Source organism: Nocardia brasiliensis IFM 10847 (assembly GCF_000710915.1).
Lineage (GTDB): Bacteria > Actinomycetota > Actinomycetes > Mycobacteriales > Mycobacteriaceae > Nocardia > Nocardia brasiliensis_A.
This window is the reverse complement of record NZ_BAUA01000099.1, coordinates 1-55,067: the sequence shown is the minus strand read 5'-3', so window position 1 is coordinate 55,067 and position 55,067 is coordinate 1. Positions and strand designations below refer to the sequence as shown.

Here is a 55,067-nt window from a genome sequence, read left to right as displayed (position 1 = left end):
TCAGAACAGTCCCCCACCAGCGTGGACTGTCTCACCGGTGATCCAGCCGCCCGCCTCGGAGGCCAGATGCCGCGGGCGCCGAGTTCTTTCGCCAGGACCCGGACCAGTTCCTCGGCCGCCGCCTTGCTCGCGCTGTAGAGACCGGATTCGGGACGATGCGTCGCCGTCACACCGGAGGAGACGACGATGATCCGACCGTTGTCCCGCAAACGGTTCGCTGCTTCACGCAACGCGACGAACGTGGCCCTGGTGTTGATCGAGAACATCAGCTCGTAGTCTTCGTCGCTCGCCTCGGCGATCGCGGCGAATCTGGCCGTGCCGACGTTGTTCACCAGCACGTCCACTTCGCCGAGCCACTCCTCGGCACTGTCGAACAACCTGCGCAGCTGTGCCGGGTCGGCCACGTCCGCCGGTAGCGCGCAGCCGCGGCCGCCCGCTCTTTCGATCGTGTCGACCACCTGCTCTACGGCGGATCGGTTCGACTGGCCGTTGACGACGACCGAGGCGCCCTCAGCACCCAATCGCTCCGCGATGGCCCGCCCTATCCCGCGGGATCCCGCTCGAGGGTTCGGCCTGACGATGCAGCAGGCCGAACTGCTGTGCCAGCTCCACGGCGAGCCGCCCTCATTCGGCGAGCTGGCGAGTGCGCTGGGGTGCGACAAGACCAATGCGACCGGCATGGTGGACCGCCTGGAGCGGCGAGACTTCCTGTCTCGGCAAACCGATTCCGCGGATCGCCGGGTGACCCGGGTCGTCATCACCGAGCAGGGGCAAACGATACGGTCCGATATCCAGGACGCTTTCGAACAAGAACTGCGCACCCGCCTCCCCCGCACCGACCGAGCCCAGCTGGTCACCCTCCTCCGCGCTTCAGCAACCGCATTGGCCGACAGCCGCCCCCACCACTAGTTCAAGGACACCTCCGCGTCATCGCCGAGCGACTAATAAGCCTGCACGCCAGCAGGCCGCCTTCGGATCGCCGCCCAGGTAAACTCCTTGGCATGTCCCGACTGGACCGCATCACTTCGGACCCGGCCATCTGCCACGGCAAGCCGGTTGTCCGCGGTTTGCGGTACCCAGCCGAAATGTTGCTCGAGCTCCTCGCGTCCGGCATGAGCACAGACGACGTCCTTGCCGACTACCCCGAGCTGGAAATCGACGACATCCTTGCCGTGCTCGAATACGCTTCGATCGTGACGGCCCAGCGGACAACAATTCCGTTCAACGCGGCGTGAAGTTCCTCGTCGACGCCCAGCTGCCACGACGGCTGGCAAGCTTCCTGTCGACTGCGGGCCACGACGTCGTTCACACGTCCGAGCTGGCGCGCGGTGACCGCACGGCGGACACCGATATCGCCAGAGTCGCTGACCACCAAGGGCGAGTAGTCATTACGAAGGATCGCGATTTCTGGATCGGCCACCTGCTCGACCGCTGCCCGAAGCACTTACTGATCGTTGCCACGGGAAACATCACCAATGCTGCGCTCATCGAACTTTTCACCAATCACCTGGACCAGATCGTCTGCTTGCTACGCGAAAGTGCTGTCGTAGAACTAGGGCGTGACAGATTGATCGCGCACTCTGATCGCCCCGCCGACGACAACGGCTGAACCCACTCGCTACGGGACGCTGGTCGCCCTCACACTCGCCACCAAGCGCGGTCCGCGCCCGCGCAGAATGGATCTGATGATCGCGGCCATCGCGTCGTCGCGCGGATTGCCGCTGTTCACCCGCAACAGCGCCGATTTCCGGGGCCTGGAAAGCATGGTCGAGATCGTCCCGGTTTGAATCCGACGCCGCCAAAGCTGCCGTCTCCGACCTGCTGAAGGCCTACGGCTGGACCGACATCCTCGACCTCGGCGGCCTCGTCGCGGCCCGCGGTCAGGAGATGTATGCCCACCTGCACTCCGCCCTCGGCTTCGCACTCGGCGGCCACTTCGGCATCAAAATCGTGCGCTGATTTCTTAAGTGCTCATTCGGTGCGCACTTATCTGCGGAAGATGAGGCTATGACCAGCACCGAGATCATCACCTGCACCGACCGCGCACAGTGGGAACACTGGCTCAGCGCGAATCATGATGCGGCACAGGAGGTATGGCTGAAGATCGCCAAGAAGGGCGCGGCGGGCTCGACGATCACGATTACCGAAGCCCTGGACGGGGCACTGTGTTTCGGGTGGATCGATAGTCATCGGCGGGCGTTGGATGCCGAGTACTACCTGCAGCGGTATTCGCCGCGGCGCGCCAAGAGTCCGTGGTCGCGGATCAACGTCGGCAAGGCGGGTGTGCTCATCGCCGCCGGGCGGATGCGGGCGGCGGGGTTCGCGGCGATCGCGGCCGCACAGGCGGACGGACGCTGGGCAGCAGCGGCACGACCGCGGGCCGCGGCCGGTGACTGGCACCGACCACGGCCCGGAGGTGTCGATCAGACAGAGACCGCCGCCTGCTCCCGCTGCAACTCCAGCGCGATGTCGATCAGCTGATCTTCTTGTCCACCAACCAGTTTGCGCTTGCCGGCGCGCACGAGCATCTCCGCGGCGGAGACACCGTAGCGTTCGGCCTGCCGCTCGGCATGCTTGAGGAAGCTGGAGTAGACGCCCGCGTAGCCCATCATCAGCGAGGAGCGGTCGAGCAGGCATTCCTGCGGCATGGCGGGCCGGACCACGTCCTCGGCGGCGTCGGCGATCGCGAAGAAGTCGATGCCGGTGCTGATGGCGAGTTTGTCGCACACCCCGACCAGCGCTTCGACCGGGGTATTGCCCGCGCCCGCGCCGAAGCGCCGCGCACTGCCGTCGATCTGCGTGGCGCCCGCGCGGATCGCGTAGATCGAGTTGGCGACGGCGAGGTCGAGATTCTCGTGACCGTGGAAGCCCACCTGCGCGTCGTCGCCGAGTTCGGCGACCAGGGCGGCCACCCGGTCGGTGACCTGGTCCAAAACCAGCGCACCTGCCGAGTCTACGACGTAGACACACTGGCAACCCGCGTCCGCCATGATGCGCGCCTGCTTGGCCAGCACCTCTGGCGGCTGCGAATGCGACATCATCAGGAACCCGACGGTCTCCAGACCGAGCTCGCGCGCCAGCCCGAAATGCTGAATGGAGACGTCGGCCTCGGTGCAGTGGGTGGCGATCCGGCAGATCGACGCACCGTTGTCCTGGGAGATCTTGATGTCTTCCTTGACCCCGACCCCGGGCAGCATCAGCACCGCGATCTTGGCCTGCTTCGCCGTCTCGGCGGCGATCGTGATCAGTTCCTGCTCCGGCGTTTTGGAGAAGCCGTAGTTGAACGACGAGCCGCCGAGGCCGTCGCCGTGGGTCACCTCGATGACCGGCACGCCGGCGCCGTCCAGGGCGGCGACGATATCGCGCACCTCGGTGGCGGTGAACTGGTGCCGCTTGTGATGAGATCCATCGCGCAGCGAGGTGTCGGTGACGCGGATGTCGAGTTCTGCTGAGTAGCCCATGTTTTCGCTCCTTACACCCGGGCCGCGCGGACTTGACCGGCGAGTACCTCGCCGACCCTGGTCGCGGCGGCGGTCATGATGTCGAGGTTGCCCGCGTACGGGGGCAGGAAGTCGCCCGCGCCTTCGACCTCGACGAATACCGAAACCTTCGCCATCCCACCGGAAACCACCGACGGCGGATCGAACTGGGGGTCGTTGAGCAGCCGGTACCCGGGCACGTACTGCTGGATGTCGGCGACCATGCGCTGGATCGACTCGGTGATCGCGTCGGTGTCGGCGTCCTCGGGGATGGCGCAGAAGATGGTGTCGCGCATGATCATCGGCGGCTCGGCCGGGTTCAGGATGATGATGGCCTTGCCGCGCTGCGCACCGCCGATGGTCTCGACCCCGCGGCTGGTGGTCTTGGTGAACTCATCGATATTGGCCCGGGTGCCGGGGCCCGCGGACACCGAGGACACGGACGCGACGATCTCGGCGTAGGGCACCGGCACCACCCGGGAGACGGCCGCGACGATCGGAATGGTGGCCTGGCCGCCGCAGGTGATCATGTTGACGTTCGGCGCGTCCAGATTCGCGCCGAGGTTCACCGGCGGCACCACGGCAGGACCGACGGCGGCCGGGGTGAGATCGACCGCGCGGATACCGGCCTCGGCATAGCGCGGGGCGGCGGCGCGATGCACGTACGCGGAGGTGGCCTCGAAGATCAGCTCGGGCAGTTCGGACTGCCCGAGCAGCCAGTCCACGCCTTCGGCCGAGGTCTCCAAGCCGAGCCCCCTGGCCCGCTTCAATCCCTCACTGTCCGGGTCGATCCCGATCATCCACCGCGGCTCGATGGTGGTCGAGCGCAGCAGTTTGTAGAGCAGATCGGTACTGATGTTGCCGGACCCGACGATCGCGGCGGTGACGGTCCCAGTCTCGGACACCACAGGCCTCCTAAATGAATTGCAAACGGACAGAACCGAGCCCGGCGAACTCGGCATGGAATGCGTCGCCCGGCCGGGCGTCGATGGCGCGGGTGCAGGAGCCGGGCAGCACGATATCGCCCGCTTTCAGCCGCACCCCGAAGCTCGCCACCTTGCGGGCCAGCCAGGCCACGGCGATCACCGGATCGCCGAGCACGGCATCGCTGCGTCCCTCGGCCACCGTCTCGCCGTTGCGGGTGAGCACCGCGTCGATGGCCTTGATGTCGATGTCCTTCGGGGCCACGCGTTGCGGGCCGAGCACGTATCCGGCGGAGGACGCGTTGTCGGAGATGGTGTCCATCAACCCGATGTTCCAGTCCTTGATCCGCGAGTCGATCAGCTCGATGGCCGGGGCGAAAGCGACTGTCGCGGCGAGCACATCGGCCTCGGTGCAGTCCGCGCCGGGCAGATCGGCGCCGAGCACGAAACCGACCTCGACCTCGACCCGGGGGAACAGGTAGCGCCCCGCCTCGACCGGAACGTCTTCGTAGACTTCCATTTCCGCGAGCAGGTGACCGTAGTCGGGTTCGTCGACGCCCATCATCTGCTGCATCGCCTCGGACGAGAGGCCGACCTTGTGACCGACCACCCGGGCGCCCGTGTCGAGCCGGCGCCGGATATTGATCAGCTGGATCTCGTAGGCATCGACCACGTCGATGTCCGGGTACCGGCTGACCAGCGGGTCGATCGGCACCCGGTCGCGTTCGGCGCGCTCGAGTTCGTCGGCGAGTTCGGTTCGTACCGCGTCGGACAGCACGCTAGTTTCCTTCCGCTGTTGCTTGATCGGACACCGGGACGTGCACGCCTGCCGCGGACCGGCCGGCCCGTCGTCCGGAGAAAATGCAGTCGGCCAGCGACAATCCGCTGACATAGGACTCCGAGCAGATGCCGACCGCGGTCCGCCCGGCCGCGTAGAGGCCCGGAATATCCATTCCGGCAGTCGATTTGACCGCGCCGGTGTGCTCGTCCACGACGACGCCGCCGAGGGTGAGCATCGGGCACGGATTGGTCAGGCTGGGTTTGATGCCCACATCCAACAACCAGTACGGACCGGTTCGGACCGGTTCGGTGAATTCGGCGGGCTTGCCGACCGGATCGGGGGTACCGAGTTCGATCGCGGCGTTGTGCGCGGCCACCGTGGCGCGCAGGCCCGCCGGGTCGATGCCCGCTTTCGCGGCAACGGCTTCCAGCGTCGCACCGCGAATCGCGCTGCGCCGCATCGCCTCGAACTGCCCACGCTGGAACCAGGCGCCCTGCTTGCCGATCTGGGCGATCGCGGTCCGCATCAGCGCGTCGTCGGCGAGCAGCCAGCCCTTGCCGTCGTGGTGGGCGATCAGCGCCTGCCCCACCGCGGCGCCGTACCTCGTCTCGTCGATCACCCGGCGACCGGCCGCGTCGACCAGCAGGGCACCAGTGAAAGCGCTGGGCGGCAAGAGGAATCGCCACGCGGAGACGTTGCCCATCCGATCGGTGGCCGCGCCCGCCTGCTGTGCGAGCAGGATGCCGCTGCCGTCGTCACCGGTGGTGCCGAGCGCGAGTCCGCCGCGATACGCGGGCGCGTATTCGCGCACCATCGCCCGGTTCGCGATGAACCCGCCCGCGCTGAGCACCACACCGCGCCGGGCGAGCACGCGAATCGTGCTGCCGTACCGGCGATCCAGCCGACTCAGCTGCCGTTCCAGCGCGGCACGCAGCGGCGGATAGTAGATGCCCGGCTTGGCGGCGACCTTGGCCATCCGGGTGTACCGTTCGCGCACCCGGCCGGGCGCGTCGCGCAGCGTGCGGCATTCCACGCCGAGCACCGTGCCCGCGTCGTCGACGATCAGTCGCGTTGCCTGCGTCAGGGTTTCGACCCGGACGCCGAGCCGGGACGCGGCCGCCGAGAGCGGTCCCGTCAACTGCTTACCAGAGGTACCCTTGCCCTTGACTCGATGCCCGCGCTGCGCCGCCGGGATATCCCGGAACGCACCGGAGATCTCACTGCCCGAGTAGTACAGGTAGTAGCTGTCGTTCGGGTAGGACGTCTTGTACGGGCACAGCGACGCCTCGAACGGAACGCCATGCCCGCGCAACCACTCGATCATCGCCGGGCTCTCCGCCACGAACCGGCGCAGGGTCTGCGGGGTCACCGCGGCGCCGACCTCGCGCTCCAGATACGCGAGCATCGCCTCCGGCGTATCGGTGACACCGGCCTCCCGCTGCACCGACGTTCCGCCGCCGGCATAGATGATGCCGCCGGACAATGCCGAGGCGCCGCCGCCCGCGAAACGTTCCAGCGCGAGCACCTGCGCACCGTCGGCGGCCGCTTCCAGCGCGGCCGCGGCGCCTGCCGCGCCGAAGCCGACCACCACCACGTCGGCAACCAGGTCCCAATCGAACCCCATGTACTTCACTCCGGCCTTAAAACTGAAACGAGTTTCCTCGACATATCGGACGCCGAGTGGGTCTTCTGCCACATAAATATAGACCAACGGCAGCCACACTCTATAACGTGTTCTACATGATTGATCGGGAATACGACGTGGTCGTGGTCGGCAGTGGCGCCGCGGGGATGACCGCCGCCCTGACCGCCGCCCACCACGGGCTGAGCGTGGTGCTCATCGAGAAGGCCGCGCACTACGGTGGGTCGACCGCGCGCTCCGGCGGTGGCGTCTGGATCCCCGGCAACAAGGCGCTGCTCGCGTCCGGCCGGCCCGACGACCGCGAGGTGGCCCGCACCTACCTGCACAGCATCATCGGGAACGTGGTGCCGAAAGAGCGGATCGATACCTATATCGATCGCGGTGCGGAAGCCTTCGACTTCGTCCTCGACCACACCCCGCTGAAGATGAAGTGGGTGCCGGGCTACTCCGACTACTACCCGGAGGCGCCGGGCGGGCTCGGCGAGGGCCGCTCCTGCGAGCCCGCGCCGTTCAATGCCAAGGTGCTCGGCGCGGAACTGGCCAATCTGGAACCGCCGTATGCCAAGGCGCCGCTGAACGTGGTCGTCATGCAGGCCGACTTCGTCCGGCTGAACCTGATCCGCAGGCACCCGAAGGGCATGATGCGCGCCATGCGGGTCGGTGCGCGCACCTACTGGGCCAAGTTCACCGGTAAGCACATCCTCGGCATGGGCCAGGCGATCATCGCCGCCATGCGCAAAGGCCTGCTCGACGCGCAGGTGCCGGTGCTGCTGAACACCCCGCTGACGGGGCTCGTGGTCCGCGACGGCGTGGTCACCGGCGTCGAGGCCGAACACGAGGGCAAACCGGTGACCATCGGGGCGCGCTACGGCGTGGTGCTCGGCACCGGCGGTTTCGAGCACAACGCCGAGCTGCGCACCAAGTACCAGCGTCAGCCGATCACCACGGAATGGACCACCGGCGCGGCCGCCAATACCGGCGACGGCATCCTCGCGGGCATGGCCGCGGGCGGCGATGTCGGCTTCATGGAGGACGCCTGGTGGGGTCCGACCATCTTCAAGGGCGGACGGCCGTGGTTCGCGCTGGCCGAACGGAACCTGCCGGGCACCATCATGGTCAACAGTGCGGGCAAGCGTTTCGGCAACGAGTCCGCGCCGTATGTCGAGGCTGTGCACACCATGTACGGCGGGGAGTACGGCCAGGGCGACGGGCCGGGCGCGAACATTCCGGCCTGGCTGGTCTTCGACCAGCGCTACCGCAACCGCTACATCTTCGCCGGATTGCAGCCCGGCCAACGGTTTCCGTCCCGCTGGATGGAGAACGACAACATCGTCAAGGCGGACACGATCGAGGAACTGGCCACCGAGATCGGCGTGCCCGCAGCCGATCTCGCGGCGACCGTCGCCCGGTTCAACACCTTCGCCGAGACCGGCAAGGACGCCGATTTCGGCCGCGGCGACAGTCACTACGACCGCTACTACGGCGATCCGACCGTGAAGCCGAATCCGTGCCTGGCCGCCCTGGTGCAGGGCCCGTTCTACGCCGCCAAGATCGTGCCGGGTGACCTGGGCACCAAGGGCGGCCTGGTCGCCGATACCGCGGGCCGGGTGCTGCGCGAGGACGGGACCGCGATCGCCGGACTGTACGCCTCGGGCAACTCCTCGACGCCGGTGATGGGCCACACCTATGCCGGGCCCGGCGCGACCATCGGCCCCGCCATCACCTACGGCTACCTGGCCGTGCTCGATATCGTGCGGAAGAAGTCCGAGCAGCCCGCGCAGACCGGCGCCGAAGCGTAATCCGTGTCGCTGATCCACGAGGAGAATTGATGCCCATCGATCCGAAAATCGCTCTCGGAGCTGAACTTCCGAGCCGCGAGTTCGCCTGGACTCCGTCCGACGTGCAGCTGTACCAGCTCGGCCTCGGCGCGGGTACCCGATGGACCGATCCGGCCGAGCTGCGCTACCTCGACGACCGCGCGCCCCAGGTGCTGGCGACCTTCGCGACCGTCGCGCCGACCCTGCACGAGACCGAACCGCCGCGGGTCAGCTTCCCCGGCATCGACATCGATCTGGCGAAGGTGGTGCACGGCCACCAGGAGGTGGAACTGCACCGGCCCATCCCCGCGGCGGGCAAGGCCACCAGCAAGGGGCGGATCACCGAACTCTGGGACAAGGGTTCGGCCGCCGTGGTGGTGCAGGAGCAGTTGGTGATCGGCTCCGACGGCGAGCCGCTGTGGACCGCGCGCTCGTCGATCTTCGCCAAGGGCGAAGGGGGCTTCGGCGGCGAGCGCGGACCGAGCACGAAAGCCGAACTGCCCGAGACGGCACCGGATTTCGAGGTGGCCGCCCCGACCCTGCCGCAGCAGGCGCTGCTCTACCGGATGTGCGGTGACCGCAACCCGCTGCACTCCGATCCCGAATTCGCCCGCGCCGCCGGGTTTCCCGCGCCGATCCTGCACGGCCTGTGCACCTACGGCATCGTCTGCAAGACGGCCACCGACACCGTGCTCGGCGCGGCGGCCGAGCGCGTCACCGGATTCCGTGCCCGCTTCGCCGGCGTGCTCTACCCGGGTGAGACGATCCGCACGCGGATCTGGCGGCAGGACAACGAATTGATCATCGCCGCAACAGTGGTCGAACGCGACGACGCACCCGTGCTCAGCGATGTGCGGCTGCGCTTCCGCGGCTGAGCGGATCCGATTCCCGCACTCGGTCGCCGGGTGCGGGACTCAGGATGTGCGCGGCCGGGTGCGCGCCCGGCGGATCGCCGCGCCCTGCACGATCATGGCGTAGAGCAGGATCACCAGCACCGGTGCGGCGAGCGGGGCCCACGGCACTCGGACCGGCACCAGTGCCGCGCCGACGGCCACTGCGGCGAAGCCGACCGCACCCGCCACCGAGGGCACCGTGGTCGGCACCACGCCGTGCGGCGCGGTGACGGTCGCCGCGTTCAACAGGTAGGCGGTGGCCACCAGACCCATTGCCGCCGCGGCCAGTACGCCGGGATCGGCGACCACGAGCACGCCGACCGCCACCAGCACGGCCGCCACGGCGAACGGACGGAACCACCAGCCGAGCGCCACCAGCACGAGGGCGGGCCCGGCGGCCCACGGTTCCAATAGCGCCACCGAGGTGACCAACAGGACGCCGGACAGCACGGCGAGGAATCGGGTCATCGGCGCACTCGCACGGTACGGCGGTGCTCCGGGAGCACCCGCATGATCTGATCGAGCCGGGTGTCGGCCGGCCAGGCCACGATATCGACGCCGACGGTGCCCATGTCGCGATACATCGAGGCCCGCTCCAACTGCCACATCTTGGCCAGCGTGGGGTCGAGATCGTCGCGAAACGGCGTGCCGCGCAAGACATCCACGACCACCACCACGTGCCCGCGCTTACGCAGGTCGATCAGCGCGAGCGCGAACTGGGTGTCCAGCAGCGTGGAGAAGGCGACCACGATGGCGCCCAGCGGCACGGCCGCGTGCGGCGCCAGCGTGCCGGTGGTCGGGATATGTTCCTCGCCGACGCCGAGCACAGTGTCCACGACGCGATAGAACTGCCTGCGCCCGATATCGGGACGCAACCAGCGCGGCGCCTGCCCGAGGCACACCACGGCGGTACGGTCACCGGCCTGCAGGGTCGACTGCACCACCTGCGCCGCACCCCGCACCGACAGTTCGAGCGAATCGGTCGCCGGACCCGGCGCCTGCTGCGAGGTGTCCACCAGCACAACGACATCCGCGGAACGGTTGGTCAGCCGCTCGGTGACGTAGAGCCGGCCGCGCCGGGCGCTCACCGGCCAGTTCACGATGCGCAACTGATCACCGGGCGCGTACGCCCGGATGTCGGCGTACTCGACGCCGGGGCCGAACCGGCGGGTCAGATGGGTGCCGAGGCGCTCGGGAAGTTCGGTGCGCGGCAACCGCATCCGCTGCGGGTCGGTGATCGGGTAGACGAACAGCTGCCCGGCGGGCAGCACCGCGGTGGCCACCGCGAGACCGGCCGGGCTCAGCGCGGACACCCGCACCGACACCGGGTAGCGGCCCCAGCGGTCCGCGGACAGGGCCAGCCGCAGCCCGGCGGGTGCGGCGCCGGAATCGCTGGACTGTTCGACCTCGATGCCGAGCGCGTCGGTCTGCGCCGGGGTCAGGCGCAACAGCGCGTGTCCCTGCTCGACGAAGGCGGCGACGGTGAGCACCACCTCTTCGGATTCGAAGCAGCGCAGCGTGCCGCCGCCGTCGACCTGGATCCTGGTGCTCGACTGCTGCCACGGCGCGGTGGCGAGCACCCCGAGCAGTGGCGCCGCGAAAACGACCAGCTGCCAGCGGCCGAGCACCACCGCGAGCACCAGCGCCACGGCGGCGCACACCGCGAGCATGAAGACCAGCGGTGCCGGGCGCCACCGCAATTCGGCCTCGACCGCGGTGCTGGCGTCGCGATGTCTCATGTCACGGTCGCGCGGGGAACCGGGAGGCGGCGTAACAGCTCGGTGATCACGTCCTCGCCCCGGATGCGGCGCACCCACATCTCAGGCCGCAACGTGATCCGATGCGCCATCGCCGGAATCGCCAGTGCCTTCACGTCTTCCGGGATCACGTAGTCGCGGCCGAGCAGCAGCGCCCTGGCCCGCGACATCTGCACCAGATCGAGCTCCGCGCGCGGACTCGCCCCGACCTCGACTTGGGGATGGCCGCGGGTGGCCGCGGCCAGCGCCACCACGTAACTCACCACATCCGGGTGCACCGTCACGTACTCGACGGATTGCCGCATCTCCAGCAGCCCGTTCGCGTCCACCACCTGTCCGACCTGCGGCGTGGTCGCACCGCGCTCGAGCCTGCGCCGGATCATCTGCGTCTCGTCGTGTTCGGAGAGATAGCCGAGTCGCAACTGGATCGCGAACCGGTCGAGTTGCGCCTCCGGCAACGGGTAGGTGCCCTCGTACTCGATCGGGTTGTCGGTCGCCAGCACGATGAAAGGCTGTGGCAGCGGGAAGGTTTCGCCATCGATGCTGACCTGGCCCTCGGCCATCGACTCCAGCAGCGCGGCTTGGGTCTTCGGCGGCGTGCGGTTGATCTCGTCGGCGAGCAGCACATTGGTGAACACCGGACCGCGCCGGAAGGTGAAGCGGCCGGAGTTCATGTCGTAGATCGTCGAACCGAGCAGGTCCGCGGGGAGCAGGTCCGGGGTGAACTGCACCCGGGTGAACTGCAGGCCGAGCGCGGCGGCGAACGATCTGGCGATCAGCGTCTTACCCAGGCCGGGCAGATCCTCGATCAGCACGTGGCCGCCGGCCAGCACCGCGATCAGGATCAGCTGCATCTCGTCCCGTTTGCCCACCACCACCCGGGAGATCTCTCTGAGCACGGCGTCGCTGCGCTGGACCGTGACATCCATCGGCATTGTCATCTGTGTACCCGCACTTGCCTCAACCCATTTCACATTCTCTGCAGGCGGCTCAGGATCTCGTCCAGTGCCGCCCGGCCCGGTGCCCTTGTGGTCTGATCACGCAATGCCGAGTTGGCCGGGTCCACCCAGCGCCACAGCTCGGGTCCGAACAGATGGATCCCGGCGGCCTCGGTGGCGCGGCGGTTCTTCGCCACCCGCTGCCCGCTGGACAGCTCGAACTCCTTGGCCAGCAACGGCCGCAGGTGCCGGTCCCAGTCGGCGCGGGTGCCCTCGGCGCGGTCGGCGAGCATCTGCGCCCTGGCATGCCAGCGGCGCAGCATCTCGGCGGGACCGTTCTCGATCTCGTCGATCTCGTCGAAGGTGCGCTGCTCGCCGCGGTCGAGCAGCGACCAGACCAGCCAGGCCAACGCGAGCGCGACCGGGATCGCGACGGCGAACAACATGATGCCGCGCGCCTTCTCGAAGGTCACCAGCTCGATCACGGCGATCACCACCGCGGCGCCCAGGACAACGGCCATTCGATTCAAACTGCCTCCCGCTCTCTCATGCTGGTTCGCCTTGCAGATCCGCGAGGACGATCCGCAGCAGCTGTTCCGCCCGCATCCGCTGCCATTCGAGCATCGCGTGCGGGCTGAATCTGGCCTCCTCGAACAGGGCGACCAATTCCCGGGCCGAGGCGTCGTGCAGCGCGCCGCGCTCGAACGCGCGGGCGAGCACCTCCATCGGCGTATCCGAAACCAGCGGTGCGGCAGCGCGATCGAAGGCGAGGCCGCGTTCCATCGCGACGTAGCAGGCGATGATCGCGGTCCGCGGGTCCTGGCCCGGCACATTCATTGCGGCCAAACCCATTTCGGCGGCCCGGGCCAGCGAGTCCACCGCGGTGGGCGGCACGACGACCAGCGGCGGCGGCGCGGGCGCGGGCCGACGCCGCGACGCGATGGTGACCACGACGAGCCCGGCCAGGGCGACGACGACCAGTGCGATCGCCGCGACGGCGGTGAGCAGGAACGCGGTGCCGGTCAGTTCCGCGGGTGTGGCCCCGGGATCGGGTGCGCTGGTGGCGAATTCGTCCGGCGGCCGGCCGGGGTTCGGGGCCTCGGCAGGGCTGGGTGGCGCGCTGTCATCGCCGCCGACGCCCGCGAAGAAGATCGCCGAGGCGGCCGAGAGGAGCATGGCCAGGACGGCGAGACCGGCCAGCACCAACAGCCCGCCCCGGCCGAGACCGCCGCGCGGCCGGTCGGCGTCGCGGTCGGGTTCGGGCATGGCCAGCGGCAGCCGATGCTGGCTCGCTATCACGCCCGCGAGCAGGATGACCATGGAGACGGTGAGCAGCACCGGCATCAGGGCCACCGACAGCGCCGAGGGCGGCGCGGGCTGGTCGCGGGTTTCGGCCACCCCTGGGATGTATCCCCGTAACGCGAACGCGGCAAACGCCAGCAGCGTGATCAGAACGATCACGCGCAATATCGGCGATCGCGCCCCGGCCACTGATTACCACCAAACCTGAGTACTGCACAAAACAGCCACATAGTTACATGCCGAGCGGTCCGCTCGGGATGGAATCGAATACTTCGGAATTGATCCTCTTTATCAATGAATCCCGCTGCTCAGGGGCAGGTCTCCGGTTCATTGCACAACTATCCGACCGAAGAAGCTACCAATTGGGAAAGTTCACAAAGTCGGCTGGCGAGCCGGGAAATATCGGGGATGTCGTGTACACCGTCTACCAACTCCGGCAAAGGCACCCGCGCGGCGATTCCGAGCTCTCGATCCGCGTCGTAGAGCACATCGACCACATTGACGAAACGCATCGCCCAGTCCGGCGGCACCTCGGCCAAACGGGGCACATCCACGATGGTCCAGCGCCGAAAGCGTTGCGCCAGTGCGACATAGTCGGAGGCGGCGGTGGGAGTGCCGCAGAGCGCGGTGAATTCGATCTCGAGGCCGTCGCCATCGGCTTTCCTGGCCTGGATGGTGCGCGCGCCGATCGGCACCGCGACCGAAGCCACCGCCGCGGGTTCCTGGGCGGCACGCTCGACCAGGTACCGACCCGCCGCGAAACCGGAACGGCCGCCCGCAGGTCCACGGGTGCGGTAGTCCAGCGGACCGTCCAGGGATACCACGTCCAGGTGCGCGGTGATGCGGGCGATCGTCGGCAGGAACCGGTCGTGGAACAGCGGATTGGGCAGTAGCCGCGCGGGCGGATAGTTCGAGGTGACCACCAGCACGACGTGGCGGGCGAACAGCGCGTCGAGCATCCGCGCGATGAGCATCGCGTCGCCGATGTCGTGCACATGGAATTCGTCGAAACACACCAGCCGGGCGTCGCCGAGCAACGCGGCGACTGCCCTGTCGATCGATCCGGACGCGTGCGCCGCCGCGTGCAACTGGGCGAAGAACTGATGAAAGTGGAAGCGGCGCTTACGCTCCGAGGTCACCCCGGCGAAGAAACGATCCATCACCATCGTCTTGCCGCGCCCCGGCCTGCCGTGCAGATAGATTCCCCGGTGCCGCCGCACCGGCCGCCCGCGCCGGTCCACCAGCTCCGCCAGGCGTTGCGCCACCCGCGCCTGATCCGCGTCGAGCACGACGGCCCCAGCTTCGATAGCCGACATGAGAACCCCGATCTCCAGGATAAAGTCCGATCCTCTACATTTGTAGAGGATCGGACTCGACGAGACCAGAAAGGTGATCATGTCCACACCCGATCGGCGCGCACTGATCATCGATGCCGCCATCGATCTGATTGCCGCCCAAGGCATTCGAGCGCTCACCCACCGTGCCCTCGATACCGCGCTGGCCTTGCCCGCGGGGTCGAGCTCGTATTACTACCGGACAAAACGCGCACTCATCGAAGCGATCGTGGAGCGGATCACGACCCGATCCCGGGCGGACTTCACCACCGCACAGCTCGCACCACCCGGATCGCCGCTGCCCGGGTCCGTCGCGGCCGCCACCGCCGCCTGGCTCGACCGGCTACTCGCCGAACGACGCAATCACCTGATTGTCCGGCACGCCCTGATTATCGAGCTGCTGCCGGATGCCGACCTGCGCGCACGACTGGCGCGCAGCCTCTTTTCCGTCGAGCGCGCGCGAGACCTGTTCGACGCCATGGGCGTGTCCGCCCCCGAGACCGCGGCCGCCGACTTCATCGCCGTTCTCGAAGGCGCGCTCTTCGACCGATTCGCGGGCACGCGCGCCGATCTCACGCCCGGAACCGCCCACAGCGTCGGCCAACTGACCGCGCTGCTGACGGCCTTCTTCCGCGGAGTCGGTGCCGAGCAACGCTGAGCGCGACCGAAGCGATTGCCCCGCAGGGCTTCACATTTCGTCGAAAGCGGCGGATCCAGGGCGATCCGGCGCGGCGGCCGGGTCGAGCTCGATCGCAGCGCCGGTCTCCGAAAGGCTGAGCCGGGCCGAAAGGTTCTTCGCCTCGGCATTCCACCCGCGCTCACTGTAGGTGGCACCGGTGCTCAGGGCGCTGATGCCCGCGGTGGGATAGGCGATGATGTCGGCGGGGAGGTCGTCGAGGGGGAACCAGCGCAGTTCGTAGCATTTGTCCGGCTCGCGGTTGGCCGGCTCTCCGCGCCAGGTCCGGACCTCGAAGAAGAGGCCGAGTCGGGGCTCGTGACCGCTGCCGACGACGTGCGCGGTGTGGACGTGGCGCAGGTCGGCCGGGTCGATGTGGACACCGATCTCCTCGTTCGCCTCGCGGACCGCCGCGGCGGTCGCCGACTCGCCCACCTCGACCTTGCCCGCCGGGAGATGCCAGCGGCCGTCGAATTCGTCGGCGCCCCGCCGCTTGCTGAGCAGCAGTCGGCCGTCCCGGATGAGCAGGACGTGTGCGTCGACGAGATGCCGGGTGTTCACGCGACCCCGATCCGGCCGAGTTCGACAGTGATGGCGCCGCAGACCAATTCGCGGGCGCGCGCGAGCTCGAGCGAACCGCTCAGCCAGCGCATGCTGAGCCCCTCGATCAGCGCGGTGAGCCGTTCGGCCACATCGCCGGGAATCACCTCGGCAGCGACGAGACCGCGCTCCTGGGCCGTGCCGATCACCTCGCTCACATAGCCGTTCCAGCGTGCTGTGGCCGCGCGGAGCTGATCGCGCAGCTCGGGCTGGAAGATGGCGGTGGAGCAGTATTCGCCCCACGCGATGCTGTTCTCCACCACCACCGGCAGGTCCTGCAATTCCAGCAGCAACACCTGTTCGAGGTGACCGATCGGATCCGCGTCGGCATCGATCTCGGCATCGGTGTAGCGCTCGGCGCGGGTGCTGATGAAGTCCAGGGTCTGCGCGAGCAGGCCCGCTCTGTCCTTGAAGTGGTAGTAGATCAGCGAGGTGGAGACGCCGGCCGCCTCGGCCAGCTCCTCCACCCGCAGGCCACGGATACCGCGCTGCGCGACCACGCGGGCGGCCGACTCCAAGATCGAATCACGACGAGACATGGGGTCAATGGTACAGTCCATTCCTGACTAAAATTTTAGTCAGGATTCTCGTCCAGAGATCTACCGACTATCGGAGCCCGTTATGGAGAACCCCATGTCTCGCCGTTCTGTGTTCAGCGTCCTCGCGGGGGCGGGCCTGCTCGCCGCGGGCATGTCGGCGTGCGGCTCGTCGGAGCCGTCCGCGACCGCGACGCCGACTCCGACGGCCGCCGGGCCCGGTGGCCGTTTCGGCGCCGAATGGGAGAGCCACGCTCGCACCTACATGTCCTGGCCCGCGCAGGCCGCGATCTGGGGGAACTATCTCGGCGACGTGCGCAAGGACATCGCCGGGCTGGCCCGCGAGATCGCCGAGTACGAGTACGTGGTCATGCTGGCCAGGGCCGGCCAGGTGAAAGACGCGCAAAAGCAGTGCGGCAGCGGCGTCGAGGTGATCGCGCTCGAGGTCGACGACCTGTGGGCCCGCGACACCGTCCCGGTCTTCGTCGAACAGGCGGGCCAGGCCGTCGGCGTCGACCTGCACTTCAACGGCTGGGGCAACAAGCAGCCGCATCCCAACGACGGACCGCTCGGCCAGAACCTGCTGTCGCGCTACCACATTCCGAGCTACTCGGCGCCGTTCGTCGCCGAGGGCGGCGCGCTGGAGACCGACGGCCAGGGCACGCTGCTGGTCACCGAGAGTTCGATCGTCAACGACAACCGCAACCCGGGCAAGAGCCGCGACCAGCTCGAGGCGGAACTGAAGCAGACCCTCGGCATCGAGAAGGTGATCTGGTTCGAGGGGGTCCGCGGCGAGGACATCACCGACGCGCACGTCGACTGCCTGGTCCGCTACATCGCGCCGGGAGTCGTCTTGCTGGACAAGCCTTTCCCCGGCGCACCCGCCGATTCCTGGTCACGCTCCAGCGATCAGGCCCGGCGCGTGCTGGCGGAGGCGACCGACGCGCGCGGACGCAAGCTCGAGGTGATCGACCTGCCCCAGCCCGACCCCGACCGGATCACCGGCCAGGGCGAGGAATTCGTGTCCAGCTACGCGAACTTCTACATCGCCAACGGCGCGGTGTTCCTGCCCGAGTTCGGCGACCGCGCCGCCGACGACCGCGCCCAGGGCATCCTGCGCGATCACCTGCCGGGCCGCGACGTCGTCGCGGTGCCGATCGACGAGATCGCCGCGGGCGGCGGCGGCATCCACTGCTCCACCCACGATCAGCCCGGCAAGCCGGAGCACTGACGCGAGATCAGTTGGCGCTGAGCACCAATCCCGACGTCGGCACGCCGGTACCGGCGGTGACCAGGATGTTCGTCAGGTCGTCCACCGGGTTCACCGAGGTGCCGCGAATCTGGCGGACCGCCTCGGCGATACCGTTCATGCCGTGGATGTAGGCCTCGCCGAGCTGGCCACCGTGGGTGTTCAGCGGCAGCCTGCCACCGACCTCGATGGCGCCGTCGGCGATGAAATCCTTGGCCTCGCCGCGCCCGCAGAACCCGAGCTCCTCCAATTGCATGAGCACGAACGGGGTGAAGTGGTCGTAGAGGATCGCGGCCTGCATGTCCGCTGGCCGCAATCCACTCTGCGCCCAGAGCTGGTCGCCGACCAGACCCATTTCCGGCAGGCCGTCCATGGCGTCGCGGTAATAGCTCGTCATGACGTACTGGTCGGCACCGCAACCCTGTGCGGCGGCGGCGATCACCGCGGGTCGCTGCGGTAGGTCGCGGGCGCGTTCGACGCTGGTCACCACGATCGCCACCCCGCCGTCGGACTCCTGACAGCAGTCGAGCAGGTGCAGCGGCTCGGCGATCCACCGCGAATTCTGGTGGTCCTCCAGGGAAATCGGCTTGCCGTAGAAGAACGCGGCCGGATTCACCGCGGCATGCTTGCGATCGGCCACTGCGACCCGGCCGAAATCCGCACTGGTGGCGCCGTATACGTGCATGTAGCGCCGGGCCACCATGGCCACCTGCGCCGCGGGCGTGCCCAGGCCCTGCGGATAGGACCAGCCCGCGTCGATGCCCGAGGAGGTCGGTGCGGTCGCGAGCGCGGTGGAGAACTGACCGAACCGGGAGACCGACCGCTCGTTGAAGGCGCGATAGGCCACCACCACATCGGCGATGCCGGTGGCCACCGCCATCGCCGCCTGCTGGATGGTGGCACAGGCCGCGCCGCCGCCGTAACCGATGTGGCTGAAGAACTTCAGCTGCGGGATGCCGACTGCCCTGGCGACCGCGGCCTGGGTGTTGGTGTCCATGGTGAAGGTGGTCAGACCGTCGACGTCACCGGGCGTGAGACCGGCGTCGGCCAGCGCGGCGTCGACCGCCTCGGCGGCCAGGCGCAGTTCGCTGCGCCCGGAGTCCTTGGAGAAGTCGGTGGCGCCGATGCCGACGATGGCCGCGCGCCCGGCGATGCTCGTTTCGGTCATCAGGCCGTCCTCCGGTAGGCGATGACGACTTTCGCCGTCACGTGGTCGCCGAGGCTGTCCCGGCCCACCACGTCGATATGGATGTCATCGCCGTCCAGAGCGGAGACCGCGCCGGACAGGGTCAGCGTGTCCCCCGCGTACAGCGGCACCCCGAGGCGCAGCGAGATCGACTTCAGCACCGCGCGCGGTCCGGCCCAGTCGGTGACGAAGCGCTGCACGATGCCGGTGTCGGTGAGGATGTTGACGAAGATGTCCTTGGAACCGCGGGCGACGGCCTTGTCCCTGTCGTGGTGGACATCCTGAAAGTCCCTGGTAGCCAAGGCAGTACTGATCACGAACGTGGGATCGGCCTCGATCACCAGCTCGGGCAGCACGGTGCCGACCGCTACCGAGGTCGGTTCGGCGGTCGTCGTCATGCGATCACCTGCCAGACCGGCAACGTGGTGTCCTCGTCGAGCCGCTCGAACTCGACCCGGACGGGCAACCCGACCTCGACCGCATCGGGCTCGATGCCGCGCAGTTCGCCGAGCATCCGCACTCCTTCCGCCAATTCGACCAGCGCGACCACGAACGGCAGTTGCCGGCCCGGCACTTTCGGCGCGTGGTGCACGACATAACTGAAAACGGTGCCCTCGCCCGAGGCGATCACGTAGTCGGTCTGCTCCGACTTGTCCTTCCACAGGGCCGGGATCGGCGGATGCCGCAGCGAACCGTCGGGCAGCTGCTGAATCCGCAGCTCGCCTGCTTTCGTTCCCTCCCAGAAGAATTCGGTATCCCAGGAGACCAGCGGTTTGACCCGCTCGCCGGCCGGGGCCTGCGCCGCGGCACCGGTGCCCGGCGCGAATTTCAGCAGCCGGAAAAGCATTTCGGCGACCAGCTCGTCACCGACGTGCCAGCTGGTCAGGAAGGTGACGAACCAGCCCTCGCCCAGTGCGGTGCGTTTGGGACCGCGGATATCGGAGAGCCGGCTGGTCGCGCTCACCTGCTCGCCCACGTTGAGGTACCGGTGGTAGGTCTGCTGGCAGTCGGTGGCGACCACGGAGGTGAAACCGGCCGCGTCGAGCAGTTCGACGGCCTTGCCCATCGGATCGTCGGCGGGCCGGAATCCGTTGAGCCCGAACATCGTCCACACCTGCGACATGGCCGGCGGGGCGACGATGCCGGGATGGCCCGCCGCCTTGGCCGCGGCCTCGTCCACGTAGATCGGGTTGGTGTCGCCGAGCGCCTCGACCCAGTTGTTGATCATCGGCTGGTTCACCGGGTCGCGCGCGAGGCGGCGCGCGCAATCCCCCTCCGCCTTGATCCGTTCGGCTGCGGCGACTATCGCTTCCGGACTGGTGGTTTCCGGCACGCGCGGCTCCTTCTCGACTAGCTGTGGCTATGGCTATCTGGGTACTCGCGGCAGGTTCAGCCCGGCGGTGGCGACCAACTCGCGCATCACCTCGTTGACACCGCCGCCGAAGGTCACCACCAGGTTCTGCTTGGTCCGCCGGTCCAGCCAGGTGAGCAGCTCCGCGGTACCCGCGTCGGCCGGATCGCCGTAGCGCCCGACGATCTCCTCGGCGAGCCGACCGGCCTCCTGCAACGACTCGGTGGAGAAGACCTTGGTCGCCGAGGCGTCCGCGATCACGCCGTTGGGGTCGGGGTCGGCACTGGCCGAGGTCGCGGCCACCTGCCAGTTCAACAGCTCGTTCAACCGGACCATGGCGCGGATGCGGCCCAGCGACCGGCGCACCTCGGTCTCGCCGAGCACCCCGCGCGGCTGCGCCCAGGCGCGCACCCGGTCATAGAGCTGCTCGATCTTGCCGGAGGGGCCGAGGCCGACGCGTTCGTGGTTGAGCTGCGTCGTGATCAACCGCCAGCCCTTGTTCTCCGCGCCGACCAGCATGTCGGCCGGCACCCGGACGTCGTCGAAATAGGTGGCGTTGGTGTGGTGCGCGCCGTCGCAGGTGATGATGGGCGTCCACGAATAGCCGGGATCGGTGGTGTCCGCGATCAGGATGGTGATGCCGCGGTGCCGCGACTCGACCGAGCCGGTACGGCAGGCCAGCCAGATGTAGTCGGCCTCGTGCGCGCCGGTGGTGAAGATTTTCTGCCCGTTGACGATCCAGTCGCCCGAGTCGTCGCGCACCGCGGCGGTGCGCAGCGAGGCCAGGTCGGTGCCCGCCTCGGGCTCGGAATATCCGATCGCGAAATGGATGTCGCCGGAAAGGATTCCGGGCAGGAACTGGCTCTTCTGCGCCTCGGTGCCGAACTGCTGCAGGGTCGGGCCCACGGTCAGCAGCGTGACCAGCGGCAGCGGCACATCCGCGCGCACCGCCTCGTTGTAGAAGATCTGCTGTTCGAGCGGGCCGAAACCCTGCCCGCCGTACTGTTTGGGCCAGCCGACACCGAGCCAGCCGTCCCGGCCCATCCGGCGTACCACCGCGCGATAAGCGTCGCCGTGCCGGTTCACCGACATCGCCGCCTCTTCCTCGGGTGTGACGAGATCGGCGAAGTACGAACGCAATTCGTCGCGCAGCCGGCGTTGCTCGGTGGTCAGGTCGATGAACATCTGGCCCCCAATCGATCTAGTCGGAACGATGCGCCGCCGAGCCAGCGAGCGATGTCCTTGGCTTGTGAGTAGTAGCGGTGCATCGGGTGGGTGATGTCCACGCCGAGCCCGCCGTGCAGGTGATGACACTTCTGCATGGCGGCGGGCAGATCCGCGGCCACGCTGTAGGCGAGCACGTCGAGATCGTCGTCGATCCGCTCCTGATGCTCGGGGCTGGAATCATCCTGCGCCAGAGCCCAATTCGCCGATACCGCGGCCACATGCAGGGTGCGCGACACGACGTAGAGGTCGGCGATCTGCTGGGCGACGGCCTGGAATTCGGCCAGCGGCCTGCCGAATTGCCGCCGGGTGCGTAGATGTTCGGCGGTGAGCACGAGCGCGCCCTTCAGCAGCCCGTCCGCGACGGCGCCGATCGAGGCGACGGCCAGGCGGTGCAGCTGCGCGAGACCGCCGGGCAACAGCTGTTCCGCCGGGATCTCCACGCGATCGAGCCGCACGGTGCACTCGGGAATCCCGCCCGATACCGGCGACGGCACCCGGATCACCCCCTTGGCCGCCGAATCGACAAGGGCGATACCGGAATTGGTCGGAATCAGCAGCCAGCGCGCCTGCTCCGCGTAGGGCACGGCGATCTTGTGACCGGTGATCCGCACCGAACCGCCCTCGACGACCGCCGCCGTCTCCGGCTTGACCGCGAACGGCGCGGCGGGCTCACTGAGCGCCGCGGTGAGCACCGCACCCTGCGCCACCTCGGTGAACACTCGCTCGGCGAGCGCGTCGGGCAGCAGCGACAGCAGCGGCAGCACGCCGAAACCCAGCGTCGGCAGGGCGGGCACCGCGACCGCGTCGGTCGCGAGCTCGGTGAGCAGCACCGATACCTCGGGCAGGCCCATGCCGTCGCCGCCGAACCGCTCCGGCAGCGCCACCGAAAGCAGCCCGCTCTCGACCAGACTCGGCCACAACGCGATATCCCGGGCCGGTTCGCGCTCCAATAAACTCACGACGACCTCGGCCACCGCGTCCTGACCTTCGTCCCTGGTGAAGTCCACGCTTTACTCCAGTTGACTCGTCGACTAGCTGTCGGCGTCGCGAGGTAGCCCGAGGATCCGCTCACCGGCCACGGTCAGCAAGATCTGTTCGGTACCCCCTGCGATCGATAAACAGCGTGTGAGCAGGAATTCTTTTACCACCTCGGAGTCGTGCGCACCGGTGGGACCTGCCGTCTCGGCAGCGAATTCCGCGACCGCCTGCCGATGCCGGACGCCGACGAGTTTGCGCACGCTGCTCTGTGCGCCGGGATCGCCACCCGCGAGCATCGCGACGGCGGCCCGCTGCTCGAGCAGGAGCCCGGCGATCGCCTCGGCGACGAAGCCGCCGAGCCGATCGTTGGTCAGCTCCGCACCGGGGCCGGTGGCCGGGAGTTTCGCGATCAGTTCCTCGAGCGCGGGACCGATTCCGTTGCCGCCCATGGCGACCCGCTCGGTCGACAAAGTCGAGCGGGCGATCTTCCACCCGTTGTGCAGTGCGCCGACCAGTGCGTCGTCCGGCACGAAGACGTCGTCGAGGAACACCTCGGTGAACCTGGCCTCGCCGGTGATCTGCACCAGCGGGCGCACCTCGACCCCTGCGCTGTGCATGTCGACCAGGAAGTAGCTGATGCCGCGGTGTTTCGGCGCGTCGGGGTCGGTGCGGGCCAGGCAGATACCCCAGTTGGCCTTGTCGCCCAACGAAGTCCAGACCTTCTGGCCACGCAGCACCCAGCCGCCGTCCACCTGTTTCGCGGTGGTGCGCAACGCGGCCAGATCGGATCCGGCCTCGGGCTCGCTGAACAGCTGACACCAGACGACCTCGCCACGCAGGGTCGGCCAGGCGAATCGCTCGATCTGCTCCGGGCTGCCGTGCTGGAGCAGCGTCGGCACCGCCCAGCCGCCGATCGCCAGATCCGGCGCGGCGAGCCCGGCCCGGCGCAGTTCTTCCGAAATCAGCAGGCCGGTCATCGGATCCGCACCGCGACCGAAGGGTTTCGGCCAGTGCGGCATGACCAGTCCGGCCTCGACCATCGCTTCGCGTTGCCGGTCGGCGGGCAGGGCCGCGATCCGGGCCACCTCGGCGGCCAGCTCGCCGGCCCGATCGTCGTCCACGGCGGCCACGCCCTCGGCCGCGAAGATTCGGTCGGCCCCGGTGGTGCGGCGGTGCCCGGCGCGGGTCAGCTCGGTCACCCGGGCGCGCCAGTGCGCCGAACCACCGAGCAGTTGCCGCAGGGCCACCGCGCGGCGCAGGTAGAGATGCGCGTCGTGTTCCCAGGTGAAGCCGATGCCGCCGAGCACCTGGATGCAGTCCTTGGCGGTTTCGACGGCCGCGTCCAGGGCGATCGCCGCGGCGATCGCGGCCGCGATCGGCAGTTCCGCGCCACCCTCGTCCACCGCGGCGGCGGCGTCGGCGGCCACCGCGCGGATCAGTTCGGTCCGGCAGAGCATCCAGGCGCAGATGTGCTTGACCGCCTGGAACGAGCCGATCTTGCGACCGAATTGCGCCCGCACCTTGGCGTATTCGACCGCGGTCGTCAGGCACCAGCCGGCCAGCCCGGCCAGTTCGGCGGCGGCCAGCACCACGAGCAGATCCTCGACCGCGTGGGCCGGGGCGAATATCTGCTCGGCGGGCACCCGTACCTCGGCGCAGTGCACCCGTGCCAGCGGCGTGCTCAGGTCCAGCGGCGCGAGCGGTTCCACGCGCAGGCCGTCGGCATCCGGCGGCACCAGCACCCAGCGTCGCCCGCTCGGGGTCGAAACCGGAAGCAACACGGCGGTTTCCGGCGCCGCGCCGAGCACGGCGTCCCACGAACCGGTGAGCGACAACGCGTCCCCGGCGACGGGTACAGTGACCTGCGCGCCGACAAGGACGTCAAGCGCGACACCGCACGGTTGCTGCTCGTCGAGCCGCCCCGCGGTGACCAGATTGGCCAGCGCCGTACTCAGCACCGGCCCGCCGACCAGATCGTGCGCGGCCTGCTCGAGCAGCACGGCCAGGTCGGCCACCGAACCGCCGGCGCCGCCCGCGTCCTCGGCGACGGCGACCCGGAAGATGCCGAGCTCGGCGAGACCGGGCCAATACGCGCGCCAGAAGGCGCTCGGATCGGTCCGCATTGTTGCAATCGGACGGGCCGATCCGGCCCATCCGCGCATCGACTCCTGGACGGCTTTATGCTCGTCAGTGGTGGCGATGGTCACACTCCGTACCGCCTTCCCGGCGTGACTCCCACACCTAGAACATGTTCTAATATCCTAGCTGTGCGGAAGTCAAGAGACGACCGCGGAGCCCGAACCGCCGCCCAGGCCAGTACCGAAATGACGTTTCCGGAAAGGACTCTTATTCATGGCCAGCCCCTCCCGATCGCAGCCGACCGACTCGAGTCCGGCGCCGGTCGCCACGCTGAGCGAGGACGAGCTGAGTTCGGCCGCGCAGCGGGAACGCCGCAAGCGGATTCTGGACGCGACGCTGGCACTGGCCTCCAAGGGCGGATACGACGCGGTGCAGATGCGCGCGGTGGCCGAACGCGCCGATGTCGCAGTCGGGACGCTGTACCGGTATTTCCCCTCGAAAGTGCACCTGCTGGTGTCCGCGCTCTCGCGCGAATTCGAGCAGATCGAGAGCAAGCGCAAGCCGCTTGCGGGGCAGTCGCCGCAGGAGCGCATGCACCTGCTGCTCACCCAGATCACCCGGATGATGCAGCGCGACCCGCTGCTCACCGAGGCGATGACCCGCGCGTTCATGTTCGCCGACGCGTCCGCGGCCGCCGAGGTCGATCGGGTCGGCAAGGTGATGGACCGGCTGTTCGCCCGCGCCATGAACGACGGTGAACCCACCGACCGCCAACTCGCCATCGCCAGGGTGATCAGCGACGTGTGGTTGTCGAACCTGGTGGCCTGGCTGACCCGGCGCGCCTCGGCGACCGACGTGACCGAGCGCCTCGAACTCACCGTCGATCTGTTGCTCGGCGAGAACTCCTAGTTCTCCGCACGGGAAATTTCGGCGCGCTGCACGACGCCGCCCGGCACCGGACAGCCCGCACATATCCGGCAAAATTTCGGACCGTCGGCATGCTCGTGTGGAAGATCACACCCGAAAACGACTTCCCGCCGGAAACTCCGCAACGGTACCCGTTCGCCGTCGCCGCCTGCGGGTTAGCGCGAGTTTTGCGGGAGCCGTACCCGCACCGCGGCGCGTCCGTGTGATCGCAGCGCATGCGTCGCGGTCATCGATCGCCGCCGTTCTGACCCGAATCCCGGCGGCGGCGAGCGAGATCGGCCCAACGCGCGGAAAATCAGACACAACGCACGCATAGCGGCGGGCGTCGGTGCGGCGAATTCAACCCAGTATTGTTCTGCCCGCCCCTGAAAAAACTCCTCCGATCACTAGGTTGGATGCGTGAGCGCACAGGATTTGCCACTGGAACTTCGTCGTGCACTGTCGACGGTCGCGCGCGTGCCACGACTCTTGGTCGCCTCGGACTACGACGGGACGCTTGCGCCCATCGTGTCCGACCCGGCCAAGGCGTTTCCGCACCGGGAATCGGTGAGCGCGTTACGCGCGCTCGCCGGGCTCACCGGTACGACCGCGGCGGTCATCTCCGGCCGTGCACTGCGCGACCTCGCGGCGCTCTCGCGCCTGCCGGTCGAAGTGCAGCTGATCGGTAGCCACGGCTCGGAATTCGACGTGGGCTTCGTGCACGCGATCGACAACGACGCCAAACACTTACTGCAAGAGGTGCAGACGGCGCTGACCCAGGTCGCCGCCGAGAACCCGGGCGTGACGGTCGAGATCAAACCGGCCAGCGTCGCACTGCACGTGCGCAACGCGAGCCCGGAGATCGGGCACCGGGCGCTGACCCAGGTCAGACAGGGTCCTGCCTGCTGGTTCGGCGTGCAGGTGACCGAGGGCAAGGCCGTCATCGAGCTGGCCGTGGTGCAGACCGACAAGGGCACCGCCCTGGACACCATCCGCCATCAGCACGGTGCGTCCGCCGCGGTGTTCCTCGGCGACGACGTGACCGACGAGAAGGCCTTCCGCGTTCTGTCCGGCCCCGACCTCGGCATCAAGGTCGGCGAGGGCGAGAGCCTGGCCAAGTACCGCGTCGAGAGCACCGAGGACGTGTCGTGCGCGCTGGCCTTCCTGCTAGAGGAGCGGCGCACCTGGCTGGCCGGTGCGAGCGCGCCCCGGATCGAGCGGCTGACCATGCTGGCCAGTCCGCGCTCGGTCGCGCTGCTGACCCCCGACGCCACGGTCACCTGGTTCTGCCACCCCGAACCGGATTCGGCCGCGGTGTTCGCGCATCTGCTCGGCGGGCCGCAGGCCGGCCACTTCACCATCGAGCCGGAACGCGCGGGCCTGCCGCTCTCGCAGCGCTACATCGACAGCACCATGACCGTCGAAACCCGCTGGGCGAGTTTGCAAGTGGTCGACTACCTGCCGCACGACGTGGCGCCGACCCGGACCGACCTCACCCGGGTGATCACCGGCGACGCGCGCGCGGTGGTGACCTTCGCGCCGCGGCCCGAATTCGGCCAGGTGCCGGTGACCATCGAGGCGGACGCGAACGGGCTACGGGTGCTCGGCACCAACGATCCGATGGTGCTGCGCTCCCCCGGCTTGGAATGGCAGATCGTCAGCGACGGCACGCACGACTCCGCGCGCGCTGTGGTCGATCCCTCGCAGGGTCCGATCGTGCTCGAGATGCGCTGTGGCACCTCCGATCTCGGCCCCGCGCAGACCGCGGAGCTCGAACGCAGGCGCGTCGCGGAGGGTTACTGGTCGCAGTGGGCGGGCACGCTGGACCTGCCCTCGCTGAAGCCGGATCTGATGAAGCGCTCGGCACTGACGCTGCGCGGGCTCGTGCACGCGCCGTCGGGTTCCATCCTGGCCGCCGCGACCACCTCGCTGCCGGAGGACATCGGCGGCGTGCGCAACTGGGACTACCGCTACTGCTGGCTGCGCGACGCCTCGCTCACCGCACAGGCGCTGGTCTCGCTCGGCTCGCTCGGCGAGGCCGAGGAGTTCCTCGACTGGGTGCACCGCGTGCTGGAAACGCTGCCCGGTCCCGAGCGGCTGCACCCGCTGTACACGCTGTACGGCGAGACGCTGCCGCCGGAAGCCGTGATCGACCAACTGCCGGGGTACGCGGGCTCACGCCCGGTGCGCGTCGGCAACGCGGCCAACATGCAGGTGCAGTTGGACGTGTTCGGGCCGATCGTCGATCTCATCGCGAGCCTGGCGCACGCGCGTGAACTCAAGGGCATCACCGACCCGGCCCGGGCGCTGCCCGACGCGGACTGGGAACTGGTGCGCGCCATGGTTTCCGCGGTGCAGCGGCGCTGGCAGGAACCCGATCACGGCATCTGGGAGATCCGCGGCAACCCGCGCCATCACGTGTACTCGAAGGTGATGGGCTGGATGACCATCGATCGCGCGCTGACGCTGGCCCAGAAGTTCGGCCGCGAGGTCGATCCGGCCTGGGCGGTGCTGCGCGAGACCATCGCCGACGAGGTGAAGACCAAGGGCTGGAACGACGAGGTCCAGTCGTTCACCGCCGCCTACGACGGCACCGACCTGGACGCGGCCACCCTGCACATCGGGCTGAGCGGACTGATCGATCCGTCCGATCCGCGCTTCGCCGCGACTGTGGTCGCGACCGAGGCCGAATTGCGCAGCGGCTCGACGGTGTACCGGTACCACCACGACGACGGCCTGCCCGGTGGCGAGGGCGGCTTCCACCTCTGTGCGGCCTGGCTGGTCGAGGCGTACCTGCTGATCGGCAAGCGTTCGGACGCCGAGGCGTTGTTCGCCCAGCTGGTCGACGTGGCCGGACCGACCGGACTGCTCAGCGAGGAATACGATCCGGTTGCCGAGCGTTCGCTCGGTAATCACCCGCAGGCCTACAGCCACCTCGGTCTGCTGCGGTGTGCGCAGCTGCTCGGACAGCCGGTGGAGGCCCTCGTTTAACTGGTCCTTCGTGGTTTTGCGGGCCCGTCGGCCGCCGTCAGCGCACGGCAGTCGGCGGGCCCGGCTCGTGTCGGCGGCGCACAGTTGCTAAAGTGAAACAGAAACCATTTCCATTAAGCTGCGCTGTGTCACCCGCTCGAGTGCGTCACCAGCTGTTATGCGTTCCAGGAGTGCCGCGTGAAGACCCGACTCGCCCGCAGACTCGCAGGTATCACCGTCGGAGTGGCCACCGCGGTCACGCTCACCGCCTGCGGCAGCACCGAGGATTCCGGCACACCGTCGGTCATCGCCTCCACCAACGCCTGGGGCAATATCGCCGGCGCGATAGCCGGACCGGACGCGAAGGTCGAATCGCTGATCAGCGACCCGAGCGCGGACCCGCACTCGCACGAGACCTCCGCCGTCGAATCGGCGAAACTGAGCGACGCCGACCTGATCGTCTACAACGGCGGCGGCTACGACGAATTCGCGGAGAAGGCCGTCGCGGGCAAGAACAAGCGCACGGTGGACGCCTTCGCCCTGCGCGCCGACCAGAGCGACGAGAACGAGCACGTCTTCTACGACCTGAAGACCGTCGGGCTGGTGGCCGACAAGATCGCGACCGAACTGGGCGCGCTGGATCCGGCCCACGCGCCGGGGTACACCGAGCGGGCCACCGCCTTCAAGGACAAGCTCGGCGCGATCGTCGCGATCGCCGCCAAGGTTGCCGCCGAACACCCGAAAACGCCTGTGCTGCAGACCGAGCCGCTCGCGCACTACCTGCTGCTGACCGCCGGTGCCGAGGATCGGACGCCGCACGAGTTCCAGGAGGCGATCGAGCAGGAGACCGACCCCGCGCCCGCCGCGGTGGCCGCCACCCGGGAACTGTTGACCGGCAAGCAGGTTCGCGCGCTGGTCTACAACGTGCAGACCCAGGACAAAATCACCAAGGAGCTGCGCACGATCGCCCAGTCCGCGGGCATTCCCGTCGTCGAGGTGACCGAAACCCTGCCGGACGGGGTGGATTACATTCAGTGGCAGACCAAGAACGCCGAAGCGCTCGCCGCGGCGTTGCGTTGACCACCACCGTCATGCACCAGGGAGCCGCGCTGACCGAACACACCGAACCGGCGCGGGCGACCGCGAACGACGTCTCGGCGGTGCGGCTCGACGGCGCCCGCCTGTCGTACGGCGACCGGACGCTCTGGCAGGACCTGGATCTGGCGGTGGCAGCCGGTGAATTCGTCGCCGTCCTCGGCCCCAACGGATCCGGCAAGACCTCGCTGCTGAAGGTCCTGCTCGGCCAACAGGGACTCAGCGCGGGCACCGCCGCGATCGCGGGCGCGCCCGCGCGCACCGGCAATCCCGATATCGGCTATGTGCCGCAACAGAAGACGATCGACGCCGGGGTGCAGTTGCGCGGGGTCGACCTGGTCGGGCTCGGCGTGGACGGGCACCGCTGGGGCCTCGGGCTCCGGTCACGTGCCGAGCGCAAGCGCAAGGTGGCCGCCGCGATCGCCGACGTCGGCGCGCAGCGGTTCGCGCACGCGCCGTTGGAGACGATGTCCGGTGGCGAACAGCAGCGGCTGCGGGTGGCGCAGGCGCTCGTCGGCGACCCGAAGGTGCTGCTGTGTGACGAGCCGCTGCTCAGCCTGGATCTGGCGAACCAGCGACTGGTCGCGGAGCTGATCGACAAACGCCGCCGTAGCCACGACACCGCAGTGCTTTTCGTCACCCACGAGATCAATCCCATTCTGCCGCTGGTCGATCGGGTGCTGTACCTGGTGGACGGCAAGTTCCGGATCGGTACGCCGGAGGAGGTGATGACCTCCGCGGTGCTGTCGGAGCTGTACCAAACGGAGGTGGATGTGCTGCGGGTGCGGGGGCGGCTGGTGGTCGTCGGCACCGGGGACACGATGGACGCGCTCGGCAGCGCCGGCGCGCACTGCCACGGCGAGGCCGGTGCCGATATCGGCTCGGGCACAGCGATTTCCGACTCGGACGCGACCGGGGTTCGCTCGTGATCGATAAACTGTCCGACGTCTTGTCGAAGATGTTCGACTTCGGCACCACCGCGAACCTGCTCTCCTACGACTTCGTGCAGCAGGCGGTGCTCGCCGCCGCGCTGCTCGGTTTGCTCTCCGGCGTGATCGGTCCGCTGATCATCAGCAGGCAGATGTCGTTCGCGGTGCACGGCACCAGCGAGCTGTCGTTGACCGGCGCGGCCGCGGCGCTGCTGGCCGGGATCGGCGTCGGGGTCGGCGCGATCGCCGGGTCGGTGGTCGCGGCGGTGCTCTTCGGTTTACTCGGAACCCGTGCGCGCGAACGCGATTCGGTGATCGCGGTGGTGCTGTCGTTCGGGCTCGGCCTGTCCGTGCTGTTCCTCTGGCTCGGCCCGGACCGTGCCGGATCGAAGTTCTCGCTGCTCACCGGGCAGGTCGTCAGCGTGGGCAACGGCGGCCTCGGCTTGCTGGCCGCCTGTACCGTCGGCGTGCTCGCGGTGCTCGCGATCATCTACCGCCCTTTGCTTTTCGCCAGTTCGGACCCGGAGGTCGCGGTCGCTCGCGGCGTGCCGGTCCGCGCGTTGTCCATCGTGTTCGCGGTGCTGCTGGGCATCACCGCGGCGTTCGGCGTCCAGATCGTCGGCGCACTGTTGGTACTCGCGCTACTGATCACTCCCGCCGCTGCGGCGGCGCAACTGACCGCCGACCCGGTCCGGGCGACGGTGCTGGCCGTGGTCTTCGCCGAACTCGCGGCGGTGGGCGGCATCCTGCTGTCGCTGGCCCCCGGAGTCCCGGTCTCCACGTTCGTCACCACGATCTCGTTCCTGATCTACGTGATCTCCCGCGTGGTCGGCACCCGCCGCCGCGAACTGGCCCGCGTCCGCTGACCCTCCCGCACCCTTCCGTCGTCCCGCACCCGCTCGACCACGTCAGAACCGGTGCGGGAGCGCAGAAGGGTGCGTCGGCGCGGAAATATGGCCGGAGATCTCTACGCGTACGTGTCACGCGGTGCCTACGTTCGGGGAGACAGTCCCGGCAGCGGCTGCCCACCCATTGAGGGCGGGCGCCTTCAGTCGCTCTAGCTGGGTTTCGTATGCTCGAACGCACGCACCCCCGAACGATTGGTGACCAACGATGATCGACTTCTCGATTCCCGCCGAGCTCGCCGCCGAACGCGATCGAGTCCGCCGGTTCGTCATCGACAAGATCGTTCCGTTCGAGCGCGATCCGCGCCTGACCGCACACGGGCCGACCGATGAACTGCGCCAGGAGCTAGTCGAACTCGCGCGGGCCGAGAAGCTGCTCACCGTGCAGGCGCCCGAAGCGCTCGGCGGCCGCGGGCTCAGCCACATCGAACAGGCGGTGCTCTACGAGGCCGCGGGCTGGTCGACCCTCGGACCGATCGCGATGAACTGCGCGGCGCCCGACGAGGGCAACATGTTCCTGCTGTCCAAGGTCGCGAACCAGGAACAGGTCGATCGCTATCTGGCGCCGGTGGTCGCCGGACATCAGCGATCGGTGTTCGCGATGACCGAGCCGGACGGTGCCGGCTCGGACCCGGCGCAGCTGGCCACCACCGCGACCTTCGACGGCGAGAACTTCACCGTCGAGGGCCGCAAGTGGCTGATCACCGGGGCCAACGGCGCCAAAACGTGGATCATCATGGCCCGGCTCGCCGAGAACCCGCACCTGCCCGCGGGGCCGACCCTGTTCCTCACCGACGGCGATCAGCCGGGCATCGTCATCGAACGCACCATGAACACGATGGACCGCAACTACGTCGCCGGGCACGGCGTGGTCCGCTTCGACAACCTCACGCTGCCGAAGTCGGCCCTGCTCGGAGAGGCCGGGCAGGCCCTGCGCTACGCCCAGCTGCGGCTGGCTCCGGCCCGGCTCACACACTGCATGCGCTGGCTGGGCGCGGCCGAGCGCGCGCAGAGCATCGCCGTCGAGCACGCGCGCACCCGGACCGCGTTCGGCAAGCCGATCGGCGAGCACGAAGGGGTGTCGTTCATGTTGGCGGACAACGAAGTCGCGCTGCACCAGTGCCGGCTCACCATCTGGCACGCCTGCTGGCTGATGGATCAGGGCGAGAAGGCGCGGCACGAGAGCTCGATCGCCAAATCGTTCGTCTCCGAGGAACTCTTCAAGGTCGCCGACCGGTGCGTGCAGGTATTGGGCGGGATCGGCATCAGCGACGAGACGGTGGTCGAAATGATCTTCCGGGACATCCGCGCCTTCCGGCTCTACGACGGCCCGACCGAAGTCCACAAATACGCCATCGGCCGCAAGGTGCTGCGCACGGTCCAGTAGCCGGGAATCGACCTGCTCGCCAAATTGAACAGAGCTAACATCGCTGGCATGAGTTCGGAATTGCTCGTCGATGTCTCCGGCGGCATCGCCGTGCTCACGCTCAACAGACCCGCGCAGCAGAACGCCTTCACTCCCGCGATGACCGACGAACTGAGCGCCGCACTACAGCGATGCGACGCCGAAGACGCCATTCGCGCCGTCGTGATCACCGGTACCCCGCCCGCGTTCTGCGCGGGCGCGGACCTGTCGAGCCGCGTCGGCGACGTGAGCGCGACCATCGATCCGCCGCCGTGGCGGGTCCGCAAACCGGTGATCGCCGCGGTGAACGGCCACGCGGTCGGCCTGGGCCTGGCTCTCGCGCTGCAATGCGATCTGCGCTACATGGCCCGCGACGCCGTCTACGGGCTCAATCAAGTGCGGCGCGGGGTGCTCGCGGACGGCTATGCGCACTGGACCCTGCCCCGGTTGATCGGCATGGCGAACGCCGCGGACATCATGCTGACCGGGCGCACCTTCGACGGTGACGAGGCCAAGGCGATGGGCCTGACCAATGCCTGTCTGCCCGGCGGTGAGGTGCTGCCGATGGCGCTGGCCGTCGCGCACGACATCGCCAACGGGTCCGCGCCGCTGCCGGTGGCGATGTCCAAGCGGCTGCTGTGGGAGGGGCTCGGCATGAGCCCGGCCGTGGTCGGGCAGCTGGAGTCCGACCTCAACCAGCACGTCGGCAAGAGCATCGACGGCGACGAGGCGATGGCCGCGTTCAAGGAACGCCGCCAGCCCAAATGGACCGGCAGCATCAGCACGGAGTGGCCGGCCTGGGACGAGCGGCCGGACCAGCAACGGCCGAGCCTGGACTGAGGCTTAAGCGTTGCCGCCCAGCAGGATCAGCAGGAACAGGATGGCGAAGATGATCATCAGGATGGTGCCGATGATCCCGAGAACGTACCCGACCATCACCTGAACGCGACCGCCGTAGGCACCGTGCGACTGCTCGATCTGATCCAGTGCGCGCTTGCCCATCGCCCACGCCACCGGGCCGAGCACGCCACAGCAGAACACGCTGGCCGCCCCGAGTGCGAGCACCGCCGTCGCGTTCGGATGCTCGACCGGGTTGCCGATCGGCTGATTGGGTATCACCACGAGCCGAATTCTACGGGGCCGTCCGACAAGTGCGCGGCTATTGCCGGTTGCGGTGCGCCACCGGGTGTTTCGCCGTTGCGCGACCCGAAGCCGCCGCGGCCCCGCCGATCAGCGTCGCCGCAGGACCGCTCAGGAGCGACGCTGGCGGGCGATCTCGGCGAGCACGACACCCGCGGCCACCGAGGCGTTCAGCGACTCGACCGGGCCCGCCATGGGGATGCCGAGGATGGCATCGCAGTTCTCGCGCACCAGCCGGGACAGGCCCTTGCCCTCCGAGCCGACCACGATGACGGTCGGCTCGCGGCCGTCGAAATCATCGAGGGTGGTGTCGCCACCCGCGTCGAGACCGACCACCTGGATGCCCTGCGCGGCCCAATCCTTCAGCGTGCGAGTCAGATTCGTGGCCCTGGCGACCGGCAGCCGGGCCGCGGCGCCCGCACTCGTGCGCCAGGCGACCGCGGTGACACTGGCGCTGCGCCGCTGCGGGATCAGCACGCCCTGGCCGCCGAACGCGGCGACCGAGCGGATCACCGCGCCGAGATTGCGCGGGTCCGAGATGTTGTCCAGCGCGACGAGCAGCGCGGGCTCGGCCGAATTGCGCACCTGGTCGAGCAGATCGTCGGGGTGGCTGTACCGGTACGGCGGCACCTGCAGGGCCATGCCCTGATGCATTCCGTTCGCGCTCAACCGATCCAGATCGGTGCGCGGCACCTCCAGGATGGAGATGCCCGCGTCGGCGGCCAGCTTCACGCTCTCGGTCAGCCGCTCGTCGTTCTCGGTGCCGACGGCCACGTACAGGGCCGCGGCGGGCACGCCCGCACGCAGACATTCGACCACCGGGTTGCGGCCGAGCACCATCTCCGGGCCGTCGTCGTTCTTGCGACCGGCCGGACGACCCGAACCGCCGCCGCGCGGCCCGCCACGCCCCGCCGCAGCCGCCTTCGCCGCAGCGGCGGCCCGCTTGGCGGCGGGATGCTTGGTGCGCGCCTCGGCCGGCGGGGTCGCGCCGCGACCCTCCAGCCCGCGCCTGCGCTTACCACCGGAGCCGACGACGGCGCCCTTCTTCGTGCCGCCCTTGCGGATCGCACCACGGCGCTGCGAATTGCCTGCCATCAGTCGGCCTTTCCAGGTTGTTGCGCGTCCGGCGGCAAGTGCTGCGCAGCGGCAAGGGCCCACTCGGGACCGTTCGGTGTGTCGGTGACCTCGATTCCGGCTGCCTGCAATCGATCGCGGGCGGCGTCGGCACTCGCCCAATCCTTCGCTGCTCGCGCCTGCTGGCGGCGGTCGAGCTCGGCGCGCACCAGCACGTCCAGCGCGCCGATCGCCGCCGATGAGTCGCTCGGGGTGAACCAGTGCGGATCCAACGGGTCGACACCCAGGATACCGAGCATCCCGCGTAGCTGTCCGGCCAGGTCCCGCGCGCTGTCCACGGCGCCGGACTCGAGCGCCTTGTTGCCCTCGTGCACCACCCGGTGGATCTCGGCCAGCGCCTTCGGCACGGCGAGATCGTCATCGATGGCGGCGGCGAACGCATCGGTCCACTTACCGACCGGGATATCGCCCGCGCGATCGGCAGTGCGATGCACGAACGCCTCGATCCGCTGATAGGTCTGGGCCGCGTCGTGCAGCGCCTTGTCCGAGTACTCCAGCATCGAGCGGTAGTGCGCGCTGCCGAGATAGAACCGGAGCTCCACGGCGCGAACCTGTTTGAGCACGTTCGGCACCGAGAGCACGTTGCCCAGGGACTTGGACATCTTCTCGCCGCCCAGCGTCACCCAGCCGTTGTGCAGCCAGTAGCTCGCGAACCCGTCGCCGGCAGCCTTGGACTGGGCGATCTCGTTCTCGTGATGCGGGAAGACGAGATCCATTCCGCCGCAGTGGATGTCGAACTCGGGGCCGAGATAGAACTCGGCCATCGCGGAGCATTCCAGATGCCACCCGGGGCGACCGGGCCCCCACGGCGAAGGCCAGGTCGGCTCGCCGGGCTTCGCGGCTTTCCACAGGGTGAAGTCGCGCGGGTCACGCTTGCCCTCGCCCGCGCTCTCGCCCTGATGCACGTCGTCGAGCCGGTGCCCGGACAGGCTGCCGTACTCGGGGTAGCTCCGCACGTCGAAGTAGACGTTGCCCGCCGAAGCGTACGCGTGCCCGCGCTCGATGAGGCGCTGCATCAGGTCGACCATCTGCGTGATGTGGCCGGTGGCCCGCGGCTCGATCGAGGGCGGCAGCACACCGAGGGTCTCGTAGGCGTTGTCGAAGGCGCGCTCGTAGGTCGCGGCCCACTCCCACCACGGCCGGCCCGCCTCGGCGGCCTTGTGCAGAATCTTGTCCTCGATATCGGTGACATTGCGGATGAACCACACGTCGTAGTCGTGCGCGAGCAACCAGCGCCGCAGTACGTCGAACGCGACGCCGCTGCGCACATGGCCGATGTGCGGCTCGCCCTGCACGGTGGCGCCACACAGGTACACCGAGGCACGGCCAGGGACCAGGGGCGCGAATTCGCGCGTGGTCCGCGTGTCGGTGTCAAAGAGGCGCAATGTCACGGCGTTCGATCCTAGCTGGTAGATAAGCCTGTACACGGACCCGGCTCAGGTCCGCCGGAGCGGGGTCAGCGACAGGCTTGTAGCAGGGCGGTTGCTATCGCGGCAACGCCCTCGCCGCGGCCGGTGAGGCCGAGTCCGTCGGTGGTGGTGCCCGATACCGAGACCGGCGCACCGAGTAGTTCGCCGAGCACCTGCTGGGCCTCGGCCCGGCGCGGGCCGATCTTCGGCCGATTGCCGATCACCTGCACCGCCGAGTTGACGATCTCGAAACCGGCTTCGCCGAGCAGCCTGCGCACTTCCTTCAGCATGGCGGCGCCGGAGACGCCTGCCCATTCCGGGCGGCCGGTGCCGAAGACCGCGCCGACATCGCCGAGCCCGGCGGCGGAGAGCAGCGCGTCGCAGAGGGCGTGCGCGGCGACATCGCCGTCGGAATGCCCGGCGCAGCCGTCGTCGCCCTCGAAGTGCAGGCCCGCCATCCAGCAGGGGCGGCCCGGTTCGATCGGGTGCACATCGCTGCCGATACCGACCCGCATGCCTGCGGTCACCGCGCGACCGCCCGGCGCCGGTCCGCACCGTCGAGCACGGCGTGCGCGAGCACCAGATCGAGCGGCGTAGTGATCTTGAAAGCCAGCGGATCGCCGGGGATGGTGCGCACCTGGGCGCCGAGCAGTTCGACCAGCCCGGCGTCGTCGGTGGCTTGCACACCCTCGGACAGATAGGCCGAGCGCAACAGCTCGGCCGCGAAACCCTGCGGCGTCTGGATGGCACGCAGTTGCGCGCGATCGGGGGTCCCGGTGACCGCGCCCGCGGCATCGACCGACTTGATGGTGTCGGCGACCGGCAACGCGGGAACGACGGCGAGATGACCGGCGCGCAACTCGGCAGCGACCCGGGCGATCAGCTCGGGCGGGGTGAGTGCGCGCGCGGCATCGTGCACCAGGTAGTAGGCGGCCTCGGGCGCGGCGGCCAAGCCGGCGCGCACCGAATCGATGCGTTCGGCGCCGCCGACGACCACGTGCACCGAATCCGAGGGCGGCAGCAGGGCAACGGCGCTCTCGACGAATTCGGCGGGAACCATAACGATGATCCGGTCGACCGCGCCGGAGGCCAGGAGACCCTCGACAGCGAGCCGGACCATAGGGCTGCCGCCGACCGGGACGAACGCTTTGGGTGTGGCTTCACCCAGGCGGACGCCGCGACCGGCGGCAGGCACCAAAGCAACGACGGTTCCGTCGGTGAGACGAGCACCGTTGTCGAATCTGTTCACGGTCAGGAAGCCGCGGCGAGGACCTCGTCGAGCAGCGTCTCGGCCTTGCCGTCATCGGTGCCCTCGGCAAGCGCGAGTTCACCGACGAGGATTTGCCGGGCCTTGGCGAGCATGCGCTTCTCGCCGGCGGACAGCCCGCGATCCTGCTCCCGACGCCACAGGTCACGAACGACCTCGGCAACCTTGTTCACATCGCCGGAGGCGAGCTTCTCCAGGTTGGCCTTGTAGCGGCGGGACCAGTTGGTCGGCTCCTCGGTGTGCGGCGCGCGCAGAACCTGGAAGACTCGATCGAGACCCTCCTGGCCGACGACGTCACGTACGCCGACGTATTCGGCGTTCTCAGCGGGAACCCGAACAGTCAGATCGCCCTGGGCGACCTTCAGGACCAGATACTCTTTTTGTTCACCCTTGATGGTGCGAGTCTCTATAGCTTCGATCAGCGCCGCTCCGTGGTGGGGGTAAACGACGGTGTCTCCGACCTTAAAAATCATGTGTCCCGTGCCCCTTTCGATGTTCACAGTTTAACATGCGACTCGGTAACGGCGCGATCAACCATGCAGGTCAGGGCCACAACGAGGCAACCTCAGGGCTTGACAAGACCCGGTCGGTGTGCATTATGTTGTGCCAGAACGGGTTAACTCCCCGCATTGTGCCCGCGCTCAGCCGCGAACATCGCTGGCAGCACGTCCGCAACCGGTCGGCACTCGACCGAGTTGTTACCAACCGCCCGCGAGTCGCGAGCCCCGGGTCCCGGTCCGCCGGACGAACTACTACGCTCCCTAGTTATTACTCTCCCTAGCGGAGTGAGCCCGGTCGACATGGAGGGACAACCCGTGACTGCCCTGAAAGCTGTGACCGCCTTGCAAAAGGTGCGCCGTCGCATGGTGCCGGTTGCCGCACTCGCCGCCGGAGCGGCGATTGCACTGACCGGCTGTAGCGCGGGTCAGATCTCACAGACCGCGGACCAGGTGGCCGCGATCAACGGCAACCACGCGGACATCGGCAAGATCGCGCTGCGCAACGTGCACATCGTGTTCCCCGCGCACGGCTCCGAGTACACCAACGCCAAGGGCGGCAAGGCGCTGATCGCGCTGTCCATCGTCAACAACAGCCCGTCCGTGCCCGACGAGCTGACCAGCATCAGCACCGACCTGGGCACGGTGAAGATCACGCCGGCGGCCGGCCAGTCGACGGTGGCGCTCGCCCCGCAGCAGACCGTGGTCGCGGCCGCGTCCGCGCCGACCGGGCACGGCGCACCGGCCGGTGATACGCACGCGGCGCCCGCCACGGCCAAGCCGACCACCTCGGCCGCGCCGAGCAGCACCCCCGCCCCCGCGGACGCGCACGGCACCGGTGAGCACGCGACCGAGCCCGCCGTCTCCGACCATCCGGCGGCCAAGCCGATCCTGATCGAGATCACCAACCTGAGCAAGGACATCGGTCCGGGTCTCACCTACACCGTCACGTTCAACTTCAAGCAGAACGGGACCGTGCAGGTGCAGGTGCCGGTCGACGCGGGCACCGTCACCGAGCGGCACGAATCGGACAAGTCCGGCCCGGCCGAGGCCGAACACAAGGGCGGCGGGCACTAAAAAAAGCCGTCCAGACCCCCTGACGAAACGGCTGTCGCACCCAACGGTGCGGCAGCCGTTCGCATTCCGCGGTGCGGCACGGCTCGGCTCCCCCGGCGTCGGCTGCCGCCGTTGTCGGAGGCGATCCGTAAGGTGCGCATGTGGCCAAGACCAAGTCGATCTTCCGGTGCTCCGCCTGCACGCACGAGGTCGCCAAGTGGGTGGGCAAATGCCCCGACTGCGGCGCCTGGGGCACGATCGACGAGGTGGCCGTCGCGCCCACCGGCGCAGGCGCGCCCGCCCGGCGCGCGATGCTGCCGAGTACCGCCGCCACCCCCATCTCGAGCATCGATTCGCAGATCACCAAGGCCCGCCCGACCGGCGTGAGCGAGCTCGACCGGGTGCTCGGCGGCGGCGTGGTGCCGGGCTCGGTGGTGCTGCTGTCCGGCGAACCGGGAGTCGGCAAGTCGACGCTGCTGCTCGAGGTCGCGCACCGCTGGGCCCGGCAACACGACGCGCGCTCGCTGTACGTCACCGCGGAAGAGTCGGCGGGCCAGGTCCGCCTGCGCGCCGACCGCACCGGCGCGGTGCACGAAAGGGTCTATCTCGCAGCGGAATCCGATCTCTCCGTGCTGCTCGGCCACGTGGAACAGGTGCGCCCCACGCTGCTCGTGGTCGACTCGGTGCAGACCATGCTCGCGCCGGAGGTGGACGGTGTGATCGGCGGCGTCACCCAGGTGCGCGCGGTGACCGCGGCGCTGACCTCGCTGGCCAAGGCCAGCGGCATCACCGTGCTGCTGGTCGGGCACGTCACCAAGGACGGCAATGTCGCGGGCCCGCGCACGCTGGAACATCTCGTCGACGTGGTGTTGCAGTTCGAGGGCGACAAGAACTCGACGCTGCGCATGGTGCGCGGCATCAAGAACCGCTTCGGCAGCGCCGACGAGGTCGGCTGTTTCGAACTGCACGAGGACGGGATCGCCTGTGTCGACGATCCGTCCGGCCTGTTCCTGCACCATCGCACCGATTCGGTACCGGGCACCGCGGTGACGGTGGCGATGGACGGCAAACGGCCCTTGGTCGCGGAGGTGCAGGGCCTCACCGTGGAGACCGAGATCCCGAACCCGCGGCGCGCGGTGAGCGGCCTCGACTACAACCGGGTCGCCATGGTGCTCGCCGTGCTGCAGAGCCGCGGCAAGGTGTTCATCGGCAAGTCCGACGTCTACGCGGCCACCGTCGGCGGCATGCGGCTGCTGGAGCCGGCCGCCGATCTGGCCATCGCGCTGGCCATCGCGAGCGCCAACTCCGAGGTGGCGATCCCGGCGGGCTGGGTGATCCTCGGCGAGGTCGGCCTGGCCGGTGAGGTGCGCAAGGTGACCGGGCTGGAACGCAGGCTGGCCGAGGCGGAGCGCCTCGGTTTCACCACCGCCCTGGTGCCGCCCGGTTACGCGCCGCTGAAACGGGGCGGTATGAAGATCCACGAGGTCGCCGACGTGCGCGCGGCCATCCGGATCACCGGCACCCGCAAGAAGCGGGACAAGCCGGAGGCGAAAGCGACCGCCCCCGACTTCTAAGCGGGCGTCAGGTTGAACGGCTCGGGCGAGCTGTGCAGCGACCCGAACTGGGCCACCACCTGGTAGGCGCCCGCCGGAACCGGCACCCGCTCGCCCACGCAACCCTGCTGCGAGGTCGTCCCGGACCAGCGCACCGTGAACAACGCCTGCTCACCGGGCTTGAGGTTGCGCGCGTTCGACTCGTCGACCGGGGAACAGTCCGAACTGGTCCAGAACCGGCGCTGGCCGTCCAGGGACAGCACCGATGCCTGGATCTGCGCCGAGTTCATGTCCCGCTGGCACTGCGTGCTGGAGATGTTGGTGATGACCATGCGGAAGTTCGGCTGCTCGCCGACCCGGTACGTCGGCTGGTCCACACTGATCTTGATCGCCAGCGACTGGTCGGGACACTGGCCCGCGGCGGGTTCGTTCGACGCGGGCGCGGCGCTGGTCGAGGGCGGTGCGCTGGATTCGGCGCTGCCGGACGGTTTCGGCGTCGAGGGGTCGGCGGCCTTGCTCGGCACCGAGGTGGACGAGCCGGCCGCGACGGGCTTCGAGTCACCGGGCGAGTCGCCGCCGCGCGATACCGTGAGCACCAGCCAGATCACCAGCGCCAACGCCACGACCAAAGCGCCGATCGCCAATGCGCGACGACGCCAATAGATCTCCGGTGGCAGCGGTCCATTCGGTTCCAGCACGCCTCAACGGTAAGGGCACGGTCGGGTGCAACGACTCAGGGCCGCGGCGTGTCGGCCCGGACCCGGCCAGAGTGCCGGGTGAATTCCGGGCCGCACGCTGCGGCGACGTGGGTCGGGACGGCGGCTGTGGGCTAAGCGAGTTCGCCGATGTTGCCGACGACGCGCTGCAGTTTCACCTTGCCCTCGGCGAGTTTGTATGTGACACAGGCGATCGCGAGTTCGCCGGTCGCGATGCGCTGGGAGATGATCATCGACCGCTGCATGAGCAGCTTGCTGGTTTCCACCACGTGCCTGGCCTCCATCTCGTCGACGGTGGACAGGCCTTCGCGGCGGCCGACCAGAATCGACGGCGTGACCCGCTCGACCACGCTGCGGATGAACCCGCCGGGCACCTCACCGCCGTCCAGTGCGTCGATGGTGGCCTTCACCGCGCCGCAGCTGTCGTGCCCGAGGACCACGATCAGCGGCACGTCCAGGACCTGCACGCCGTACTCGATCGAGCCGAGCACGGAACTGTCGACCACATGGCCCGCGGTACGCACCACGAACATGTCGCCGAGTCCCTGGTCGAAGATCAGCTCGGCGGCGACCCGGGAGTCACCACAGCCGAACAGGATCGCGGACGGGTGCTGACCGCTGACGAGCTTGGCTCGGTCGGCCGCCCCCTGACTAGGATGCAGCAGCGTGCCGGTGACGAAGCGATCGTTGCCTTCGCGCAAAGACTTCCAGGCACTGATCGGATTTGAATCAGGCATACCGACCATTGTGCACAACGCTTGTGTTACCAGCGAGTTCGATTGGTTACAGGTCGGCTAACACCGACCGGCGACAGTGAGACAGGAATCGTGAGGAAAGCCTCGAACAGTATCGATGCGGACGTGTTGCTGGACTGGTACCAGGAAACCGCGCGGGATCTGCCGTGGCGCCGGGCGGGCGTCACCGCCTGGCAGATCCTGATGAGCGAGATCATGCTGCAGCAGACCCCCGTGGTGCGGGTCGAGCCGATCTGGCGGGAGTGGGTGGCACGCTGGCCGGTGCCGTCGGCGATGGCGGCGTCCTCGCAGGCCGAGGTATTACGCGCGTGGGGCAAGCTCGGCTATCCCCGGCGTGCGCTGCGGCTGCACGAATGCGCGCGGGTGCTCGCCGCCGAACACGGTGACGTGGTGCCCGCCGATGTCGAGGTACTGCTGGGACTGCCCGGCATCGGCGCCTACACCGCCCGGGCGGTCGCGTGTTTCGCCTACGGGCAGCGCGTTCCGGTGGTGGACACCAATGTCCGGCGGGTGGTCGCGCGGGCCGTGCACGGTCGCGCCGAGGCGGGCAACCCGTCCTCGCGCGATCTGCCCGAGACCGAGGCGCTGTTGCCGCAGCAGATCGACCGGGCGGCGGTGTTCTCTGCGGCGCTGATGGAACTCGGGGCCGTGGTGTGCACCGCCCGCACCCCGGACTGCGCCCGCTGCCCGCTGCCGACGTGTGCCTGGGTGAGCGCGGGACGCCCGGTCTCCGAGGTGGTCCGGCGCACGCAGAAATACGAGGGCACCGACCGCCAAGCCCGCGGTCGCCTGCTCGACGTCCTGCGCGACGCCACCGGGCCGGTGGAACAGGTCCGGCTCGATCTGGCCTGGCCGCGCGATCCGGGCCAGCGCGCCCGCGCCCTCGACTCGTTGCTCGTCGACGGCCTCGTCGAACAGACCGCTGACGGGCTGTTCGCCTTGGCGGGCGAGGGCAGCGCCTCCTGAGCCGCGCCCGCCGGCCCTAGGCACTCCCGCCAGCCGAGGCCGGCACTCCTGAACCGCACCCCCGCTGGCCCGATACACCCCCTCCGGCAGCGGGCGGCGCTTCACTGAATCGCGCCCCGGCTGAGCCGAGCACTCCCTCCGGCAGCGAGAACGGTGCGACTAGCCGAGCACGCGACGCAAGAACCGCTCGACCTCGGCGCGGTAGGCGTCGGGCTGGTCGTCGTGCACGAGATGTGCTGCGCCCGAGACGATCACGTGACGCGCATCGGGATGCGTGGCGGCCATCCGCGCCATCTGGCCGGGCGGGGTGATGGTGTGCTCGCCCTCCAGCAGCAGCGCGGGCACGCGCAGGGCCTGCCACTGCGACCAGAAGTCGCGGGTCCCCCATTCCTCCGAAATATCGCGGAACGTCTCGACCGAACCGTGTAGCCGGTAGCCGTCCGGCCCGTGCTCGAAGGAGTTCAGGAAGTACCGCCCGGCCACCGGTCCGAAGAACGCGAGCACGGCGTCCTCGTCCGGAAACGGCTGCGGCCAGGCCTCGATCATGGCGGCCCAGTCCGCGGCGGTCCGGCCGGTGAAATCCGGCGCGATGTCCTCCACCACCAGCGCGCGGACCCGTTCGGGATGGGCCGCGGCGAACACCCACCCGTGCAGCGCCCCCATCGAATGCCCGATCACGATCATCGGTTCGGCGATGCCCGCGGTCGCGGCGGCCAGATCGGCGACGAACGCCTCGGTGGTCAGCTCGGCCGGGGCCGGCCTGCCGTGGCCCGCGGCGTCGAAGGTGAACACGTGGCCGTAGCCGCGCAGCCAGTCCAGTTGGTCGCGCCAGGTCCGGGCACTGCCCATCAACCCGTGCAACAGCAGAATCGGGACGCCCGCGCCACCTTCGTCGTGCAACACGCTCCAGATTGTGCCGTGCCGCCTCGCGCGCGGCCCCGAGCAGGCTCATCCCCGGCCCGCCCGCGCGGGTCGTATTGTCGAGCCCATGGCTGTTGTGAAGATCAACGCGATCGAGGTTCCCGAGGGCGCGGGCCCCGAGTTGGAGAAGCGGTTCGCCCACCGCGCGCACGCGGTCGAGGGCTCGCCGGGCTTCCTCGGCTTCCAGCTGCTGCGGCCGGTGGCCGGCGAGAACCGGTACTTCGTTGTCACCCAGTGGGATTCGGAAGAGTCCTTCGCGGCGTGGCGGGACGGACCCGCCCGCGAGGCGCACGCCGGCGAGCGCCAGAAGCCGGTCTCCACCGGTGCGTCGCTGCTGGAATTCGAGGTTGTGCTCGACGTCGCGGGCAAGCCCGCCATCTGAGCAAGGCCCAGTTCGGGGCCATAGCGACTCGCCCGAGGCCGGGGCGCGGTCGTCGCTGGTCGTGTTGACGGCGGCCGCCTCCAGGTGTCACAGTTCGAATGACAAAACGCGAGGGTGATGCGGTAATTCCGGTGTGATTCCGGAGCGGTCGCGCCACTGTGTTCCATGCACCGGGTCATCGGGTGCCGGAAAGCCAGACACCGGCACCTTCGCGCCGACCACTCGACGGGACGCGGAAAAGCGCAGGCGGACACTGTCCGATCCGGCGCATCCCCAAGGAGGACTCGCATGGCTATCGCGCATTCGCCGAGCCGGGCACACGATTCACTGGCCACTGTGCTCGTCACAGTCGGTGTCGTTCTTCTCGCACTGCTCACGCTCTACCTGGTCGGTTTCGATCAGGGTGTCATCTCGCGCAGCGGGATGTATCTGCACGAGTTGATGCACGACGGACGCCACCTGCTGGGGCTTCCGTGCCACTGAACTCCCCCGCTGCTTCTCCCCTCACCGGTTCCCTGAAATCCCTGCTGCTGCGTGGCCTGCTGGCCGGTCTCATCGCCGGCCTGCTCGCCGCCACGGTGGGTTACTTCGTCGGCGAACCCAAGGTCGAGGCGGCCATCGCCATCGAGGAGGCCGCTGCCGAACCGTCCGCCGAGCACTCGCACGGCGCCGAACCGGAAGCCACCGGCGGACATTCGCACGGCGACGAGGAAGAAGCACTGGTCAGCCGCACCGGGCAGAAGGCGGGCCAGTTCCTGGCGCTCGGCCTGGCCGGGCTCGCGCTCGGCGCGATCTTCGCCTCGGTCGCGCACTTCGCGCGGCGCTACACCACCCTCGGCGGGCCGGCGCTCGCGCTCGGCCTCGGACTCGGCGGCTGGGCCGCGATCGTCGCGGTGCCGTTCTTCAAATATCCGGCGAATCCGCCCGCGGTCGGTGATCCGGACACGATCAACGAACGCACCCTGCTGTGGGTGGCCGCCGTGGCGCTCGGCTTCGTTGCCGTCGGCGCTGCCGTCTACGCCTACAAGCTGTTGCGGGCGCAGCCGGGCACGCTGCGACTGATCGGCGGGCTCGCCGTCTTCGTGTTGATCACCGCGCTGGGCTACATCCTGTTGCCCGGTATCGATGAGGTGAAGGCGGACTTCCCGGCCAGTCTGCTGTGGCAATTCCGGGTGGCCTCGCTCGCCGAGACGGCAACGCTGTGGGCCTGCCTGGCCCTCGGCTTCGCCGCGCTCACCGAATTCGCCTCGCGCACTGATACTCCGGTACGAGAGCAGGTCGCTACCGCGGGCTGATCCGCAGCGGGAGAACGCAGGGCAGTGTCGGTGTCATGACCGGCACTGCCTTTTCCGTTTGGCCAGCACACCTGCGTTCGGATGCTCCCACCACGCCGCCGCGCCCCGTGCGCGTCGCCTTCGTCGGCCTCGCCACCGCCCTGCTCGCCGGGGTCGGCGAGGGAATCCTGCGCGCCGCACTGATTGTGGAGCGAAACGAGGCCGACGTCGCGGGCGTCACGTCCGGTCTGGCCGTGCGCTTGGCGATCTATCTCGTCGTGCTCCTGGTCGCCATCCGAATGTCGGCCGGCGCCCGCTGGGCCCGGCTGGTGCTGACCTTCGGCATCGGCGTGGTCGGCTTGGCCTCGCTGATCATCGAACCGCTCGCGGCACTGCTGTCCGCGGACCGGTTCGGCGATCTCTTCGATCACCTCGGCGCGGAATCGGTGGTGATCGGACTGCTCCGCGCGATCCATGTGGTGGCGGTTCTGGTCGCCATTCCGGCGATGTATCACCCGGCCGCCCGCCGCTACTTCGCTCGCTCCGGCGGATAACCGTTGGGACAGCACACGACTGCCCCGGTTCGGCGGTACCGAACCGGGGCAGTCGCGCGTTCTCAGGCCAGAGCGGCGTCGAGGGTGATGTGGTCGACGCCCGCCAGCGCCTTGCTCACCGGGCAGCCCGCCTTGGCGGCCTCGGCCGCGGCGGCGAACGCGTCGGCGTCGATGCCGGAGACCTTGCCGCGCACGGTCAGCTTGATGCCGCTGATCCGGAAGCCGCCGGCCGGGTCGGGGCCGAGGGTGACGTCGGCGGAGACGTCCAGGCTCTCCGGGGTGCCGCCCGCATTGCCGATCTGGGCCGACAGCGCCATCGCGTAGCAGGACGAGTGCGCCGCCGCGATGAGCTCCTCCGGGCTGGTGGTGCCGTCGGCCTCCTCGGCGGAACGCTTCGGGAACGACACGTCGTACTTGCCGACGCCCGAGCTGGTCAGCTCGACCTGTCCCGAGCCTTCCTGCAGAGAGCCGGTCCAGGCAGTACGCGCGCTACGTGTAGGCATCACGGTCCTTTCGGTGAATTCTGATCGATTCCGATGCGGCACCGAGCCTAGCCAGTCCGCCCCGCCGCGTCTTCAGGTCCGACTCGAGCGCCACCGACGCAGGGCCGAGGAATGGCGGTTCCGTGCCGGATATGCCGAGACCGCGCCAAATCGGTTGCCGCACCGAGCCATTGACCTCACTCCGGATTGGCGATCCGGGCCAGGACGATCCCGCCGATGATCATCGACAGCGCCAGAGCGCGTCCCGCGCTGAACGGGTCCTTGTGCACCACGACGCCCAGCCCGATGGCCCCGACCGCGCCGATGCCGGTGAACACGGCGTACGCGGTGCCGACCGGCAGCGTCTGCATGGCGCGCGAGAGCAGGTAGACGGCGGTCGCGCCGAGCACGAAGCAGAGCACGGTCGGCACCAGGCGGGTGAAATTCTCCGTCGGTTTGATGCTCTGCGACCAGACGATCTCGACCAGTCCGGCGAGACCGAGGACGACCCAGTTCATGTCAGTACTCCTTTGCCAGATCACGCGCCGCCTCGAGGGCCCTGGCGTAGGACTGCTCGTGCTTGTCGCGCAGGTGGGCCAGCGCCGGATCCTGGCGCGCGTTGGCCAGTTCGGCGTTGACGAAAACCGTGTCGTGCACGGCGAAATGGCCCGCGAAGAAGTCGCGCAGGAAGCGCTCCTGATAGTCGTAGGCGGCTTTGGGCGCACCCGGCACGTAGCTGCCGCCGCGCGCGGTGGTCACCACGAAACGGCGGTGGCCCAACGACATTCGCGGGAAGGTCACCTGGTCCAGCCAGGCCTTGAGCGAAGCGGGAATCGAGTAGTTGTACATCGGGGTGCCGATCAGGATCACATCCGCCGCGAGCACCTCGGCCAGCAGCGGCCGCACGATCTCCCATGCCGCAGCCTGCGCGGGCGAGCGCACCAGATCGCCCAGGGTATAGAGATCGGTGCTCGCCTGCGCCAGCACCAGATCGCACAGCTCGGTCCACGCCTCGTCGATGAACGGGACCGGCTGGGCCGCCAGGTCCCGGTAGCGGTACTCGCCGTGCGGGTGCTGCGCCTGCCATGCGGCGGCGAACGCGGCGCTGACCTCCCGGCTGATCGAACGGGTGCGCGCGCTCGCGTCCAGGTGCAACAAGCTGCTCATTTTCGGACCTCACTCTGTGCTCTCGGCACCTGCCGGAACTTAAGTGGACGTTATGTCCACTTGCTGACGAGATCGACTGTACCGACAACTGGACATGCTGTCCACTTTTTCGGAAATCGAGTACAGTCGGCAGCATGACCAGCCATCCGGACCTGCTCAGCGGGCAAGCGGCCGCCGCGCCACCCGAGCGCGCGGACGCCGCCCGCAATCGGGCCAAGGTGCTCGCCGCGGCGGCGGAGCTGTTCGCCACCCGCGACCCGCGCACGGTGACCATGGACGACATCGCGAAGGCGGCCGGCGTCGGCCGCGGCACGCTGTATCGGCGGTACCCGGACCGGAATTCGATCGCGGTCGCCCTGCTCGACGAGCACGAAAGGGCGTTGCAGGAGCAGCTGATCGGGGGCGCGCCGCCGCTGGGGCCGGGTGCACCGCCCGCCGAACGGCTGGCCGCGTTCTACGCCGCGATGGTCGACCTGCTGGACGCGCACGCGGATCTCGTGCTCGGCGCGGAGACCGGCGGGGCACGCTTCGCGACCGGGGCGTACGGATTCTGGTCCGCGCATGTGCGAGCCCTGTTGCGGGAGGCGGGGATTCGGGAGCCCGACGCACTGATCGATCCGCTGCTGGCGCCGCTGTCGGCCGAGGTGTTCCAGCAGCAGCGCGGTCGTGGCCTCAGCTCCGCGCGGATCGCGCAAGCGCTGTCCCGGCTCGCGCACGCCGTACTGCGCAACGCGGACGACTGAGCTGTACCGCCACAGCGCTGCACCGCCGCGACGACGAAAGCCGTTGGCGGCCAGTCCGCCAACGGCTTTCGGCTCGGGCGATCACACCAGGTCGCGCCTGCGCATCGAATACACCGTTCCCGCCACGAACAGCGCGATATAGATCGCCAGCACGATCAGCGCTTCGGTGCGGGACAGGATGTCGAGCACGCCGGGCGTCCCGGCCCCGACCGTCCGCATCGCGCCGGCCAGCGAGCCGGCGGCGGTCCCGGGCAGGTGATCGGTGAGCACCGCGATCGGCGCGAAGATGCCTGCCACCCCGCGAAGCAGGTTCTCCACCACCAGTACCCACACCAGCCCGAGACCGACCGCGAGCGCGGGTCCGCGCGCGAGAGCCCCGATCAACGCGCCCGCCAGCGTCCACATCCCGAGAATCACGACACCGGTGAGCACACCGAGCGCCGACTGCCGCAACGAAGGCAGCGCGAGCGACTGCCCCTGGGTCGCACCGATCAGCGACGCCACCCCGATGTCCACCACGAACGCGGTGAGCACCAGCGCGAGCACCACCACCAGCAGGCCCACCAGCACGCCGCCCACCACGTCGATCCGCGACGGCCCCTGGGTGAAAACGGTTTTCCAAGTCCCCCAGCCATATCCGCTACCGGTGCTCAGCGCGCCGAGCACCAGCATCAGCGCACCACCGAACATCGCCATGCCCTGGGTGAAGACGCCGGGCACCGCGGCGGGCAGCATCTGTTGCAGCAGTAGGTCTCTCGGCAGTCCGTTCGACATCCGGCCGGACTCGCCCGAGGTATAGGCGAGGTAGTTGAACAGGTACGAGAATGTCAGATTCAACAGAATCCAGGTGCCGAGGATGATCCAGAACGCAGGCCACTTCCGCAGCCGCAGCGCCTCGGCCCGCGTGCTCGAAATCAGGTCTTTCATCGTCAGTCTCCGCTCGTCATCTCGAAAAACACTTCCTCCAGCGACTTTTCGTCGCGTCGCAGTTCCAGCAGGTCGGCGCCCGCCTCGATCACCGCACGCGCCACGGCGGGCGCGGTGCCGTCGACGCCCTCGATCCGGATGCCGCTCGCGGTGAGGATCGCGGCCCGCTCGCCGACCACGCCGCGCACGGCGGGGAACGCCACTTCCATCGGCGCGGCGCGCAGCAGAAGCGATGAGGCGCCGCGTAATTCGGCCACGGTGGATTCGACGAGCAGCTTGCCGTGCGAGATCACCCCGACCCGATCGCAGATCTCCTGCACCTCGCTGAGCATGTGACTCGACAGCAGCACGGTGTGGCCGTCACCGGCCAGCGCGGTGATCAGTTCACGCATCTCGGCCATGCCCTGCGGGTCGAGGCCGTTGGTCGGCTCGTCCAGGATCAGCAGATCCGGCCGGCCGAGCAGGGCGGCGCCGACGCCGAGCCGTTGCTTCATGCCGAGGGAGTAGGTGCGGAATTTGTCGTCCGCGCGGTCGGCCAGTCCGACTCGGTCCAGCGCGTCCTCGACGTCGTCGCGGCCCAGACCGCGGTATTTCGCCAGCATCCGCAGGTTGTCCCGGCCGGAGAGGTACGGGTAGAAGCCGGGCCCTTCGATGAGCACACCGATTCGGCGCACCACTGCCGGCGCACCGGGTGCGTGCCCGGCCACGGTCGCGGTACCCGCGCTCGGCTGGATCAGCCCGACCAGCATGCGCAGCGTGGTCGTCTTGCCCGCGCCGTTCGGCCCGAGGAACCCGTAGATCTCGCCGGCCGCCACGCGCATGCGCACGCCGTCGACGGCGATATGTTCGCCGTAGCGTTTGGTCAGCCCGTCGGTGACCACGATCGAATCTTTCATGCCACTGAGCATTCGCCGTACCCGCGGTCCAGCACATCCGTCCCGCGGCGACGTCGCGGGTACGTAAGCCGCACTACGCTGCTGCCTTACCTGAGCAATACGTAGCGAGGCGGACGCCGTTCGGCCGACGAGCCGAATAGGCTGCTGCGGGTGAGGACAAGCATGACGGGTCGAGGCTCACTGGGCTGGGATTGGGGTGTGGCGCTCGTCGTCGCCGCGCTCCAGATCGTCGGCGGCACGTTCGCGAATCTGAGAATCGGCGAGAATTCGCTCGGGGTAATCGGTTACGCGCTACTACTCGCCGGACCCGTCGCGCTGATCTGGCGGCGCGCCCACCCGGTGCCGGTGCTGCTGATCGCGCTCGGCGCCTGCATCGCCTACCTGTCGCTCGGGTACGGCTACGGGCCGATCTTCCTGTCGCTGATCATCGCGTTCCTCACCGCCGGCAGCACCGGATCACGCTGGTGGACCTACCCCTTGGTGCCGCTCGGCTACCTGGTGCTGGTCTGGCCGGTGCCCGAACTGTTCGGGCGCGGCGCCAACGTCTGGCAGATCTTCGCGCTGATGGCGTGGCTGGTCGTGCTGCTGTGCGCGGTCGAGGGGATCCGGCAGCGCAATGCCGTCCTGATCGCGCGCAGACAACGCGCCGAGGCCGCCCGGCGCGACGAGGAGGCGCAACGGGAGCGGCGAGCCAGCGAGGAGCGGCTCGCGATCGCCCGTGAGCTGCACGACGTACTGGCACACAGTCTTTCGCTGATCAATGTGCAGTCGTCGGTGGCGCTGGAGCTGTTCGACCGGAAGCCGGAACAGGCCGCCACAGCGCTCGACGCGATCAAGACGGCTAGCAGGGACGCGCTGGCCGAAGTGCACACGCTGCTGCACTCGATTCGGTCCGGCGGTCCGGTCGCAGGCGAATCCGACACCGAGGCAGCCGAATTCACCGAAGAGCCGCCCGCAACGCACCGGCGGCGGCCGGGCCGCGGCTGGACCGCCCGCAATTCCGGTGGTGCCGGGCGGGTTCCGACCGAAGAGCAGGAATCCGGCGGTGCGAGCAGGGAATCGGAGGCCGAAGCGCCGCGGCCCGCTGCTCCTCGTACCCCGGCACCGAGCATCGGCGACCTGGACACGCTGCTGCAGCGGGCGCGCGCGGCGGGGCTCGCAGTGGACACCAAGATCATCGGAACGCCGCAGCAACTGCCCAGCGTGATCGACGTGGCGGGCGCGCGGATCATCCAGGAGTCGCTGACGAACGTGGTGCGTCACGCGCCGGGCGCGCAGGCCTCGGTGACCGTGCGGTACGCGGCGCAATCGGTCGACATCACCGTCGACAATTCCCGGCCCGCCTCGGCCACCCCGAAATCGGGCACCGGCGGCGGCAACGGCATCCTCGGCATGCGCGAGCGCACCCACGCACTCGGCGGTGCGCTCACCGCGGGTCCCCGCCCGAGCGGCGGCTTCCGCGTCGCAGCCCGCCTGCCCTTGCAACCGATGGAACCGAGCGAGCGAAAGCCACCCGTCTCCCGCCCGGAAGACACCATCCGCCTCGACAACGTCCGCCCGATCCGCCCCGGCGACCGCACCGCCGGTCACCCGAGCGCAGACGAGGTGCGCCCGTGAGCGAGTGCCGTACGCATAGTGGAGCTGAGCACCAGCAAGGCACGGCCATGAGCGAACGCTGCCGACGAATCACCCGCCACGCGCACGGCGGAACCGAATGCCAGCGGGTGGAGCCATGAGCGAACACCGCGAACGAATCACGTGCCGGAGTGCCATGCGCATCACGGCACCGAGCACCGGCGCGGGGGAACCGTGAGCATTCGGGTCGTGGTGGCCGATGACCAGGCGCTGGTGCGTGGCGGGTTCGTGGCGCTGCTCGCCGCGCAGGACGGGATCGAGGTGGTGGGCGAGGCGGACAACGGCGAACAGGCGGTGCGGATGACTCGCAGCCTGACGCCCGACGTAGTGCTGATGGATATCCGGATGCCGATCCTGGACGGTCTGGCCGCGACCCGCATGATCGCCGAGGATCCCCAGCTCGCCGCGGTGCGGGTGGTGGTGCTGACCACCTTCGAGCTGGACGAGTACGTCTTCGAGGCGATGCGCGCCGGCGCGACCGGCTTCCTGGTGAAGCACACCGAGCCGGCCGACCTGGTCCGGGCGGTGCGGGTGGTGGCGGCCGGGGACGCGCTGCTCTCCCCCGGCGTCACCCGCCGGTTGATCGCCGAATTCTCCGCGCACGCGAAAACCCCGCCGCCCGCGACACTTTCCGAACTCACCGAACGCGAGCGCGAGGTGATGGTGCTGGTCGCGGAGGGCCTCACCAACGCCGAGATCGGCGCGCGACTGTTCATGAGCCCCGCCACCGCGCGCACGCACGTCAGCCGGATCCTGATGAAACTCGGCGCCCGCGACCGCACCCAGCTGGTGGTCATGGCCTACGAGTCCGGCTTGGTCCGGCCGGGCTGGCAGTAGGCGCACCGCTCAGCTGCCCGGGTTCGCCTCCTGCCGTTCGGCCTCGGTGAAGCCGCGCCCCGGTGCGCCCGGCGCGCTCTGCAACCGCGCGGAGTAGCGGGACGCGGAGCGGAAGACGGCCGAAACACCCTGCGGTGCAGCCGCGTAGGTGATCGAGGAGCCGGGATCGAAGCCCATGCCGGTGCCGATCTCGACCGCGTCCATATTGGCGCCGAGGAACAGGAACTCCCAGCTGTACACCTCGCGCTGCTGCACGATCAGCGATTTCACCGCCGCGTGCGACCATTCCCGGCTGGAATTCTCGTGACCGTCGGTGAGCACGACCACGATGACCGTGCCCGGCCGTTGCTCTTGCGGGCGCTTGGACAACTCGCTGCCGATATCGGTCACCAGCTTGCCGACCGCGTCGTAGAGCGCGGTCATCCCGCGAGGTTGCAACTGCAGCGGCGGGACCTCGGCGAGCGGCTTGTTCGCGTAGAGGCATTCGTATTCGGTGTCGAACTGCGCGAGGGTCACCTCGATCGTCTTCGGCACTTCGCGCTGCTGCTCGAGGAACGCGGCGAAACCGCCCTCGGTGTCGGTCTTGATCGACTGCATCGAACCGGAGCGGTCCAGCAAGACGGCGATCAAGGTCAGATCTGGATTTGTCATACGCACCCCCGCGGTCGGTGTCTCGAACCCCATCCAACGTACGCCGATCCGCTCGTACACCGCGCGAGTCGGGCGCGGCGGCGTCCGCAGCCGGCAATCATCGAGCAGCCTTAGCGCCGCGACCCGCCTGGCGCTGTGGCAAACCTGGAGCACTACCCGCATCGGCCGCGATCGCGTACGCACGCAGGCGTATATCGACCGGCGATGCGCGGCCGATGTCACGGTATGGTCTCCCGGCGCAGGCTTGTCGCATGAAATTCGCCATCGTCCTCGTCCCGCGCTCCGGCACCGAGTGGGTCCGGTCCGTGCGAGCCGCCGAACGGCAGGGCTACGCGACGATCCTGCTGCCCGACACGCTCGACACCCCGTCGCCGTTCCCGGCCCTGGCCGCCGCGGCCGCGGTCACCAGCACCATCCGGTTGCGCCCGAACGTGCTCGCCGGGCCACTGCGCAACTCCGCCGCTACCGTCCGGGAAACAGCAGCGCTGCAACTGCTTTCGGATGGCCGCTTCGAACTCGGCATCGGTTCCGGACGGCCCGGCGCAAGCGCCGAAGCCGAACAGCTCGGCCTGCCTTGGGGATCCGCGGCGGCGCGGCGCGCGCAGTTGGCCGACACGGTGGCCGCGGTCCGCGCGGCGGTCGATCCCGCACCGCCGGTCACCGTGGCCGCCAGTGGCCCCCGGATGCTGGCCGCCGCAGGGAGATCGCGGACGCCTTCGCACCGATGCTCACCCACCGGTCGCTTTAGGGCGGAGACGCGAAAAGGCCCGCCTCCCGGAGGAGGCGGGCCTTTCGTAGCGCTCTTACTCGCCGACGGCTTCCGCGGAACCTTCGGTCGCGCCGGTCAGCACGACCTCGGGCTTGTCCTCGGTCTTGTCGCCCTTGGTCAGCTTCGCCTTACCGGTGAAGGTGAACTTGGCGTCCTCGCCGGAGCCTTCGCCGTCCCAGCCTTCGACGTCGACCACGATGGTCTGGCCGGGGCCGATCTCGCCGAAGAGGATCTTCTCGGAGAGCTGGTCCTCGATCTCGCGCTGGATGGTGCGACGCAGCGGCCGGGCACCGAGCACGGGGTCGAAGCCGCGCTTGGCCAGCAGCGCCTTGCCCTGCGGAGCCAGCTCGATCTCCATGTCCTTGTTCTTCAGCTGCT

Annotated in this window: 58 protein-coding genes and 3 pseudogenes; 26 read left to right on the top strand and 35 right to left on the bottom strand. The window is 68.9% G+C overall.

From position 1 onward, the window contains the following. Window positions 1-125 precede the first annotated feature (125 nt). A pseudogene (locus NBRGI_RS46515) lies at window positions 126-680 on the bottom strand (SDR family NAD(P)-dependent oxidoreductase); the annotation flags it as partial. Between NBRGI_RS46515 and NBRGI_RS21120 the strand changes: the two are divergent. The 4 genes from NBRGI_RS21120 (at window position 580) to NBRGI_RS21100 (ending at window position 2,481) form a co-directional block, all read left to right on the top strand. Continuing rightward, the gene (locus tag NBRGI_RS21120) at window positions 580-909 is read left to right on the top strand and encodes a MarR family winged helix-turn-helix transcriptional regulator (protein WP_235211038.1); all 330 of its coding nucleotides are present in this window, start codon (window positions 580-582) and stop codon (window positions 907-909) included. The pseudogene NBRGI_RS46515 and the gene NBRGI_RS21120 overlap by 101 nt on opposite strands. Window positions 910-1,001: 92 nt before the next feature. After that, window positions 1,002-1,235 (top strand): DUF433 domain-containing protein, encoded by a 234-nt coding sequence (locus NBRGI_RS21115; RefSeq protein ID WP_029898941.1) that lies wholly within the window; start codon window positions 1,002-1,004, stop codon window positions 1,233-1,235. Further along, window positions 1,232-1,609, top strand: a complete 378-nt coding sequence (locus tag NBRGI_RS21110; protein WP_029898939.1) for a DUF5615 family PIN-like protein — start codon at window positions 1,232-1,234, stop codon at window positions 1,607-1,609. Before NBRGI_RS21115 ends, NBRGI_RS21110 begins: the two co-directional genes overlap by 4 nt. A 398-nt stretch (window positions 1,610-2,007) precedes the next feature. Next, complete coding sequence (locus NBRGI_RS21100; RefSeq protein ID WP_200882202.1) at window positions 2,008-2,481, top strand: YdeI/OmpD-associated family protein; 474 nt, start codon at window positions 2,008-2,010, stop codon at window positions 2,479-2,481. On the opposite strand, the gene dmpG is transcribed toward NBRGI_RS21100, so the two are convergent. Genes dmpG through NBRGI_RS21080 form a run of 4 tightly spaced genes read right to left on the bottom strand, consistent with a single transcriptional unit; the run spans window position 2,424 to window position 6,807 of the window. After that, on the bottom strand, window positions 2,424-3,461 hold the full coding sequence (gene dmpG, locus NBRGI_RS21095; protein WP_029898933.1) for a 4-hydroxy-2-oxovalerate aldolase: 1,038 nt from the start codon (window positions 3,459-3,461) through the stop codon (window positions 2,424-2,426). The two genes, NBRGI_RS21100 and dmpG, sit on opposite strands and share 58 nt — an antisense overlap. Before the next feature lie 11 nt (window positions 3,462-3,472). After that, entirely contained in the window at window positions 3,473-4,384 is a 912-nt protein-coding gene (locus NBRGI_RS21090; RefSeq protein ID WP_029898931.1) for an acetaldehyde dehydrogenase (acetylating), read from the bottom strand. Window positions 4,385-4,394: 10 nt separating this feature from the next. After that, on the bottom strand, window positions 4,395-5,180 hold the full coding sequence (locus NBRGI_RS21085) for a 2-keto-4-pentenoate hydratase (protein WP_029898929.1): 786 nt from the start codon (window positions 5,178-5,180) through the stop codon (window positions 4,395-4,397). Between the two features lies 1 nt (window position 5,181). After that, on the bottom strand, window positions 5,182-6,807 hold the full coding sequence (locus NBRGI_RS21080; protein WP_029898927.1) for an FAD-binding protein: 1,626 nt from the start codon (window positions 6,805-6,807) through the stop codon (window positions 5,182-5,184). 107 nt (window positions 6,808-6,914) lie between these two features. Here NBRGI_RS21080 and kstD point away from each other — a divergent pair, with 107 nt between their 5' ends. Then, window positions 6,915-8,624, top strand: coding sequence for a 3-oxosteroid 1-dehydrogenase (kstD, locus tag NBRGI_RS21075; protein ID WP_036560153.1), 1,710 nt, complete (start codon window positions 6,915-6,917; stop codon window positions 8,622-8,624). Window positions 8,625-8,653: 29 nt separating this feature from the next. After that, window positions 8,654-9,517 carry a MaoC/PaaZ C-terminal domain-containing protein gene (locus tag NBRGI_RS21070; protein WP_029898924.1) on the top strand — a complete coding sequence of 288 codons (864 nt, stop codon included), beginning with the start codon at window positions 8,654-8,656 and terminating at the stop codon, window positions 9,515-9,517. Between the two features lie 39 nt (window positions 9,518-9,556). Here NBRGI_RS21070 and NBRGI_RS21065 read toward each other — a convergent pair whose 3' ends face one another. The 6 genes from NBRGI_RS21065 to zapE all read right to left on the bottom strand — a co-directional run bounded on the left by NBRGI_RS21065 (window position 9,557) and on the right by zapE (window position 14,929). Next, complete coding sequence (locus tag NBRGI_RS21065; RefSeq protein WP_029898922.1) at window positions 9,557-10,003, bottom strand: hypothetical protein; 447 nt, start codon at window positions 10,001-10,003, stop codon at window positions 9,557-9,559. Then, on the bottom strand, window positions 10,000-11,274 hold the full coding sequence (locus NBRGI_RS21060) for a DUF58 domain-containing protein (protein ID WP_029898920.1): 1,275 nt from the start codon (window positions 11,272-11,274) through the stop codon (window positions 10,000-10,002). Before NBRGI_RS21060 ends, NBRGI_RS21065 begins: the two co-directional genes overlap by 4 nt. Then, a complete protein-coding gene (locus tag NBRGI_RS21055) occupies window positions 11,271-12,233 on the bottom strand; it encodes an AAA family ATPase (protein WP_029898918.1) in 963 nt (320 codons plus the stop codon). The genes NBRGI_RS21060 and NBRGI_RS21055 overlap by 4 nt, the downstream gene beginning before the upstream one ends. A gap of 29 nt (window positions 12,234-12,262) precedes the next feature. Then, on the bottom strand, window positions 12,263-12,751 hold the full coding sequence (locus tag NBRGI_RS21050) for a hypothetical protein (RefSeq protein ID WP_029898916.1): 489 nt from the start codon (window positions 12,749-12,751) through the stop codon (window positions 12,263-12,265). Window positions 12,752-12,776: 25 nt separating this feature from the next. Continuing rightward, window positions 12,777-13,691 carry a DUF4129 domain-containing protein gene (locus NBRGI_RS21045; protein WP_029898914.1) on the bottom strand — a complete coding sequence of 305 codons (915 nt, stop codon included), beginning with the start codon at window positions 13,689-13,691 and terminating at the stop codon, window positions 12,777-12,779. Window positions 13,692-13,870: 179 nt separating this feature from the next. Continuing rightward, entirely contained in the window at window positions 13,871-14,929 is a 1,059-nt protein-coding gene (gene zapE / locus NBRGI_RS21040) for a cell division protein ZapE (RefSeq protein ID WP_235211037.1), read from the bottom strand. On the opposite strand from zapE, the gene NBRGI_RS21035 reads away from it, so the two are divergent. Beyond that, entirely contained in the window at window positions 14,928-15,524 is a 597-nt protein-coding gene (locus NBRGI_RS21035; protein ID WP_029898910.1) for a TetR/AcrR family transcriptional regulator, read from the top strand. The two genes, zapE and NBRGI_RS21035, sit on opposite strands and share 2 nt — an antisense overlap. Window positions 15,525-15,554: 30 nt before the next feature. Here the strand turns inward: NBRGI_RS21035 and NBRGI_RS21030 are convergent, their stop codons facing one another. Continuing rightward, on the bottom strand, window positions 15,555-16,103 hold the full coding sequence (locus NBRGI_RS21030) for an NUDIX hydrolase (protein ID WP_235211036.1): 549 nt from the start codon (window positions 16,101-16,103) through the stop codon (window positions 15,555-15,557). After that, a complete protein-coding gene (locus NBRGI_RS21025) occupies window positions 16,100-16,681 on the bottom strand; it encodes a TetR/AcrR family transcriptional regulator (protein ID WP_029898906.1) in 582 nt (193 codons plus the stop codon). The genes NBRGI_RS21030 and NBRGI_RS21025 overlap by 4 nt, the downstream gene beginning before the upstream one ends. 94 nt (window positions 16,682-16,775) lie before the next feature. Between NBRGI_RS21025 and NBRGI_RS21020 the strand changes: the two genes are divergently transcribed. Continuing rightward, window positions 16,776-17,909: an agmatine deiminase family protein gene (locus NBRGI_RS21020; protein ID WP_029898904.1), complete on the top strand. Its 1,134-nt coding sequence runs from the start codon at window positions 16,776-16,778 to the stop codon at window positions 17,907-17,909. A 7-nt stretch (window positions 17,910-17,916) separates the two neighbouring features. On the opposite strand, the gene NBRGI_RS21015 is transcribed toward NBRGI_RS21020, so the two are convergent. From NBRGI_RS21015 to NBRGI_RS20990, 6 genes are read right to left on the bottom strand one after another with little or no spacing between them, the layout of a single operon-like run. After that, window positions 17,917-19,095 (bottom strand): lipid-transfer protein, encoded by a 1,179-nt coding sequence (locus tag NBRGI_RS21015; RefSeq protein WP_029898902.1) that lies wholly within the window; start codon window positions 19,093-19,095, stop codon window positions 17,917-17,919. Beyond that, entirely contained in the window at window positions 19,095-19,511 is a 417-nt protein-coding gene (locus NBRGI_RS21010; protein WP_029898900.1) for a MaoC family dehydratase, read from the bottom strand. Before NBRGI_RS21010 ends, NBRGI_RS21015 begins: the two co-directional genes overlap by 1 nt. Beyond that, complete coding sequence (locus NBRGI_RS21005) at window positions 19,508-20,446, bottom strand: bifunctional MaoC family dehydratase N-terminal/OB-fold nucleic acid binding domain-containing protein (protein ID WP_029898898.1); 939 nt, start codon at window positions 20,444-20,446, stop codon at window positions 19,508-19,510. Before NBRGI_RS21005 ends, NBRGI_RS21010 begins: the two co-directional genes overlap by 4 nt. Before the next feature lie 33 nt (window positions 20,447-20,479). After that, a complete protein-coding gene (locus tag NBRGI_RS21000) occupies window positions 20,480-21,649 on the bottom strand; it encodes an acyl-CoA dehydrogenase family protein (RefSeq protein ID WP_029898896.1) in 1,170 nt (389 codons plus the stop codon). Continuing rightward, on the bottom strand, window positions 21,634-22,698 hold the full coding sequence (locus NBRGI_RS20995; RefSeq protein ID WP_029898894.1) for an acyl-CoA dehydrogenase family protein: 1,065 nt from the start codon (window positions 22,696-22,698) through the stop codon (window positions 21,634-21,636). The genes NBRGI_RS21000 and NBRGI_RS20995 overlap by 16 nt, the downstream gene beginning before the upstream one ends. 24 nt (window positions 22,699-22,722) lie before the next feature. Continuing rightward, window positions 22,723-24,876: an acyl-CoA dehydrogenase gene (locus tag NBRGI_RS20990; protein WP_029898891.1), complete on the bottom strand. Its 2,154-nt coding sequence runs from the start codon at window positions 24,874-24,876 to the stop codon at window positions 22,723-22,725. A 145-nt stretch (window positions 24,877-25,021) separates the two neighbouring features. Here NBRGI_RS20990 and kstR point away from each other — a divergent pair, with 145 nt between their 5' ends. The 7 genes from kstR to NBRGI_RS20955 all read left to right on the top strand — a co-directional run bounded on the left by kstR (window position 25,022) and on the right by NBRGI_RS20955 (window position 33,798). Beyond that, window positions 25,022-25,657: a cholesterol catabolism transcriptional regulator KstR gene (gene kstR, locus NBRGI_RS20985; protein WP_014981327.1), complete on the top strand. Its 636-nt coding sequence runs from the start codon at window positions 25,022-25,024 to the stop codon at window positions 25,655-25,657. Window positions 25,658-26,074: 417 nt separating this feature from the next. Then, a complete protein-coding gene (otsB, locus tag NBRGI_RS20980; protein ID WP_029898889.1) occupies window positions 26,075-28,645 on the top strand; it encodes a trehalose-phosphatase in 2,571 nt (856 codons plus the stop codon). Window positions 28,646-28,822: 177 nt separating this feature from the next. Next, on the top strand, window positions 28,823-29,704 hold the full coding sequence (locus tag NBRGI_RS20975; RefSeq protein WP_029898887.1) for a metal ABC transporter solute-binding protein, Zn/Mn family: 882 nt from the start codon (window positions 28,823-28,825) through the stop codon (window positions 29,702-29,704). 11 nt (window positions 29,705-29,715) lie between these two features. Next, the gene (locus NBRGI_RS20970) at window positions 29,716-30,648 is read left to right on the top strand and encodes a metal ABC transporter ATP-binding protein (protein WP_051727922.1); all 933 of its coding nucleotides are present in this window, start codon (window positions 29,716-29,718) and stop codon (window positions 30,646-30,648) included. Window positions 30,649-30,677: 29 nt separating this feature from the next. Further along, on the top strand, window positions 30,678-31,514 hold the full coding sequence (locus NBRGI_RS20965; protein ID WP_370627808.1) for a metal ABC transporter permease: 837 nt from the start codon (window positions 30,678-30,680) through the stop codon (window positions 31,512-31,514). Window positions 31,515-31,761: 247 nt separating this feature from the next. Continuing rightward, window positions 31,762-32,940, top strand: coding sequence for an acyl-CoA dehydrogenase family protein (locus tag NBRGI_RS20960; RefSeq protein ID WP_029898879.1), 1,179 nt, complete (start codon window positions 31,762-31,764; stop codon window positions 32,938-32,940). A 48-nt stretch (window positions 32,941-32,988) separates the two neighbouring features. Beyond that, complete coding sequence (locus tag NBRGI_RS20955) at window positions 32,989-33,798, top strand: enoyl-CoA hydratase/isomerase family protein (protein WP_029898877.1); 810 nt, start codon at window positions 32,989-32,991, stop codon at window positions 33,796-33,798. A 3-nt stretch (window positions 33,799-33,801) separates the two neighbouring features. On the opposite strand, the gene NBRGI_RS20950 is transcribed toward NBRGI_RS20955, so the two are convergent. The 6 genes from NBRGI_RS20950 to carD all read right to left on the bottom strand — a co-directional run bounded on the left by NBRGI_RS20950 (window position 33,802) and on the right by carD (window position 38,381). Beyond that, entirely contained in the window at window positions 33,802-34,080 is a 279-nt protein-coding gene (locus NBRGI_RS20950; RefSeq protein WP_029898875.1) for a DUF4190 domain-containing protein, read from the bottom strand. A 129-nt stretch (window positions 34,081-34,209) separates the two neighbouring features. Beyond that, window positions 34,210-35,193 (bottom strand): 23S rRNA (guanosine(2251)-2'-O)-methyltransferase RlmB, encoded by a 984-nt coding sequence (gene rlmB, locus NBRGI_RS20945; RefSeq protein WP_029898872.1) that lies wholly within the window; start codon window positions 35,191-35,193, stop codon window positions 34,210-34,212. Beyond that, window positions 35,193-36,623, bottom strand: coding sequence for a cysteine--tRNA ligase (gene cysS, locus NBRGI_RS20940; protein ID WP_036560146.1), 1,431 nt, complete (start codon window positions 36,621-36,623; stop codon window positions 35,193-35,195). The genes rlmB and cysS overlap by 1 nt, the downstream gene beginning before the upstream one ends. Window positions 36,624-36,688: 65 nt before the next feature. Further along, window positions 36,689-37,156 carry a 2-C-methyl-D-erythritol 2,4-cyclodiphosphate synthase gene (gene ispF / locus NBRGI_RS20935; protein ID WP_029898869.1) on the bottom strand — a complete coding sequence of 156 codons (468 nt, stop codon included), beginning with the start codon at window positions 37,154-37,156 and terminating at the stop codon, window positions 36,689-36,691. Between the two features lie 8 nt (window positions 37,157-37,164). Further along, complete coding sequence (ispD, locus tag NBRGI_RS20930; RefSeq protein ID WP_029898867.1) at window positions 37,165-37,890, bottom strand: 2-C-methyl-D-erythritol 4-phosphate cytidylyltransferase; 726 nt, start codon at window positions 37,888-37,890, stop codon at window positions 37,165-37,167. Window positions 37,891-37,892: 2 nt separating this feature from the next. After that, a complete protein-coding gene (gene carD / locus NBRGI_RS20925) occupies window positions 37,893-38,381 on the bottom strand; it encodes an RNA polymerase-binding transcription factor CarD (RefSeq protein ID WP_011206964.1) in 489 nt (162 codons plus the stop codon). A gap of 360 nt (window positions 38,382-38,741) precedes the next feature. Between carD and NBRGI_RS20920 the strand changes: the two genes are divergently transcribed. Both NBRGI_RS20920 and radA read left to right on the top strand, forming a co-directional pair. Continuing rightward, a complete protein-coding gene (locus NBRGI_RS20920; RefSeq protein ID WP_029898864.1) occupies window positions 38,742-39,482 on the top strand; it encodes a hypothetical protein in 741 nt (246 codons plus the stop codon). Between the two features lie 140 nt (window positions 39,483-39,622). Then, a complete protein-coding gene (radA, locus tag NBRGI_RS20915) occupies window positions 39,623-41,035 on the top strand; it encodes a DNA repair protein RadA (RefSeq protein ID WP_029898862.1) in 1,413 nt (470 codons plus the stop codon). On the opposite strand, the gene NBRGI_RS20910 is transcribed toward radA, so the two are convergent. Further along, entirely contained in the window at window positions 41,032-41,712 is a 681-nt protein-coding gene (locus tag NBRGI_RS20910) for a hypothetical protein (protein WP_029898860.1), read from the bottom strand. The two genes, radA and NBRGI_RS20910, sit on opposite strands and share 4 nt — an antisense overlap. Window positions 41,713-41,843: 131 nt before the next feature. Beyond that, window positions 41,844-42,467 (bottom strand): carbonic anhydrase, encoded by a 624-nt coding sequence (locus NBRGI_RS20905; RefSeq protein ID WP_029898858.1) that lies wholly within the window; start codon window positions 42,465-42,467, stop codon window positions 41,844-41,846. Window positions 42,468-42,557: 90 nt separating this feature from the next. On the opposite strand from NBRGI_RS20905, the gene NBRGI_RS20900 reads away from it, so the two are divergent. Then, complete coding sequence (locus NBRGI_RS20900) at window positions 42,558-43,451, top strand: A/G-specific adenine glycosylase (protein WP_029898856.1); 894 nt, start codon at window positions 42,558-42,560, stop codon at window positions 43,449-43,451. 159 nt (window positions 43,452-43,610) lie between these two features. Here the strand turns inward: NBRGI_RS20900 and NBRGI_RS20895 are convergent, their stop codons facing one another. Then, window positions 43,611-44,354: an alpha/beta fold hydrolase gene (locus tag NBRGI_RS20895; protein ID WP_029898854.1), complete on the bottom strand. Its 744-nt coding sequence runs from the start codon at window positions 44,352-44,354 to the stop codon at window positions 43,611-43,613. A gap of 85 nt (window positions 44,355-44,439) precedes the next feature. Between NBRGI_RS20895 and mhuD the strand changes: the two genes are divergently transcribed. The 4 genes from mhuD (at window position 44,440) to NBRGI_RS20875 (ending at window position 46,582) form a co-directional block, all read left to right on the top strand. Next, window positions 44,440-44,754 (top strand): mycobilin-forming heme oxygenase MhuD, encoded by a 315-nt coding sequence (mhuD, locus tag NBRGI_RS20890; RefSeq protein WP_029898852.1) that lies wholly within the window; start codon window positions 44,440-44,442, stop codon window positions 44,752-44,754. 288 nt (window positions 44,755-45,042) lie between these two features. Further along, entirely contained in the window at window positions 45,043-45,237 is a 195-nt protein-coding gene (locus NBRGI_RS20885) for a CbtB domain-containing protein (RefSeq protein ID WP_029898850.1), read from the top strand. Continuing rightward, window positions 45,228-46,049, top strand: a complete 822-nt coding sequence (locus NBRGI_RS20880) for a CbtA family protein (protein WP_029898848.1) — start codon at window positions 45,228-45,230, stop codon at window positions 46,047-46,049. The genes NBRGI_RS20885 and NBRGI_RS20880 overlap by 10 nt, the downstream gene beginning before the upstream one ends. 35 nt (window positions 46,050-46,084) lie before the next feature. Next, on the top strand, window positions 46,085-46,582 hold the full coding sequence (locus NBRGI_RS20875; RefSeq protein ID WP_148310890.1) for a hypothetical protein: 498 nt from the start codon (window positions 46,085-46,087) through the stop codon (window positions 46,580-46,582). Window positions 46,583-46,644: 62 nt separating this feature from the next. On the opposite strand, the gene NBRGI_RS20870 is transcribed toward NBRGI_RS20875, so the two are convergent. From NBRGI_RS20870 to NBRGI_RS20860, 3 genes are all read right to left on the bottom strand, one after another. Further along, complete coding sequence (locus NBRGI_RS20870) at window positions 46,645-47,085, bottom strand: OsmC family peroxiredoxin (protein WP_014981304.1); 441 nt, start codon at window positions 47,083-47,085, stop codon at window positions 46,645-46,647. Between the two features lie 176 nt (window positions 47,086-47,261). Continuing rightward, entirely contained in the window at window positions 47,262-47,582 is a 321-nt protein-coding gene (locus NBRGI_RS20865) for a DMT family transporter (RefSeq protein WP_029898844.1), read from the bottom strand. A 1-nt stretch (window position 47,583) separates the two neighbouring features. Next, complete coding sequence (locus tag NBRGI_RS20860; protein ID WP_029898842.1) at window positions 47,584-48,231, bottom strand: FMN-dependent NADH-azoreductase; 648 nt, start codon at window positions 48,229-48,231, stop codon at window positions 47,584-47,586. Between the two features lie 134 nt (window positions 48,232-48,365). On the opposite strand from NBRGI_RS20860, the gene NBRGI_RS20855 reads away from it, so the two are divergent. Next, the gene (locus tag NBRGI_RS20855) at window positions 48,366-48,974 is read left to right on the top strand and encodes a TetR/AcrR family transcriptional regulator (RefSeq protein WP_029898840.1); all 609 of its coding nucleotides are present in this window, start codon (window positions 48,366-48,368) and stop codon (window positions 48,972-48,974) included. 81 nt (window positions 48,975-49,055) lie between these two features. Here NBRGI_RS20855 and NBRGI_RS20850 read toward each other — a convergent pair whose 3' ends face one another. Both NBRGI_RS20850 and NBRGI_RS20845 read right to left on the bottom strand, forming a co-directional pair. Beyond that, a complete protein-coding gene (locus NBRGI_RS20850; RefSeq protein ID WP_029898838.1) occupies window positions 49,056-49,901 on the bottom strand; it encodes an ABC transporter permease subunit in 846 nt (281 codons plus the stop codon). A 2-nt stretch (window positions 49,902-49,903) separates the two neighbouring features. Then, complete coding sequence (locus NBRGI_RS20845) at window positions 49,904-50,797, bottom strand: ABC transporter ATP-binding protein (RefSeq protein WP_029898836.1); 894 nt, start codon at window positions 50,795-50,797, stop codon at window positions 49,904-49,906. Between the two features lie 162 nt (window positions 50,798-50,959). On the opposite strand from NBRGI_RS20845, the gene NBRGI_RS20840 reads away from it, so the two are divergent. Beyond that, window positions 50,960-52,414: a sensor histidine kinase gene (locus NBRGI_RS20840; protein WP_051727917.1), complete on the top strand. Its 1,455-nt coding sequence runs from the start codon at window positions 50,960-50,962 to the stop codon at window positions 52,412-52,414. Window positions 52,415-52,606: 192 nt separating this feature from the next. Continuing rightward, complete coding sequence (locus NBRGI_RS20835) at window positions 52,607-53,269, top strand: response regulator transcription factor (RefSeq protein ID WP_029898832.1); 663 nt, start codon at window positions 52,607-52,609, stop codon at window positions 53,267-53,269. A gap of 9 nt (window positions 53,270-53,278) precedes the next feature. Here NBRGI_RS20835 and NBRGI_RS20830 read toward each other — a convergent pair whose 3' ends face one another. Then, a complete protein-coding gene (locus NBRGI_RS20830; protein WP_081878175.1) occupies window positions 53,279-53,920 on the bottom strand; it encodes a vWA domain-containing protein in 642 nt (213 codons plus the stop codon). Between the two features lie 215 nt (window positions 53,921-54,135). Here NBRGI_RS20830 and NBRGI_RS46505 point away from each other — a divergent pair. Further along, a pseudogene (locus tag NBRGI_RS46505) lies at window positions 54,136-54,564 on the top strand (LLM class flavin-dependent oxidoreductase); the annotation flags it as partial. A gap of 159 nt (window positions 54,565-54,723) precedes the next feature. Here NBRGI_RS46505 and NBRGI_RS20820 read toward each other — a convergent pair. Further along, a pseudogene (locus tag NBRGI_RS20820) lies at window positions 54,724-55,067 on the bottom strand (NDP-hexose 4-ketoreductase); the annotation flags it as partial.

Coding starts and splice junctions, on each gene's coding strand:
- NBRGI_RS21120 (WP_235211038.1), top strand. CDS start 580: ATGCAGCAGGCCGAACTGCTGTGCCAGCTCCACGGCGAGCCGCCCTCA.
- NBRGI_RS21115 (WP_029898941.1), top strand. CDS start 1,002: ATGTCCCGACTGGACCGCATCACTTCGGACCCGGCCATCTGCCACGGC.
- NBRGI_RS21100 (WP_200882202.1), top strand. CDS start 2,008: ATGACCAGCACCGAGATCATCACCTGCACCGACCGCGCACAGTGGGAA.
- dmpG (WP_029898933.1), bottom strand. CDS start 3,461: ATGGGCTACTCAGCAGAACTCGACATCCGCGTCACCGACACCTCGCTG.
- NBRGI_RS21080 (WP_029898927.1), bottom strand. CDS start 6,807: ATGGGGTTCGATTGGGACCTGGTTGCCGACGTGGTGGTGGTCGGCTTC.
- NBRGI_RS21070 (WP_029898924.1), top strand. CDS start 8,654: ATGCCCATCGATCCGAAAATCGCTCTCGGAGCTGAACTTCCGAGCCGC.
- NBRGI_RS21065 (WP_029898922.1), bottom strand. CDS start 10,003: ATGACCCGATTCCTCGCCGTGCTGTCCGGCGTCCTGTTGGTCACCTCG.
- NBRGI_RS21060 (WP_029898920.1), bottom strand. CDS start 11,274: ATGAGACATCGCGACGCCAGCACCGCGGTCGAGGCCGAATTGCGGTGG.
- NBRGI_RS21055 (WP_029898918.1), bottom strand. CDS start 12,233: ATGACAATGCCGATGGATGTCACGGTCCAGCGCAGCGACGCCGTGCTC.
- NBRGI_RS21050 (WP_029898916.1), bottom strand. CDS start 12,751: ATGGCCGTTGTCCTGGGCGCCGCGGTGGTGATCGCCGTGATCGAGCTG.
- NBRGI_RS21035 (WP_029898910.1), top strand. CDS start 14,928: ATGTCCACACCCGATCGGCGCGCACTGATCATCGATGCCGCCATCGAT.
- zapE (WP_235211037.1), bottom strand. CDS start 14,929: ATGATCACCTTTCTGGTCTCGTCGAGTCCGATCCTCTACAAATGTAGA.
- NBRGI_RS21025 (WP_029898906.1), bottom strand. CDS start 16,681: ATGTCTCGTCGTGATTCGATCTTGGAGTCGGCCGCCCGCGTGGTCGCG.
- NBRGI_RS21020 (WP_029898904.1), top strand. CDS start 16,776: ATGTCTCGCCGTTCTGTGTTCAGCGTCCTCGCGGGGGCGGGCCTGCTC.
- NBRGI_RS21015 (WP_029898902.1), bottom strand. CDS start 19,095: ATGACCGAAACGAGCATCGCCGGGCGCGCGGCCATCGTCGGCATCGGC.
- NBRGI_RS21010 (WP_029898900.1), bottom strand. CDS start 19,511: ATGACGACGACCGCCGAACCGACCTCGGTAGCGGTCGGCACCGTGCTG.
- NBRGI_RS21000 (WP_029898896.1), bottom strand. CDS start 21,649: ATGTTCATCGACCTGACCACCGAGCAACGCCGGCTGCGCGACGAATTG.
- kstR (WP_014981327.1), top strand. CDS start 25,022: ATGGCCAGCCCCTCCCGATCGCAGCCGACCGACTCGAGTCCGGCGCCG.
- NBRGI_RS20970 (WP_051727922.1), top strand. CDS start 29,716: ATGCACCAGGGAGCCGCGCTGACCGAACACACCGAACCGGCGCGGGCG.
- NBRGI_RS20965 (WP_370627808.1), top strand. CDS start 30,678: ATGTTCGACTTCGGCACCACCGCGAACCTGCTCTCCTACGACTTCGTG.
- NBRGI_RS20960 (WP_029898879.1), top strand. CDS start 31,762: ATGATCGACTTCTCGATTCCCGCCGAGCTCGCCGCCGAACGCGATCGA.
- NBRGI_RS20955 (WP_029898877.1), top strand. CDS start 32,989: ATGAGTTCGGAATTGCTCGTCGATGTCTCCGGCGGCATCGCCGTGCTC.
- rlmB (WP_029898872.1), bottom strand. CDS start 35,193: ATGGCAGGCAATTCGCAGCGCCGTGGTGCGATCCGCAAGGGCGGCACG.
- ispF (WP_029898869.1), bottom strand. CDS start 37,156: ATGCGGGTCGGTATCGGCAGCGATGTGCACCCGATCGAACCGGGCCGC.
- carD (WP_011206964.1), bottom strand. CDS start 38,381: ATGATTTTTAAGGTCGGAGACACCGTCGTTTACCCCCACCACGGAGCG.
- NBRGI_RS20905 (WP_029898858.1), bottom strand. CDS start 42,467: ATGCCTGATTCAAATCCGATCAGTGCCTGGAAGTCTTTGCGCGAAGGC.
- mhuD (WP_029898852.1), top strand. CDS start 44,440: ATGGCTGTTGTGAAGATCAACGCGATCGAGGTTCCCGAGGGCGCGGGC.
- NBRGI_RS20885 (WP_029898850.1), top strand. CDS start 45,043: ATGGCTATCGCGCATTCGCCGAGCCGGGCACACGATTCACTGGCCACT.
- NBRGI_RS20875 (WP_148310890.1), top strand. CDS start 46,085: ATGACCGGCACTGCCTTTTCCGTTTGGCCAGCACACCTGCGTTCGGAT.
- NBRGI_RS20870 (WP_014981304.1), bottom strand. CDS start 47,085: ATGCCTACACGTAGCGCGCGTACTGCCTGGACCGGCTCTCTGCAGGAA.
- NBRGI_RS20865 (WP_029898844.1), bottom strand. CDS start 47,582: ATGAACTGGGTCGTCCTCGGTCTCGCCGGACTGGTCGAGATCGTCTGG.
- NBRGI_RS20860 (WP_029898842.1), bottom strand. CDS start 48,231: ATGAGCAGCTTGTTGCACCTGGACGCGAGCGCGCGCACCCGTTCGATC.
- NBRGI_RS20855 (WP_029898840.1), top strand. CDS start 48,366: ATGACCAGCCATCCGGACCTGCTCAGCGGGCAAGCGGCCGCCGCGCCA.
- NBRGI_RS20850 (WP_029898838.1), bottom strand. CDS start 49,901: ATGAAAGACCTGATTTCGAGCACGCGGGCCGAGGCGCTGCGGCTGCGG.
- NBRGI_RS20845 (WP_029898836.1), bottom strand. CDS start 50,797: ATGAAAGATTCGATCGTGGTCACCGACGGGCTGACCAAACGCTACGGC.
- NBRGI_RS20840 (WP_051727917.1), top strand. CDS start 50,960: ATGACGGGTCGAGGCTCACTGGGCTGGGATTGGGGTGTGGCGCTCGTC.
- NBRGI_RS20830 (WP_081878175.1), bottom strand. CDS start 53,920: ATGACAAATCCAGATCTGACCTTGATCGCCGTCTTGCTGGACCGCTCC.